Source organism: Sphingomonas sp. RS6, assembly GCF_054489705.1.
In genome coordinates this window covers 112,550-169,960 of record NZ_JBTMWM010000005.1, presented here as the reverse complement: position 1 = coordinate 169,960, position 57,411 = coordinate 112,550, and the positions used below count along the sequence as shown (strand labels likewise).

Annotated in this window: 50 protein-coding genes, 1 tRNA gene and 1 riboswitch (2 of these 52 only partly in view); of the genes, 29 read left to right on the top strand and 22 right to left on the bottom strand. The window is 65.2% G+C overall.

Translation table 11 applies throughout. The features are described 5' to 3' along the window. Together ACX40Y_RS11530 and ACX40Y_RS11525 are read left to right on the top strand one after the other, a co-directional pair. Positions 1–1,747, top strand: the 3' portion of a protein-coding gene (locus ACX40Y_RS11530; protein ID WP_459119709.1) for a flagellar hook-associated protein FlgK. It extends 353 nt beyond the left edge of the window; only the last 1,747 of its 2,100 coding nucleotides appear in the window; the start codon falls outside the window, past its left edge; the stop codon is at positions 1,745–1,747. A 12-nt stretch (positions 1,748–1,759) separates the two neighbouring features. Beyond that, positions 1,760–2,665, top strand: coding sequence for a flagellin (locus tag ACX40Y_RS11525; protein ID WP_459119708.1), 906 nt, complete (start codon positions 1,760–1,762; stop codon positions 2,663–2,665). Here the strand turns inward: ACX40Y_RS11525 and ACX40Y_RS11520 are convergent. Then, positions 2,652–3,257, bottom strand: a complete 606-nt coding sequence (locus ACX40Y_RS11520) for a uracil-DNA glycosylase family protein (RefSeq protein WP_459119707.1) — start codon at positions 3,255–3,257, stop codon at positions 2,652–2,654. The two genes, ACX40Y_RS11525 and ACX40Y_RS11520, sit on opposite strands and share 14 nt — an antisense overlap. 23 nt (positions 3,258–3,280) lie before the next feature. On the opposite strand from ACX40Y_RS11520, the gene folK reads away from it, so the two are divergent. The 4 genes from folK to ACX40Y_RS11500 all read left to right on the top strand — a co-directional run bounded on the left by folK (position 3,281) and on the right by ACX40Y_RS11500 (position 6,229). Beyond that, positions 3,281–3,757: a 2-amino-4-hydroxy-6-hydroxymethyldihydropteridine diphosphokinase gene (folK, locus tag ACX40Y_RS11515; RefSeq protein WP_459119706.1), complete on the top strand. Its 477-nt coding sequence runs from the start codon at positions 3,281–3,283 to the stop codon at positions 3,755–3,757. A 13-nt stretch (positions 3,758–3,770) separates the two neighbouring features. Beyond that, positions 3,771–3,846, top strand: a tRNA-Lys gene (locus ACX40Y_RS11510). Between the two features lie 126 nt (positions 3,847–3,972). Further along, a complete protein-coding gene (locus tag ACX40Y_RS11505; RefSeq protein WP_459119705.1) occupies positions 3,973–5,049 on the top strand; it encodes an aminotransferase class V-fold PLP-dependent enzyme in 1,077 nt (358 codons plus the stop codon). Between the two features lie 4 nt (positions 5,050–5,053). Continuing rightward, on the top strand, positions 5,054–6,229 hold the full coding sequence (locus ACX40Y_RS11500; RefSeq protein ID WP_459119704.1) for a PrnB family protein: 1,176 nt from the start codon (positions 5,054–5,056) through the stop codon (positions 6,227–6,229). Here the strand turns inward: ACX40Y_RS11500 and rnhA are convergent. Genes rnhA through ispH form a run of 3 tightly spaced genes read right to left on the bottom strand, consistent with a single transcriptional unit; the run spans position 6,223 to position 8,569 of the window. Further along, a complete protein-coding gene (gene rnhA / locus ACX40Y_RS11495; protein WP_459119703.1) occupies positions 6,223–6,663 on the bottom strand; it encodes a ribonuclease HI in 441 nt (146 codons plus the stop codon). The genes ACX40Y_RS11500 and rnhA overlap by 7 nt on opposite strands. Next, positions 6,660–7,616 (bottom strand): homoserine kinase, encoded by a 957-nt coding sequence (gene thrB, locus ACX40Y_RS11490; protein WP_459119702.1) that lies wholly within the window; start codon positions 7,614–7,616, stop codon positions 6,660–6,662. Before thrB ends, rnhA begins: the two co-directional genes overlap by 4 nt. Continuing rightward, a complete protein-coding gene (gene ispH, locus ACX40Y_RS11485; protein ID WP_459119701.1) occupies positions 7,616–8,569 on the bottom strand; it encodes a 4-hydroxy-3-methylbut-2-enyl diphosphate reductase in 954 nt (317 codons plus the stop codon). The genes thrB and ispH overlap by 1 nt, the downstream gene beginning before the upstream one ends. 121 nt (positions 8,570–8,690) lie before the next feature. Between ispH and ACX40Y_RS11480 the strand changes: the two genes are divergently transcribed. From ACX40Y_RS11480 to ACX40Y_RS11445, 8 genes are all read left to right on the top strand, one after another. Then, entirely contained in the window at positions 8,691–9,329 is a 639-nt protein-coding gene (locus tag ACX40Y_RS11480; RefSeq protein WP_459119700.1) for a hypothetical protein, read from the top strand. Positions 9,330–9,542: 213 nt separating this feature from the next. Beyond that, positions 9,543–9,633: riboswitch (glycine riboswitch) on the top strand. Between the two features lie 167 nt (positions 9,634–9,800). After that, positions 9,801–10,964, top strand: coding sequence for a glycine cleavage system aminomethyltransferase GcvT (gcvT, locus tag ACX40Y_RS11475; RefSeq protein WP_459119699.1), 1,164 nt, complete (start codon positions 9,801–9,803; stop codon positions 10,962–10,964). A 1-nt stretch (position 10,965) separates the two neighbouring features. Then, on the top strand, positions 10,966–11,337 hold the full coding sequence (gene gcvH / locus ACX40Y_RS11470; protein WP_459119698.1) for a glycine cleavage system protein GcvH: 372 nt from the start codon (positions 10,966–10,968) through the stop codon (positions 11,335–11,337). Positions 11,338–11,618: 281 nt separating this feature from the next. Beyond that, positions 11,619–12,977 carry an aminomethyl-transferring glycine dehydrogenase subunit GcvPA gene (gcvPA, locus tag ACX40Y_RS11465; RefSeq protein ID WP_459119697.1) on the top strand — a complete coding sequence of 453 codons (1,359 nt, stop codon included), beginning with the start codon at positions 11,619–11,621 and terminating at the stop codon, positions 12,975–12,977. Next, positions 12,974–14,548 (top strand): aminomethyl-transferring glycine dehydrogenase subunit GcvPB, encoded by a 1,575-nt coding sequence (gene gcvPB, locus ACX40Y_RS11460; RefSeq protein ID WP_459119696.1) that lies wholly within the window; start codon positions 12,974–12,976, stop codon positions 14,546–14,548. Before gcvPA ends, gcvPB begins: the two co-directional genes overlap by 4 nt. A gap of 236 nt (positions 14,549–14,784) precedes the next feature. Further along, positions 14,785–17,130: a S9 family peptidase gene (locus ACX40Y_RS11455; protein WP_459119695.1), complete on the top strand. Its 2,346-nt coding sequence runs from the start codon at positions 14,785–14,787 to the stop codon at positions 17,128–17,130. Between the two features lie 87 nt (positions 17,131–17,217). Continuing rightward, entirely contained in the window at positions 17,218–17,721 is a 504-nt protein-coding gene (locus tag ACX40Y_RS11450) for a DUF1453 domain-containing protein (protein WP_459119694.1), read from the top strand. Further along, complete coding sequence (locus ACX40Y_RS11445; RefSeq protein WP_459119693.1) at positions 17,718–18,347, top strand: DUF938 domain-containing protein; 630 nt, start codon at positions 17,718–17,720, stop codon at positions 18,345–18,347. Before ACX40Y_RS11450 ends, ACX40Y_RS11445 begins: the two co-directional genes overlap by 4 nt. On the opposite strand, the gene ACX40Y_RS11440 is transcribed toward ACX40Y_RS11445, so the two are convergent. The 7 genes from ACX40Y_RS11440 to ACX40Y_RS11410 form a co-directional block, all read right to left on the bottom strand. Further along, positions 18,322–19,230 carry a DMT family transporter gene (locus ACX40Y_RS11440; RefSeq protein WP_459119692.1) on the bottom strand — a complete coding sequence of 303 codons (909 nt, stop codon included), beginning with the start codon at positions 19,228–19,230 and terminating at the stop codon, positions 18,322–18,324. The genes ACX40Y_RS11445 and ACX40Y_RS11440 overlap by 26 nt on opposite strands. Before the next feature lie 119 nt (positions 19,231–19,349). Continuing rightward, positions 19,350–20,219: a dTDP-4-dehydrorhamnose reductase gene (gene rfbD, locus ACX40Y_RS11435; protein ID WP_459119691.1), complete on the bottom strand. Its 870-nt coding sequence runs from the start codon at positions 20,217–20,219 to the stop codon at positions 19,350–19,352. Then, positions 20,219–21,280 carry a dTDP-glucose 4,6-dehydratase gene (gene rfbB / locus ACX40Y_RS11430; RefSeq protein ID WP_459119690.1) on the bottom strand — a complete coding sequence of 354 codons (1,062 nt, stop codon included), beginning with the start codon at positions 21,278–21,280 and terminating at the stop codon, positions 20,219–20,221. Before rfbB ends, rfbD begins: the two co-directional genes overlap by 1 nt. Before the next feature lie 3 nt (positions 21,281–21,283). Further along, positions 21,284–21,850: a dTDP-4-dehydrorhamnose 3,5-epimerase gene (gene rfbC / locus ACX40Y_RS11425; protein ID WP_459119689.1), complete on the bottom strand. Its 567-nt coding sequence runs from the start codon at positions 21,848–21,850 to the stop codon at positions 21,284–21,286. Further along, a complete protein-coding gene (gene rfbA / locus ACX40Y_RS11420; RefSeq protein ID WP_459119688.1) occupies positions 21,847–22,725 on the bottom strand; it encodes a glucose-1-phosphate thymidylyltransferase RfbA in 879 nt (292 codons plus the stop codon). The genes rfbC and rfbA overlap by 4 nt, the downstream gene beginning before the upstream one ends. A 111-nt stretch (positions 22,726–22,836) precedes the next feature. After that, entirely contained in the window at positions 22,837–24,129 is a 1,293-nt protein-coding gene (locus tag ACX40Y_RS11415) for an exopolysaccharide biosynthesis polyprenyl glycosylphosphotransferase (RefSeq protein WP_459119687.1), read from the bottom strand. Positions 24,130–24,835: 706 nt separating this feature from the next. After that, complete coding sequence (locus tag ACX40Y_RS11410) at positions 24,836–25,339, bottom strand: FxDxF family PEP-CTERM protein (RefSeq protein ID WP_459119686.1); 504 nt, start codon at positions 25,337–25,339, stop codon at positions 24,836–24,838. A 272-nt stretch (positions 25,340–25,611) separates the two neighbouring features. On the opposite strand from ACX40Y_RS11410, the gene ACX40Y_RS11405 reads away from it, so the two are divergent. Then, positions 25,612–27,798, top strand: coding sequence for a type I secretion system permease/ATPase (locus tag ACX40Y_RS11405; protein ID WP_459119685.1), 2,187 nt, complete (start codon positions 25,612–25,614; stop codon positions 27,796–27,798). Next, positions 27,795–29,192, top strand: a complete 1,398-nt coding sequence (locus ACX40Y_RS11400; protein WP_459119684.1) for an HlyD family type I secretion periplasmic adaptor subunit — start codon at positions 27,795–27,797, stop codon at positions 29,190–29,192. Before ACX40Y_RS11405 ends, ACX40Y_RS11400 begins: the two co-directional genes overlap by 4 nt. A 3-nt stretch (positions 29,193–29,195) precedes the next feature. Here the strand turns inward: ACX40Y_RS11400 and ACX40Y_RS11395 are convergent, their stop codons facing one another. The 7 genes from ACX40Y_RS11395 to ACX40Y_RS11365 all read right to left on the bottom strand — a co-directional run bounded on the left by ACX40Y_RS11395 (position 29,196) and on the right by ACX40Y_RS11365 (position 35,814). Then, a complete protein-coding gene (locus tag ACX40Y_RS11395; RefSeq protein WP_459119683.1) occupies positions 29,196–29,897 on the bottom strand; it encodes an FkbM family methyltransferase in 702 nt (233 codons plus the stop codon). 63 nt (positions 29,898–29,960) lie between these two features. Further along, on the bottom strand, positions 29,961–30,671 hold the full coding sequence (gene epsI / locus ACX40Y_RS11390; RefSeq protein ID WP_459119682.1) for an exosortase-associated protein EpsI, V-type: 711 nt from the start codon (positions 30,669–30,671) through the stop codon (positions 29,961–29,963). Then, positions 30,655–31,551, bottom strand: a complete 897-nt coding sequence (gene xrtV / locus ACX40Y_RS11385) for an exosortase V (protein ID WP_459119681.1) — start codon at positions 31,549–31,551, stop codon at positions 30,655–30,657. The genes epsI and xrtV overlap by 17 nt, the downstream gene beginning before the upstream one ends. Position 31,552: 1 nt before the next feature. Next, a complete protein-coding gene (locus tag ACX40Y_RS11380; RefSeq protein WP_459119680.1) occupies positions 31,553–32,263 on the bottom strand; it encodes a CpsD/CapB family tyrosine-protein kinase in 711 nt (236 codons plus the stop codon). Further along, positions 32,263–33,609 (bottom strand): Wzz/FepE/Etk N-terminal domain-containing protein, encoded by a 1,347-nt coding sequence (locus tag ACX40Y_RS11375; RefSeq protein ID WP_459119679.1) that lies wholly within the window; start codon positions 33,607–33,609, stop codon positions 32,263–32,265. The genes ACX40Y_RS11380 and ACX40Y_RS11375 overlap by 1 nt, the downstream gene beginning before the upstream one ends. 28 nt (positions 33,610–33,637) lie before the next feature. Next, positions 33,638–34,555 carry a polysaccharide biosynthesis/export family protein gene (locus tag ACX40Y_RS11370; protein WP_459119678.1) on the bottom strand — a complete coding sequence of 306 codons (918 nt, stop codon included), beginning with the start codon at positions 34,553–34,555 and terminating at the stop codon, positions 33,638–33,640. 11 nt (positions 34,556–34,566) lie between these two features. After that, positions 34,567–35,814, bottom strand: coding sequence for an outer membrane beta-barrel protein (locus ACX40Y_RS11365; RefSeq protein WP_459119677.1), 1,248 nt, complete (start codon positions 35,812–35,814; stop codon positions 34,567–34,569). Between the two features lie 282 nt (positions 35,815–36,096). Between ACX40Y_RS11365 and ACX40Y_RS11360 the strand changes: the two genes are divergently transcribed. Continuing rightward, positions 36,097–36,348, top strand: a complete 252-nt coding sequence (locus tag ACX40Y_RS11360; protein WP_459119676.1) for an XrtV sorting system accessory protein — start codon at positions 36,097–36,099, stop codon at positions 36,346–36,348. 53 nt (positions 36,349–36,401) lie between these two features. Then, entirely contained in the window at positions 36,402–37,826 is a 1,425-nt protein-coding gene (locus ACX40Y_RS11355; protein WP_459119675.1) for an ATP-binding protein, read from the top strand. Here the strand turns inward: ACX40Y_RS11355 and ACX40Y_RS11350 are convergent. Together ACX40Y_RS11350 and welK are read right to left on the bottom strand one after the other, a co-directional pair. Continuing rightward, on the bottom strand, positions 37,809–38,687 hold the full coding sequence (locus tag ACX40Y_RS11350) for a glycosyltransferase family 2 protein (RefSeq protein ID WP_459119674.1): 879 nt from the start codon (positions 38,685–38,687) through the stop codon (positions 37,809–37,811). The genes ACX40Y_RS11355 and ACX40Y_RS11350 overlap by 18 nt on opposite strands. After that, a complete protein-coding gene (gene welK / locus ACX40Y_RS11345; RefSeq protein WP_459119673.1) occupies positions 38,684–39,730 on the bottom strand; it encodes a beta-1,4-glucuronosyltransferase WelK in 1,047 nt (348 codons plus the stop codon). Before welK ends, ACX40Y_RS11350 begins: the two co-directional genes overlap by 4 nt. Positions 39,731–39,863: 133 nt before the next feature. Between welK and ACX40Y_RS11340 the strand changes: the two genes are divergently transcribed. Further along, positions 39,864–40,805: an EpsD family peptidyl-prolyl cis-trans isomerase gene (locus ACX40Y_RS11340; protein WP_459119672.1), complete on the top strand. Its 942-nt coding sequence runs from the start codon at positions 39,864–39,866 to the stop codon at positions 40,803–40,805. 54 nt (positions 40,806–40,859) lie between these two features. On the opposite strand, the gene ACX40Y_RS11335 is transcribed toward ACX40Y_RS11340, so the two are convergent. Then, positions 40,860–41,801, bottom strand: a complete 942-nt coding sequence (locus tag ACX40Y_RS11335) for a glycosyltransferase family 2 protein (protein ID WP_459119671.1) — start codon at positions 41,799–41,801, stop codon at positions 40,860–40,862. A gap of 204 nt (positions 41,802–42,005) precedes the next feature. On the opposite strand from ACX40Y_RS11335, the gene ACX40Y_RS11330 reads away from it, so the two are divergent. The 7 genes from ACX40Y_RS11330 to fcl all read left to right on the top strand — a co-directional run bounded on the left by ACX40Y_RS11330 (position 42,006) and on the right by fcl (position 52,753). Next, the gene (locus ACX40Y_RS11330) at positions 42,006–44,024 is read left to right on the top strand and encodes a right-handed parallel beta-helix repeat-containing protein (protein ID WP_459119670.1); all 2,019 of its coding nucleotides are present in this window, start codon (positions 42,006–42,008) and stop codon (positions 44,022–44,024) included. Positions 44,025–44,141: 117 nt separating this feature from the next. Next, entirely contained in the window at positions 44,142–45,377 is a 1,236-nt protein-coding gene (locus ACX40Y_RS11325) for an oligosaccharide flippase family protein (protein ID WP_459119669.1), read from the top strand. A gap of 15 nt (positions 45,378–45,392) precedes the next feature. Then, entirely contained in the window at positions 45,393–47,024 is a 1,632-nt protein-coding gene (locus ACX40Y_RS11320; protein ID WP_459119668.1) for an O-antigen ligase family protein, read from the top strand. Positions 47,025–47,034: 10 nt separating this feature from the next. Continuing rightward, positions 47,035–48,222, top strand: a complete 1,188-nt coding sequence (locus ACX40Y_RS11315; RefSeq protein ID WP_459119667.1) for an acyltransferase family protein — start codon at positions 47,035–47,037, stop codon at positions 48,220–48,222. Between the two features lie 250 nt (positions 48,223–48,472). Beyond that, positions 48,473–50,620 (top strand): hypothetical protein, encoded by a 2,148-nt coding sequence (locus ACX40Y_RS11310; protein WP_459119666.1) that lies wholly within the window; start codon positions 48,473–48,475, stop codon positions 50,618–50,620. Between the two features lie 119 nt (positions 50,621–50,739). Beyond that, a complete protein-coding gene (gene gmd / locus ACX40Y_RS11305) occupies positions 50,740–51,801 on the top strand; it encodes a GDP-mannose 4,6-dehydratase (RefSeq protein WP_459119665.1) in 1,062 nt (353 codons plus the stop codon). After that, positions 51,791–52,753: a GDP-L-fucose synthase gene (gene fcl / locus ACX40Y_RS11300; RefSeq protein ID WP_459119664.1), complete on the top strand. Its 963-nt coding sequence runs from the start codon at positions 51,791–51,793 to the stop codon at positions 52,751–52,753. Before gmd ends, fcl begins: the two co-directional genes overlap by 11 nt. Before the next feature lie 18 nt (positions 52,754–52,771). Here fcl and ACX40Y_RS11295 read toward each other — a convergent pair whose 3' ends face one another. Next, the gene (locus tag ACX40Y_RS11295) at positions 52,772–53,755 is read right to left on the bottom strand and encodes a nodulation protein NodZ (protein WP_459119663.1); all 984 of its coding nucleotides are present in this window, start codon (positions 53,753–53,755) and stop codon (positions 52,772–52,774) included. Positions 53,756–53,874: 119 nt separating this feature from the next. Between ACX40Y_RS11295 and proS the strand changes: the two genes are divergently transcribed. The 3 genes from proS to ACX40Y_RS11280 all read left to right on the top strand — a co-directional run. Next, the gene (proS, locus tag ACX40Y_RS11290) at positions 53,875–55,407 is read left to right on the top strand and encodes a proline--tRNA ligase (protein ID WP_459119662.1); all 1,533 of its coding nucleotides are present in this window, start codon (positions 53,875–53,877) and stop codon (positions 55,405–55,407) included. 367 nt (positions 55,408–55,774) lie between these two features. Continuing rightward, positions 55,775–57,088 (top strand): glycosyltransferase, encoded by a 1,314-nt coding sequence (locus ACX40Y_RS11285; RefSeq protein ID WP_459119661.1) that lies wholly within the window; start codon positions 55,775–55,777, stop codon positions 57,086–57,088. 8 nt (positions 57,089–57,096) lie between these two features. Next, positions 57,097–57,411 carry the 5' portion of a TIGR02466 family protein gene (locus tag ACX40Y_RS11280; protein ID WP_459119660.1) on the top strand. It continues 285 nt past the right edge of the window, so the window shows 315 of its 600 coding nt (coding positions 1–315); its start codon is at positions 57,097–57,099; its stop codon lies beyond the right edge, outside the window.

Below are 57,411 nucleotides of genomic sequence, written 5' to 3'. Positions count from 1 at the left end.
GATGACGGGGTCGCAATCCTCGGCACAGACCGTCGCGGTGTTCGTCGGCAACGTCGAAGACGCGATCACGTCGATGCAGCAGTCGACGCGCGACGTCGATGGCCTGCGCGCCGACGTCGAATCGGAAGTCGTCTATTCGGTCGACAAGATCAACACGCTGCTCCAGCGCATCTACGATCTGAACGGCACCGTGTCGCAGGCGACGGGCCTGGGGCGGAGCGCCAGTGGCGCCGCCGATCAGCGGATGAGCGCGATCGAGGAACTGAGCAGCCTCATCTCCGTCAACGTCCGCGATCAGGCCGACGGCCGCGTGACGATCGAAACCACCGCCGGCGCGATGCTGCTCGACAACCGCCTTCGCCAGCTCGATTATCCGAGTTCGGGCACCGGCACGTCGCAGCCGACCTATCCCGATATCAGCATCCGTTTCGCCACCCCCAACGGCGAGAAGGGGGCGCTGACCGGCGAAAAGCTCGAATCGGCTGCCGTCGGTGGCAAGCTCGGCGGGCTGCTCGATCTGCGCGATCGTGCCCTGCCCGCCTTTTCAGAACAGATGGGCGTGCTGTTCAGCGGCCTCGCCGAAACGCTCAACGCCGTCTCCAACAACAGCGTGACGGTGCCGCCGCCGTCGAGCCTGACCGGCCGGCAGACCGGCCTGATCGGCACCGACCGGCTGGGCTTTACCGGCGCCGCCACCTTCGCGGTGACCGACGCCAGCGGCACGCTGGTTGCGAAGGCGGACATCGATTTCGACGCGCTCGGGCCTACCGCCACCGTCGACGACATGGTCGCGGCGATCAACACCGGCCTGGGCGGCGCCGCGACGGCGAGCTTTACCGACGGGGTGCTGAAGATTGCGGCAACCGGCAGCGGCAATGGCATCGCCATCGGCCAGACCAGCGGCAACCCCAGCAGCCGTGCCGGCATCGGCGTGTCGCAATATTTCGGCCTGAACGACATCATCCAGAGCGACACGAGCACGTTGGTGCCCAGCGGATTCGTCGCGTCCGATCCGCATGGCTTCACCACGGGCGAGAGCACGCAGATCGTGCTGCGCGATTCGTCCGGGCTGGCGCTGACCAGCTATTCGCTCCAGCCGACCACCGGCGGGACGATGGGCGATCTTATCAACGATCTGAACGGCAGTCCGCTTGCCAATTTCGGATCCTTCTCGCTCGACGATCGCGGCCGGGTGCGGTTCGATCCGGCGACGGCAGTGTCCGGCGCGGTGCTTTCGACCCCTGCGGATTCGACCGATCGCAACGGCAGCGGCCGCAGCTTCTCGCAGTTGATGGGAATCAACGGCCTGTCGAGCGGGCTATCCGCCGCGCAGGTCCGCCCCGATATCGCGGCGGACAGCGGCAAGCTCGGGCTGGCCCAGCTCAATGCCGGCGTCGCAGTCGGCGAAAAGGCGCTTGGCGCGGGCGACACACGCGGCGCCTCCGCCTATGTCGAGAAACTCGCGGGCACAGTCGATCTCGGCAAGGACGGGGTCGTTTCGATCAACCGCTTCTCGAACTTGCTGCTCGGCCGAACCGGCCTGGAGGCGAGCCAGGCGAAGAGCCAGTTCGACGATGCGGCCGCGCGCAAGGGCGACGCGGTGAACCGCCGAGACAGCTATTCCGGCGTCAACATCGACGAGGAACTGTCGCAGATGGTGGTGCTCCAGAACAGCTATTCGGCGGCGGCGCGGATCATGACGACTGCCAGCCAGATGTACGACACACTCATTGAAATGGTTCGATAAGGGGTCCGCCGAATGTCACGCGTAGCTACGATTCCGCTTCAGCGCACGATGGCCAGCGCGATCCAGACCGCGCAGGAAAAGCTCGCGGTCACGCAGAAGCGGCTTTCCACCGGCAAGAAGGCGTCGGATTTCGCCTCGCTCGGCACCGAAACCGTGCGCAACCTTTCCGCGCACACGTTGCTTTCGCAGCAGCAGTCGCAGTCGACCGTGGCGAAGCGGGTGGGGACGACGATGTCGCTCTACCAGGGGCATATCGAAGGCATCCAGACCGCCGTTGAGGACATGCGGGAGCAGATCCTGACCGCCGTGGGCACCGGCCAGTCGGCCGGTCTTCAGGAGGCGATCTCGAGCGCGTTCCAGCAGATGCGCGCCTCGCTCAACGCGAGCGAAGGTGGCACGCCGCTGTTCGCCGGTTCGCAGACCGGCAGTTCGCCCTTCACCGTCGCGACGCTGGCGGATGCCGCGACCGTGCCGGCCGACCAGGCGTTTCAGGACGACGACGTGCTTTCCACGGCGCGGGTCGCCGACGGCGTCGACGTGACCTATGGCATCAATGCCAGTTCGATCGGCAAGGGCCTTTACGAGGCGTTCCGCACGCTCGCGCAGGCGGGCGACATCACCGACAAGCCCACCGATGCGCAATTGACTGCGCTCCAGGAAGCGATCTCGAAGATCGATACCGGGCTCGGCAGCCTCCGCGCGGTCAACGCCGACAATGGCCGCAAGCAGAATCAGGTCGAGGATCTCACCAGCCGTGGCGAGCAGCGCGCGCTGCTGCTCCAGCAGGTGATCGAGGACAATGAGGATGCCGATCTCGGTCAGGTCGCGGTCGATCTGGCGCAGCAGAAGACCGTGCTGGAAGCGAGCTATTCGGTGTTCTCGCAGCTGAGCAGCCTCAGCCTCGTCAAATACCTCTGATCGCGATCGCTCGCGCGAACACAGCCTGGAGCATGGCGGCAGTCAGCCGTCCGGTATTCTGGTTGTAGCGCGAGCAGTGATAGCTATCGATCAGGATGCGCCCGTCCGGCATCCGATGCTCGGCGCCGTGAGCAAACCGCGCCTTGGGCAACTTGCCGCCCATCGCCTTCACCGCCGATTGATGCGCGATTTCGCCGAGCGCGACGACGATGCCGGCGCGAAGCTGTTCGCCCAGAAATGGGCGACACGCGTGGATTTCGGCCGGGGCAGGGCGGTTGCCGGGCGGCAGGCATCGCACCGCGTTCAGGATCAGCACGCCCGTCGGTTCGCCATCCACCGCAAGCCCTAAGGACGCGAGCACGGCAAAGAGCAGCGTGCCCGAATCGTCGCCGGCAAAGGCCAGGCCGGTTCGGTTCGCGCCCATCCGGCCCGGCGCCAGCCCCACGATCGCGATCGCAGCGTTTGCCGGTCCCCGCGCGGGCACGGGTGCGTTCCACCATTCTGGCTGTTCGACGCGAAGTTCCTCGCGCAGCGCGACGAGGCGCGGGCAGAGCGGGCAGTCACGGGGCGGTTCCAGGCTTGGCGTCGACATCATGTCGCGATAGGCGCCTCGTCGTGGCAACGACAAGTTATGTGATCGGCCTCGGGTCGAATCGGCGCGGGCGTCATGGCGCCCCCGCGCGCGAAGTTGCGGCGGCGCTGGCTGCGCTTGGCGGCGTCCGGGCCGTCTCGCGGACGATCTCGACTGCGCCGCTCGGCCCCTCGATCCGGCGCTTCGCCAATGCCGTCGCACTGATCGAAAGCGACGAGACGCCGTCCGCGCTGCTCGCGCGCATGAAGGCGATCGAGCGGCAATTCGGTCGCCGCCGCGGCCGGACCTGGGGGGCGCGGGTGATCGATCTCGACATCCTGCTCTGGTCTGGCGGCTGCTGGCAGAGCCGGGGCCTGACGGTGCCGCACATCGCCTTTCGCGACCGCCGCTTCGTCCTCGCCCCGCTCGCCGAACTCGTCCCGCGCTGGCGCGATCCGATCGGCGGACGAAGCGTGGCTCAGTTGCTGCACGCGGTTGACCGCCCGCGCAGGCGCGCTTAGGGGCAGGCGGCGTGGGTCCGTAGCTCAGTCGGTAGAGCAAGCGACTTTTAATCGAGAGGTCCCGGGTTCGAATCCCGGCGGACCCACCATCGCCTCTCGTACCGATCGATCATCGTCCCGCCATTGGATGCGTTGCCGCTGGCGGTCGCGCCATAGCAGACGAGGTTGCCATCTTGCCGAGCCCCGATACCGTAAAGTCGCTCTTTCATCTGCCGATGGGCGGGCCTTACCTGCTCGCGCATAGTGCCGGCTGCATGCCGGTGGCAGTGGCCGATGCGGTCCGGTCCGGGCTGCTGGCGCCCTGGCAGGCGGGAGGCGCTCAGGCCTGGGACGACTGGCTGGCGGAGGTCGATGCGTTTCGCGGCGCACTTGCGGCGCTGCTCGGCGGCAGTACGGCGGACTGGTGCCCGCAGGCCGGGGTTTCTGCTGCGATCTTCCGCTTCCTCTCCGGCCTGCCGCGCATCGAGCGGCGCGATGTGATCCTCGCATCGCACGAGGCATTTCCCTCGATCGCCTACGCGTTGCAGGGCCTGGCGGCGATCGGCCTGCGGCTCGAACTGCTCGATGGTGACCCCTCGCTCCCCGCGACATGGGATCGTGCGGGCGATGCCGACATCGCCGCGGTGGTGGCGATGCACGTCCATTCGAATAGCGGCCGCATCAGCCCGATCGCGGAGATCGTCGGCCGTGCCCGATCAGGCGGTGCCGCGATCGTGGTCGACATCGCCCAGTCCGCCGGCGTCGTGCCGATCGATGTCGCCGCCTGGGGCGTCGATGCAGTGGCGGGCAGCGCGCTCAAATGGCTGTGCGGCGGGCCGGGCGCGGGCTTCCTGTGGGTGAACCCGCAGATCGTGGACCGCCTCGAGCCGATCGAGCGCGGCTGGTTCTCCCACGAGGCGCCGTTCGAGATGGATCCCCGCCGCTTCCGTTTCGCGCCCGATGCGCGGCGTTTCTGGGGCGGCACGCCGGCGGTTGCACCCTCGATCGTCGCGGCGGCGGCACTCGCCACGATCGGGCAGATCGGTGTCGCCTGGATCGCGCGGCACAATGCGGCGCTCAAGCAACAGCTTCTGGAAAGCGTGCCTGGGCTGGCCGGCGCGATGCCCGAAAATGGCAGCCAGGGCTGCACGCTGTGCCTCGCCCTCGGTGCCGAGAGCGAGGCTGCGCTGCGCGAGGCCGGCGTCGGTTTCGATCGACGCGGACCGATCCTGCGCCTATCCTTCGCGGCATGGAACGACGCGGAGGATGTCGAGCGGGTGGCCGTGCAACTGCGCGGTGCCGGGCTGCGCTGACAAGATGACGACACCGGCAACCCACGAATTCGACCGCTGGATCCGCACGTCCTTCGTCGAAATGAACACCGCGCTCGAAAACGCCTATTTCGAGCAGCCCGATCGCCTGCACGTCCAGGGCATCGGCGATCCGATCAAGCGCGCTCTGCGCGACGAGGGCGAGGCGCTGATCGAACCGCTGCTGGCGGAGGGGAAAACCGGCGACGGCTTCGACAACGGCTTCGCGCTGCTCGGCAATGTCGGCATGTTCCTCGGCGCGATGCGGCGGCACGAGCTGACCAACCCCGATGGGGAGGAGCGCTCGCCCTTTCCGCGCGTGTCGGCACTGGCGCTGCACATCGGTGCCGCGATCGGCATGGCGCCGCGCTTCGCCACCGCGCATCTCGCCACGCACAACCTGGCCGTCGCCGGCGTCCGCAAGAGCTTCACGTCGCTGCCCGACGAGTTCCTGTTCATCGACGAGAATGCGCGCGCCATCCTCTGCTTCCAGCGCGCCGCTGATGCGCTCGTCCGCATTTCGGCGCTGGGGGTGTCCAGCCCGGTGGCCGACATCCTGTTCGCCGATGCGGCCGACGCGCTCCGTGCGGTGATCGCGATCAACGACCGGCTGTTCGAGCGGCTCGACGTCGATCGGTTCTTCTGCAGCGTGCGGCCCTATTACAAGCCGTACCGGGTGGGGCGGACGGTGTGGCGCGGCGCCAATGCGGGTGATTTCGCCGGCATCAACGAGATCGATCTGATGCTCGGCCTGTGCCGCGCCAACGATCCCTATTACTCGCAGCTTCTGGTCGAAAAGCTGCCCTTCATGATGCCCGCCGAGCAGCGGCGGCTGCGCGAGTGCATGAACCGGCGCAGCCTGCTCGACGAATTGCTGGCGCTCGCGCCCGATCATGCCGATGCACCCTGGTTCCAGGCGAATGCATCGGCGTTCCTGCTGCTCTGCGACCTGTTCGGCCAGACCGCGCGGCAGCATCACGACCGGCTGGTCAACCGCTTCATCGAGCGTCCGGCCGACAGCATCGCCCCGGCGCAGCTCCGCGGCGTCACCGCCAGCGGTCCGCCGCTCGAGGTGCTGGTCCGCTCGCTGGCGACGTTGCGTGATCTGAGAAGCGCGGTGCCGGGCGACGGCACGCGCCATTCCGATCTGGTCAGGCTGCGCGAGGCGCTCTCAACTCACTGATCGAGCGCAGCGTCGCTGGCCAGCTTGTCTGCGCGCTCGTTGTCGGGGTGGCCGGCATGGCCCTTCACCCATTTCCACTCGACCCGGTGCGGCTTCGCGGCGGCCAGCAGTTCCTGCCACAGATCGGCATTCTTCACCGGCTTCTTGTCGGCGGTGCGCCAGCCATTTTTCAGCCAGCCGTGGATCCATTTGGTCAGCCCGTCCATCACATAGCGGCTGTCGGTGGAGAGCGTCACCCGGCATGGCCGCTTGAGCGCCTGCAGCCCTTGGATCGCGGCCATCAGTTCCATGCGGTTGTTGGTGGTGTGCGGCTCGCCGCCGGACAATTCCTTCTCCACGCCACCCATGCGCAGCACCGCGCCCCAGCCGCCCCGGCCGGGATTGCCCTTGCACGCGCCATCGGTGGCGATCTCGACATGCTGGAGTTCGCTCATGCGATCGCCGCCAGTGCCGCTTCATAGGCGCGCGAGCGTCGCCAGAAGGCCATCGGATCCTTGCGCGTCACCAGCGCGTCGGCGGGTGTGTTGAGCCAGTCCCACGCGCGCGAGAGGGTGAAGCGGATGCACGCGCCGGTTGCCAGCAGCGGCAGGATCGCGCGCTCGGCCTCGCTTAGCTTGTAGCTCGCCTCGTAACCGGCGAGCAGCGCTTCGGAGACATAGGGATCGAATGCCCGGCCGGTCGCATCGAACGCCCAGGCGGTGTGCATCACCGCGAGGTCGTAGAGCCGCAGGTCGGTGCAGGCGAAGTAGAAGTCGATCAGGCCCGTCACGCGGTTGCCGAGCATCAGCACATTGTCCGGGAACAGGTCGGCATGGATCGCACAGCTGTCGAAGCCTTCGCGCGGCCAGGCGGCGGTCACGCGGTCGAGCGCGCGGCCGAGTTCGTCGTACAGGCCCGGTGCGATATCGTTGAGGCTGGTGCCGCAGCGCTCGAACAGCGGGCGCCAGGTGTCGATGCCCATCGAATTGGGGCGGTCGAGCGGGAAGTCGGCGACTGCCTTGTGCATCTTGCCCATCGCCTCCGCCGCGGCGCGCGCCTGTGCCGGGGTGGGGTGGGAGACCGAGACGCCCGACAGGAACTGGATCAGGCACGCCGGGCGACCCTCGAGTTCATGGATCAGGCGCCCGTCGCGATCGGGCACCGCCGGCGGCACCGGCAAGCCGCGATCGGCGCAGTGATCGAGGAGTGCCAGGAAATAGGGCAGGTCGCCCTGATCGACGCGCTTTTCGTAGAGCGTCAGGATGAAGCGGCTCTTGCTCGTATCGACGAGATAGTTGCTGTTCTCCACCCCTTCGGCGATGCCCTTGGCTGAGACGAGTTCGCCGACGTCGAAGCGCTCGAGAAACGCGGAGAGCGCCTCGGCCGAAACCTGCGTATAGACGGCCATTACGCGGCCTCGAGCCCGCGCGGCAGCTTGAACACGACGCTTTCCTCGACGGTCTCGACTTCGCGTTCGGTGATCGTGAAGCGGGTCGAAAGATGGTCGACTACTTCGCGCACCAGTATCTCGGGCGCCGATGCGCCGGCGCTGATGCCGACCTTGGCGACGCCGTCGAACCAGCTGAAGTCGATCTCCTCTGCCCGCTGGATCAGCACCGCACAGGCGCCGCCGCGCTTGGCGACTTCGACGAGCCGCAGCGAGTTCGACGAATTGGGCGCACCGATCACCAGCACCAGCTCGGCCTGCTCGGCAATCGCCTTCACCGCGCCCTGGCGATTGGAGGTGGCATAGCAGATGTCGTCGGCGCCGGGGGCGAGGATGGTCGGAAAACGGCGCTTGAGGATGCCGAGCACGGCGGCGGTGTCGTCGACCGATAGTGTCGTCTGGGTGAGGAAGGCGAGATTGTCGGGATCGGGCACCGCGACCGATTCGGCATCGGCCTCTGTTTCCACCAGCGTCATCGCCCCTTCGGGCACTTGGCCGAAGGTGCCGATCACTTCCGGATGGCCCTGATGGCCGACAAATAGGATGTGGCGGCCGGCCGCCACCAGCCGCTCGGCCTGGCGATGGACCTTGGAGACGAGCGGGCAGGTGGCGTCGAGATAGGAGAGCCCGCGCTGCTCGGCCTTGTGCGGCACCGCCTTGGGCACGCCGTGCGCGGAAAAAACGACCGGCACGCCGTCCGGCACATGGTCTAGCGTCTCGACGAACACCGCGCCCTTCGCCCGCAGATTCTCGACCACATATTTGTTGTGGACGATCTCGTGCCGGACATAGACCGGCGCGCCGAACTTCTCGATCGCGAGCTCGACGATGCGGATCGCGCGGTCGACGCCGGCGCAGAAGCCGCGGGGCGCTGCGATCAGCAGCTCCAGTGGACGCTTTTCGGTGTGTGCCATCGGGTCGAGCCTCTACGCGATTGCTTGCGCGGGCGGAAGGCGGTTCCTATGGTGCGCGCCGTTCCGATCCCTCGCTCGCGCGAGATGGGGGTCGGCTGTTCGGTTCGAAAGGTTGCACCCCTTGTACTTCGCCAAGATCGCCGTTCCCGCCGTCGTCCTGCTGGCTGTGGCGGGATGTTCCCGAACCGGCGAAATCACCGCTGGCGGCATCAGCGCGGTGCGCACGGCCTGCCCGCAGGTCGCGATTCCCGCTGGCACCGGCGATGTGACGCTGTTCGATCCGGCCGATAGCCGCGAGGCCACGGCGATCGACGTCGTCGCCACGATCACCAATCTGAAGCCGGTGTGCAGTGATGCCGGCGATCAGGTGGTCACCAACATCAGCTTCGATGTGGTTGCCCAGCGTCGTGATGCCGGCCCCGCCCGCGACGTGACCTTGCCCTATTTCCTGACGATCGTTCGCGGCGGCACCTCCGTCACCGCCAAGCGCGTCAGCAACGTCACGCTCCATTTCGATGCAGGCGCGCTTCGTGCCAGCACCACGGGCCAGGCGACCGCCAGCGTCGCCCGCGCCGCGGCAACGCTTCCCGACGAGGTTCGCCGCCGCCTGACGCAGAAGCGCAGGGCAGGCGAGGAATCCGCAGCGATGGACCCGCTCGCCGATCCGGCCGTGCGCGGTGCCGTGCTCTCGGCCACGTTCGAGGCGCTGGTCGGCTTCCAGCTGACCGAAGACCAGCTCAAATATAACGCGACGCGCTAACCTTCACTCCTCCCCCGGAACGGGGGGCATGCGCAGCGTGGCGGAGGGGGGGTATCAACAAGCGACTCCGGCGCGGTGGCCCCCCTCCACCACGCGGCTGGCGCTGCGCGGTCCCCTTCCCCGTGCCGGGGAGGATCTAAATTCCCCACTACCCCGATTGACTTCGACAAGCCGTGCCGCCAAGGCGGGCATGTCGATGCCGGGCAACCGGTATGGGCACGCGCGGGAGAGTATCCGGTTCGCCGGATCGCCGAAGGAGCAACCGCCCCGGAATCTCTCAGGCAGCGAGGACCGCGCGCGCCACGACACTCTGGAAAGCGAGACGGCCGAATTGGGCCGGGCTCCACCGAAGGGGTAAGCCGGGTTCGCCCGTGCGAAAGCTCTCAGGTTCCGTGACAGAGGGGGCGGTGGTGCAGCCAGGGGCGTTTGCCCCGGGCGGACCATTGAACCCAAACTGCCCGGAGTGCCCCGATGAGCGACATCGCCGAAGATACCGTTGTGGCCGACCTGCCGATCGAGACGCTGCCGCTCGACGCCTGGCACCGCGCGCGCGGCGGCCGGATGGTCCCGTTCGCGGGCTATGCGATGCCGGTCCAGTATGAAGGCATCATGGCCGAGCATCTCTGGACGCGCGAGCATGCCGGGCTGTTCGACGTCAGCCATATGGGCCAGCTGCTGTTCTCGGGTGTCGAGTTCGATGCGAGCCTCGAAAAGCTGCTACCGGGCGACGTGAAGGGGCTGGGCGAAGGCCGGATGCGCTATTCGCTGCTGCTCAGCGAAGAGGGCGGCATCCATGACGACCTGATGATGACCCGCCTGCCCGCCGACAACGCCTTCGAGATCGAGGGCGGCACGATCTACATGGTCGTCAATGGCGCGACCAAGTGGGACGATCTCGGCGTGTTCCGCGAGTTCCTGCCCGACGAAGTGACGATCAACCATCTCGAGGACCAGGCGCTGCTGGCGCTGCAGGGGCCCGAGGCGGTGACCGCGCTCGCCCGCGTGCTGCCGGGCGTCGAGAAGCTGGTGTTCATGACCGCTGCCGCGTTCGAGTGGAACGGCAACCCGCTCTGGGTCAGCCGCTCGGGCTATACCGGCGAGGACGGCTACGAGATTTCGCTGCCGGGCGAGGCGGCCGAGGCGTTCGCCGACGCACTCACCGCGCAGCCCGAGGTGAAGCCGATCGGCCTGGGCGCGCGCGATTCGCTGCGCCTGGAGGCCGGCCTGCCGCTCTACGGCCATGACCTCGATCTGGAGACCACGCCGGTCGCCGCCGATCTGGGCTTCGCGCTGTCCAAGCGCCGCCGCGAAGAGGGCGGCTTTGCCGGTGCCGAGCGCATCCTCGCCGAGCGCGAGCAGGGCAGCGCGACGAAGCGCGTCGGCCTGATCGTCGAGGGCCGCCAGCCGGTGCGCGAAGGCGCGGCGGTGGTCGATGCCTCGGGCGCCGAGGTCGGCAAGGTCACCTCGGGCGGGTTCGCGCCCTCGGTGCAGAAGCCGATCGCGATGGCCTATGTGCCCGCGGCCCTTGCGGCCGCCGGCACCAAGATTACGCTTGTCCAGCGGGGCAAGCAGCACTCCGCGGAAGTTGTGGCAATGCCCTTCGTCCCCCACCGCTATGTCCGAAAGGGAGCGTGACATGAGCCGTTATTTTACCGAAGACCATGAGTGGATCGACGTCGACGGCGACGTCGCGACGGTCGGCATCACCGAATATGCCCAGAGCCAGCTCGGCGACATCGTGTTCGTCGAAGTGCCCGACGAGGGCAAGGAACTGACCAAGGGCGACGATGCCGCGGTCGTCGAGAGCGTCAAGGCGGCGTCGGATGTCTATGCGCCGGTCTCGGGCACCGTCGTCGAGGGCAATAGCGACCTCGCTGACAATCCCGCGCTGGTCAACGAGGATCCGGAAGGCGACGGCTGGTTCTTCAAGATGACGCTGAGCGACACCAGCGAGCTCGAAGAGCTGATGGACGAGACCAAGTACCAGGCGTTCGTCGCGAAGCTGTGATCTGACATAGCCCCTCCCCTTCAGGGGAGGGGTTGGGGTGGGGGACTCTCCACAAGCGATCCATCCCGCTGACCTGATTGCCCTACCCCCAACCCCTCCCCTGAAGGGGAGGGGCTTAAGTGGGGAAGCCCCTTCCGAGGGGCGCGTTCCCCTTCCGCTTGCGGGAGGGGTTAGGGGAGGGGATGGCAGCCGCCAGTCCTTTCCAAAGAACTTCAGCCCCTCCCCCGACCCTTTCCGCCAAGCGGAAGGGGAGGAAAGAGGGAAGGGAACAAGGAACCGTGATGCGCTACCTGCCCCTTACCCCGGCCGACCGTCAGGCGATGCTTGGCACGATCGGCGCCCAGTCGATCGACGACCTGTTCGTCGACGTGCCCGAAAGCGCCCGCCTGAGCGGGCCGATCGCGGGCCTGCCGATGCATGCGTCGGAACTCGCGGTCGAACGCCACATGACCGCGCTCGCGCGCAAGAACCTGGCGGCCGGCGAAGCGCCGTTCTTCCTGGGGGCAGGGGCCTATCGCCACCATGTGCCGGCCTCGGTCGATCACCTCATCCAGCGCGGCGAGTTCCTCACCGCCTACACGCCCTACCAGCCGGAAATCGCGCAGGGCACGCTGCAGATGATGTTCGAGTTCCAGAGCCAGATCGCCCGGCTGCTCGGCTGCGACGTTGCCAACGCCTCGATGTACGACGGCTCGACCGCGTGCTGGGAAGCGATCTCGATGGCGCGCCGCGTCACCAAGCGCGGCAAGGCGATCCTTTCGGGCGGCCTGCACCCGCATTATGTCTCGGTCGCCAAGACGATGGCGCGCTTCACCGGCGACCAGCTGGTGACCGCGCTGCCGACGTTCAGCCCCGAGCCCGACACGCTCGACCTGATCAACGCGATCGACGCCGACACCTCGTGCGTCGTCGTCCAGTATCCCGATATTCTCGGCCGCATCGAGGACATGTCGGCGCTGGCCGAGGCCTGCCACGCCAAGAAGGCGCTGCTCATCGCCGTCGTCACCGAGCCGGTGGCGCTGGGGGCGATCAAGGCACCGGGCGAGATGGGCGCGGACATCGTCGTCGGCGAAGGCCAGTCGCTCGGCGTCGGCCTGCAATTCGGCGGGCCGTATGTCGGCCTGTTCGCCTGCTCGGAAAAGCTGGTCCGCCAGATGCCGGGCCGCCTCTGTGGTGAAACGGTGGACGCCAGCGGCAAGCGCGGTTTCGTGCTGACGCTCTCCACCCGCGAGCAGCATATCCGCCGCGAAAAGGCGACGTCGAACATCTGCACCAGCTCGGTGCTGTGCGCGCTCGCCATGTCGGTGCACATGACGCTGCTGGGCGAGAAGGGCCTGCGCCAGCTTGCCGAGCTCAACCATGTCGGCGCCAGCGCCGCCGCCGATCGCCTGGCCGAGGTGGACGGGGTGGAGCTGGTCACCGACCGGTTCTTCAACGAATTCACGCTGAAGCTGTCGAAGGAAGCGCGCCCCGTCGTTCGCCAGCTGGCCGACAAGGGCATCCTGGCCGGCGTGTCGCTCGGCCGCCTCTATCCGGGCGTCGAGGAACTCCAGAACGGCCTCGTCGTCGCGGTCACCGAAACCACCACGGAGGAGGACGTCGAGACGCTTGCCTCCGCACTCGAGGAGGTGCTGGCATGAGCACGATCAATCCGTCGGGCTGGCGCCCCACCACGCCGTCGCAGGATGGTATTAGCGCCGAGGGTACCTTCACCGGCAACCGCGCGCTGATGCTGGAAGAGGCGCTGATCTTCGAGATCGGCTCCACCGACACCACCGGCGTCGATTTCGGCGAGGCGCCTGCGGGCAAGTCGCGTCTCGCCGGCATGGAGCGGAGCAAGCCGATCGGCCTGCCGGGCCTGTCCGAGCCGGAGACGGTGCGCCACTATACCCGCCTCAGCCGCCAGAACTATGCCATCGACCTCGGCCTGTTCCCGCTGGGCAGCTGCACGATGAAGCACAATCCGCGCCTCAACGAGCGGATGGCGCGCCTGCCGGGCTTCGCCGACATCCACCCGCTCCAGCCGGTCGATACCGTGCAGGGCGCGCTGGAAGCGATCGACCAGCTCGCGCACTGGCTGATCACGCTCACCGGCATGCAGGCGGTGGCGATGAGCCCCAAGGCCGGCGCGCATGGCGAACTGTGCGGCGTGCTGGCGATCCGCGCCGCGCTCGACGCCAAGGGCGAGACCGCGCGCCGCATCATGCTGGTGCCCGAATCGGCGCACGGCACCAACCCGGCGACGGCGGCGTTCGCCGGCTTCGCGGTGGAGGACATTCCCGCAACGCCGGAAGGCCGGGTCGACGTGGCGGCGCTCAAGGCGCGGCTGGGGCCGGACATCGCCGGCGTGATGATCACCAACCCGAACACCTGCGGGCTGTTCGAGCCGGACCTCAAGGACATTTCCGATGCGGTCCATGCCGCGGGCGGCTATGTCTATTGCGACGGCGCCAACTTCAACGCGATCGTCGGCCGGGTGCGCCCGGGCGACCTCGGCGTCGATGCGATGCACATCAACCTGCACAAAACCTTCTCCACCCCACACGGCGGCGGTGGTCCGGGTTCTGGTCCGGTGGTGCTGTCGGCGGCGCTGGCGCCCTATGCACCTTTGCCCTTCGTCGAGAAGACCGAGGCCGGCTATCGCCTCGTCGAGGAAGAGACTGCCGAGGAGCATCACGCCTCGACCTTCGGCCGCATGACCGCCTTCCACGGCCAGATGGGCATGTTCACCCGCGCGCTAACCTATATCCTCAGCCACGGCGCCGACGGCCTGCGCCAGGTCGCCGAGGATTCGGTGCTCAACGCCAACTATGTGCTGCGCGCGATGGAGGACGTGCTCGACGCGCCCTTCGCCAAGACCGGCCCGTGCATGCATGAGGCGATCTTCAGCGACAAGGGCCTGCCCGAGGGCTTCTCGACGCTCGACATCGCCAAGGGGCTGATCGACGAGGGCTATCACCCGATGACGGTGTATTTCCCGCTGGTCGTCCACGGCGCGATGCTGGTCGAGCCGACCGAGACCGAGAGCAAGGCGGCGCTCGACCAGTTCATCGGTGCGTTCCGCAACGTCGCGACCAAGGCCAAGCAGGGCGAGGCGGCGCTGAAGAGCGCCCCGCACTTCGCGCCCCGCCGCCGCCTCGACGAGACGCTCGCCGCGCGCAAGCCGGTGCTGGCCTACAAGAACGCGGCCCCGGCCGAAGCGGCCGGGTAAGCGCCCGACCCGTTACCCCCCGAGAGGGTCGCACACGCCGGCTGGAAGCCCCCGCTTCCGGCCGGCGTTTCGCATCTGGAGGACGGGGCCAGCGCTATTGCGATCGCTGCCACCGCTCTGCATACAGGTTGCGCCCGCACGCGTTGCGTCGGGTCCGCATGGGTGAGGCGGCGGGACCGCGCCGTAAATCCTCTTCCCTGTGGATGGCCGAATCCTATCCTTCGGAAAGTCTCTCGATGCGCCTTCTCGCCTGCTGTCTCCTGGCTTCCCTGACCGCCGGCACGGCGACTGCGCAACAGCGGCCGGTGCTGACCGACGCCGATTATACCCGCGCGATGCACCAGCTCGGTCCTTGGACGGCGCCGCTGGTCGACCACGCGGTGCGCTCGGCGCATTGGATCGACGCGCGCCGCTTCTGGTATGTCGACACCGACCACGGCGTGCCGACGATCATGCTGGTCGACGCCGCCAAGCGCACGAAGAAGGCGGCCTTCGAAACCAGGGCGCTGCTGGCGTCGCTCAACGCCGCCGGGCTGAAGGAGCAGGACGCGGCGAAGCTGACCATCGGCGATTTCGTGCCGGATCTCGCGAAGAATAGTGCGATCGTCAGCGTCGGCGGCCAGCGTTATGCGTGCGCGATGGCGCAGCCCTATGGGTGCACGGAGTCTGCGGCGCCCAGCGCCGGGCAGATTGCCGGCTATCTCGCGCATCAGGGGCCGGCCGACGCTGTGCTCTCCCCGGACGGCAAGCGCGCCGCCTTCGTGCGCGACTGGAACCTGTGGGTCCGCGACATGGCAACGGGCGCGGAGCGGCAACTGACCACCGACGGCGTCAAGGATTTCGGCTACGCGACCGACAATGCCGGCTGGAAGCATTCGGACCAGGCGATCGTGATCTGGTCGCCGGACTCCAAAAGGCTGGCGACCTTCCAGCAGGACCAGCGCAAGGTGGCGGACTTTTCCACCACGACGACGCAGGTCGGCCATTCGCAGGTCGACACCTGGAAATACCCGTTCGTCGGCGACAAGGAGATCATCCAGATCCAGCGCGTCATCGTCGATGTCGACGGGGCCCAGGTGATCCGCCTCAAGATGCCGGCGGAGCCGCATCGCTCCTCGCTGTGCGACGACGTGGTGTGCGGCGAGGGTCCGCAGGACATGCAATGGGCGAAGGACGGCAAGACGCTCGCCTTCGTCTCGACCTCGCGCGACCACAAGGTGGAGACCGTGCGCATCGCCGATGCCGCCAGCGGTGCGGTGCGCGACGTGGTCACCGAAACGGTGCCGACCTGGTTCGACAGCGGCTACAATGACGAGGGGATCAACTGGCGCTATCTTTCCGAGCGCGGCGAGATCTTGTGGTGGTCGCAGCGCGACGACTGGGGCCATTATTATCTGTACAGCGCCGCCACCGGCAAGCTGATCCGACAGGTCACGCACGGCCAGTGGAATGTCGACCACCCGGTCTTCATCGACGAGCGCAGCGGCAAGATGCTGATCGCCGGTGTCGGCCGCGAACCAGGCATGGATCCCTATTATCGCAGCATCTATGCCATCGACCTGAAGGGCGGCAAACCCAGGCTGCTGACGCCGGAGAAGCAGGATCATATCGCGATCCCGTCCAGCGACGGGCGCTATTTCGTCGACATCTATTCGACGCCGCAGGAGCCGCAGACCGCGGTGCTGCGCCGCGCCGACGGATCGGTCGTCCAGCAACTCGCAAAGGGTGACGTGACGCGGCTGAAGGCGGCGGGCTGGCAGGCGCCGGAGAACATCGCCGTCCAGTGCAGCGACGGCAAGACGCTCTGCTATGGCCTGTTGTTCAAGCCGGCGGGCCTCGATCCGCAGCGCAAATATCCGGTGATCGACTATATCTACCCGGGCCCGTTCATGGGGACGATCCCCTCGCGGCAGTTCGCCGCGGCCCAGGGGGATGCGGGTGCGCTGGCGCAGCTGGGCTTCGCCGTCGTAGAGATCGATGGGATGGGAACGCCGCGCCGCTCGAAGGCATTCCAGGATTATTACCATCGCGACATGGGCAAGCAGGCCGTTCCGGACCAGATGACCGGCATCCAGGATCTGGCCACGCGCAATCCGTGGATCGACCTCGATCGCGTCGGCATTTGGGGGCATTCGGGCGGCGGCAATGCGACGGCCGCCGCGATGTTCCTCTATCCTGATTTCTTCAAGGTCGGCATCGCCGAGAGCGGCAACCACGACAATCGCAACTATGAGGACGACTATTACGAGAAGTATCTCGGGCTGCTGGAGCGGAGCGGCGAGAAAACCAATTACGACCTGCAAGCCAATCAGGAGATTGCCAAGAACCTGAAGGGCAAGCTGCTGCTCGCGCACGGGATGCTCGACGACAATGTGCCGGTATCGTCGACGCTGCTGGTGGTCGACGCGCTGGAAAAGGCGAACAAGGATTTCGACCTCATCCTGTTTCCGCGCGCACACCACGGCTATGGCGACCAGTCCTATTACATGATGCGCCGCCGCTGGGACTATTTCGTCGAGAACCTGATGGGCGCGACGCCGCCGAAGGAGTTCAAGATCGAGCGGCCGGACGCGGGCAAGTGAAGATCTCGCGGACGGTGTAAAAACGGCGTTTTGACGCCGCTGCGCTTCCCCTTATGTTGCATCGCATTGCTTCGGGGGGACTCCGCCATGCAGTTCGATACGCCGCACCTGATCCGCTATGGCATCACCGCGCTCGTCGTGGGGCTGATCCTCGCGCTCCGCATCCGCCGCATGTCCCGGGCGCGACCGCTCACCCTCGAGCGGCTGTGGATCGTGCCCAGCCTCTATGCGCTGCTCGTCGCCAGCCTGTTCGTCCAGACACGGCCGAGCCTCGGCGGCTGGGCGCTGTGCGCCGCCGCGCTGGTGGTCGGCGCGGGGCTGGGGTGGCAGCGCGGCAAACTGATGCACCTCTCGGTCGATCCCGCGACGCACCAGCTCAGCCAGAAGGCGTCGCTCGGCGGTCTCCTGTTCATCGTCGTGCTGATCGCGATCAAGCTGGTCGGCCAGGCCGAGGGCTCGGCGCTGCATCTTAACGTGATGCTACTCACCCAGGCATTCGGCACGATGGCGCTTGGGCTGTTCAGCGCGATGCGCGTCGAGATGTATCTGCGGGGCAAGCGCCTGCTCGCTCATGCACGCGCCGCCGCATGAGCAATCGCGAACGCGGCTGGCTGGCCCCGCCCGACGGTGTGCGGCGCCACGCCCCCGCGACGCTGCGCAACCGCGCGCCCCTCGCGACGATGCTCGGCGAGCTGCTGCCCACATCCGGCGCGGTGCTCGAAGTGGCGAGCGGCAGCGGCGAGCATTGCGCCTATTTCGCCGAGCATTTCCCCAAGCTCGAATGGCGGCCGAGCGACCCGGACCCTGATGCGCTCGCCTCGATCACATCCTGGTGCGATGGCCTGCCCAATGTCCGCGTGCCGGTTGCGCTCGACGCGGCTGAAGAACACTGGCCGGTCAGCCGTGCCGATGCGATCCTGTGCGTGAACATGGTCCATATCAGCCCGTGGGCAGCGACGCTGGGGCTGATGGCAGGGGCGGGGCGGCTGCTGCCGCCGGGCGGCTCCTTGATCCTTTACGGTCCCTATCGAGAGTCAGGCGTGCCCACCGCGTCCTCGAACGAGGAATTCGACCAGTCGCTCCGCGCGCGCAATCCCGAATGGGGGCTGCGATTGCTCGGCGACGTGATCGCGGCGGGGGAAGCGCACGGTCTCGTGTTCGAGCGGCGGGTGGCGATGCCCGCCAACAACCTCATAGTGGTGTTTCGTCGTAGCTAGCGCGCCCGCGCGCCAGCTTCTGTTCGCGATAGACGATATAGAGCCCGCTCGCGATGATCACCGGCGCCCCGAGCCAGGTCGAAAAGGTCGGGAACACATCGAACAGCAGCCAGCCATAGAGCGTTGCCCAGATCAGCCCCGAATAGTCCATCGGCACCACCACCGAGACGGGGGCGAAGCGCATCGCCGCGGTGAGCGCCAGCTGCCCGACCCCGCCTACCAGCCCGGTGGCGACCAGAATTGCCCATGTAAGCGGATCGTGCGGGTGAAAGTGGAAGACATAGATGATGCCGAGGACCGGCACCGAGAGCAGCGAGAACCAGAACACGGTGGTGCCGGCGCTTTCCGTCCGCGTGATCTGGCGCAGCGTGATCGCCACGATCGCGACGAACAGCGCCGCCATCAGACCGACGAACGCGCCGAACAACGGAATCGCCTCGCGCCCCGGCTGCACGACGATCAGCACGCCGACGAACCCCAGGATCACCGCGGTCCACCGATGCCACCCGGTCCGCTCGCCTAGGATTAGCGCGCCGAGCAGCGTCGCGAAGATCGGAACGGTGAACTGAAAGGTCTGCGCTTCCGCCAGCGGCAGCAGGATCACCGCGCCAAAGGTGAAGATCATGCCGGTAAGGCCGATCGCGGTACGCCAGACATGCGCGCCGAACCGCGCGGTCCTGAGCGACTTGAGCCCCGGCCCCATCGCCACCCAGAGGGTGACCAGCGGCACGGCCCAGAGCTGACGATGGAACATCGTCTCGATCAGCGAGGCGCCGCGCAGCTCGGACATCTTGACCAGCGCCGACATCGTGGCGAGGCAGGCAATGGCGAACAGGCGGAGCGCCAGACCGGTGGCGATGCGATCGGGACGAGCTTCGGACACGGGGGCACGGTTAAGGGCGGGGGGCGCGGGCGGCAACCCCAATTGGGGATGTTCATCAATCTCGCCAGTTTCCAGACCAGCGTCGCGCAAGGGCAAGCGGCCAATCTTGATCGTTGCCTTCAGGATTGAAGCAGGCGTCCCACCACCACCGCGAGCGAATCCTGCCACGCCGGCGCGCGGTAGCCGAAGGTATCGGCGAAGCGCGTGCAATCGAGCCGCGAGTTCGACGGGCGCTTGGCCGGGGTCGGATAGGCTGATGTGGGAATGCCGGTCACGTCCGCCGTCGGGCCACCATGTTTCGCGCTTTCGGCGAAGATCGCCCGTGCGAAGTCGGCCCAGTTCGTCTCGCCCGATCCGGCGAAATGGTACACGCCGCTGGCGGCGCCTTCCCGCTGCCAGCGCTCGACGACCGCCAGGATCGCCGCGGCGATGTCCAGCGCGGAGCTGGGGCAGCCGCGCTGGTCCTCGACCACGTTGAGCGCATCGCGCGTCTCGGCGAGGCGCAGCATCGTCTTCGCGAAGTTGTTGCCGAACGGGCTGTAGACCCAGGCCAGCCGGATCACGGCATGATCCGCACCCGATGCCTGCACCGCCTGCTCCCCCGCCAGCTTGGTCGCGCCATAGGCGCCAAGCGGGCCGGTGGGATCGTCCTCGCGCCAGGGGCGGTCGAGACTGCCGTCGAACACATAGTCGGTCGACAGATGGATGATCGGCGCGCCGATCTTCGCCCCAGCGCGTGCCAGCACACCGGGGCCGTCGCCGTTGATGGCCATCGCCAGTTCGGGCTCGCTTTCGGCCTTGTCGACCGCCGTATAGGCGGCGGCCGAGACGATCAGGTCCGGATGCACCTTCGCCACCGCCGCTTCGATCGTCGCCGGCTGGGCGAGGTCGAACCCGGGCCGCGTGACGAAGACGAGTTCATGGTCCTTCGCCTGCTCGGCCAGCGCCTGCGCGACCTGGCCGTCTTTGCCAGTGACGAGGATGCGCATCAGGCGGTCTGCCCCAGCCGTTCGCCGGCGTACTTGCCGGAGCGGATCGGCTCCCACCACCAGGCGTTGTCGAGATACCAGTCGATCGTGCGCGCGATGCCGGTGTCGAAATTCTCCTCGGCCTTCCAGCCGAGCTCGGTCTCGAGCTTGGTCGCGTCGATCGCGTAGCGGCGGTCGTGGCCGGGGCGATCGGTGACGAAGGTGATCAACTCGCGGCGCTTGCGGCCGTCGGCGAGCGGAATCCGCTGGTCGAGCAGGTCGCAGATCGTCTCGACGACCTGCAGGTTCGTCCGCTCGTTGCGGCCGCCGACATTGTAGCTCTCGCCGACCTTGCCGGTGGTGGCGATGGTCGCCAGCGCCTTGGCGTGGTCGTCGACATAGAGCCAGTCGCGGATATTCTCGCCCTTGCCATAGACCGGCAGCGGCTTGCCCTCCAGCGCGTTGAGGATGGTCAGCGGGATCAGCTTCTCGGGGAAGTGGAACGGCCCGTAATTGTTCGAGCAGTTCGACAGCACCACCGGCAGGCCATAGGTGTGGCCCCAGGCACGCACCAGATGGTCGCTCGCCGCCTTCGACGCCGAATAGGGTGAGGAGGGGTCATAGGGCGTGTCTTCGGTGAAGATGCCGCTGTCGAACGGCAGGTCGCCGAACACTTCGTCGGTGGAGATGTGGTGGAAGCGGAACGCGTCGCGCTTCTCGCCTTCCAGCCCGCGCCAATATTCGAGCGCCGCCTGAAGCAGCTTGAACGTGCCGACGACGTTGGTTTCGATGAACGCGCCCGGGCCGTCGATCGAGCGATCGACATGGCTCTCGGCTGCCAGGTGCATCACCACATCGACCTGCTCTTCGCGCAGCAGCGGCAGGATCGTCGCGGTGTCGGCGATGTCGGCATGGACGAAGCGGTAGTTGGGGGCGTTCTCGATCGCGGTCAGCGAGGCCGGGTTGCCGGCATACGTGAGCTTGTCGAGATTGATGACGCGCGCGCCCTGGCGGACCAGGTGGCGCACCACCGCCGAGCCGATGAAGCCGGCGCCGCCGGTGACGAGGAAGGTCTGCTGCATGGCTCAGCCCTGATAGAAGAAGGGGGTGTTGAAGTCGGCGAATGGCGTCGCGACCGCGTCCTTTTCGGAGAGCACCGGTTCCACGCCGATGTCCGGCCAGGTGATGGCGAGGTCGGGATCGTCCCAGCGGATCGCCATTTCCGAATCCTTCGAATATTTGGCACTGACCTTGTAGAGGATCTCGCAATCCGGAACGAGCGTCATGAAGCCGTGCGCATAGCCGGCGGGGACCAGCAGCTGGTTCCACTTGTCTGCTGAAAGCTCGACGCCGACCCATTTGCCATAGGTCGGCGAGCCGCGACGGATATCGACCGCAACGTCATAGATCGCACCGCGCAGCACGCGCACCAGCTTGGCCTGGGCGAAGGGCGGCGCCTGCAGGTGCAGGCCGCGGATCGTCCCCGGCTGCGCCGAGAAGCTCTGATTGTCCTGGATCCAGCGCGCCTCGACGCCTTCCGCGTCGAGCACCGACTGCTTGAACACTTCCGAGAAAAAGCCGCGATGATCGCCATATTTGGGCGGCGTGAACTCGATGACGCCGGACAGTTCGTGATGATGGACCTGGGTCATGCGGCAGCCACCAGCTTGCGCAGATAGGCAGCATAGCCCGTCTTGCCGAGGCCAGCCGCGCGCTTGAGGATCGAATCGGCATCGAGCCAGCCGCTCTCATAGGCGACTTCTTCGGGGCAGGCGATCTTCACGCCGGTCCGGTGCTCCAGCGTGCGGACGTACGAACCGGCCTCGTGCAGGCTGTCATGCGTGCCGGTGTCGAGCCAGGCATAGCCGCGGCCCAGCCGGGTGATGTGGAGGTCGCCCCGTTCCATGTAGATGCGGTTGACGTCGGTGATTTCCAGCTCCCCACGCGCGGAGGGCTGGATCGACTTGGCTATGTCGACCACGTCCTTGTCGTAGAAATAGAGGCCGGTGATCGCCCAGTTCGACTTGGGGTTGGTCGGTTTTTCCTCGACGCTGGTGGCCACGCCCGTCTCGGGATCGAAGGCGACTACGCCGTAGCGTTCGGGATCGTCGACATGATAGGCAAACACATTGGCGCCGCCCTGCGATGCCTGGGCCGCAGCCGCCTGGCAGCGCTCGCCCATCTTTTCGCCGTGATAGATGTTATCGCCCAGGATCAGGGCGCTGGGATCGTTGCCGACGAAATCGGCGCCGATGATGAACGCCTCGGCAAGGCCGTTGGGCGAGGGTTGCTCGGCATAGCTGAGATTGATGCCGAAGGCCGAGCCGTCGCCGAGCAGCGCCTCGAACATCGGCAGGTCGCGCGGCGTGGAGATGATCAGAATATCCCGGATGCCCGTCAGCATCAGCACCGACAGCGGATAGAAGATCATCGGCTTGTCATAGACGGGAAGCAACTGCTTCGAGATTGACAGCGTCGCGGGGTAGAGGCGCGTGCCGCTCCCGCCCGCCAGAATGATACCCTTCATTATATAGTCCCTGGTGACGCGCGCGGCCCGCGCAGGATGTTGATTCGCGCGTGAGAGCCCTAAGCGTTTTCAACGCCCTGCAACAGTTGCAGAATGATCGGGCGCGACCGGTCAGAACGCATTTGAATGGACGATCACGCGCAGCGTTCTGAGCAGGATGGTGACGTCTCGCCAGATATCCCAGCCGTCGATATATTCCATATCGGCCTGCAAGCGGTTGGTCAGGTCAATCTCGCGATCGGTTGCGCCTCGGAATCCGCGAACCTGCGCAAGGCCGGTCATACCGGGCTTGAGCGTATGGCGGTGCCAGTAGCGCTCATCGATCTCCCAAAAATAATGGTCTGCCGCGCGCGAGCCCAAGGCATGGGGGCGGGGCCCGACTACGCTCATGTCGCCGCGAAGGACGTTGAGAAGCTGGGGCAACTCGTCGATGCTCGTCTTGCGAATGAACTTGCCGACCATCGTGATCCGGTCGTCGTCGCGACTGGCCGAAACATTGCCGTCCGCATCGCACTGCGCCTGTCGCATCGAGCGGAACTTGAGGATCTTGAACAGCCGGTTGCCACGCCCGACGCGGTCTTGCGCGAACAGCACCGGCCCGGGCGACTCCAGCTTGATCGCGATGGCGACCAGGATCATCAGTGGCGCCAGAAAGATCAGCGCCGGAACGGTGATCAGCAAGTCCAGCGCCCGCTTCTTCGCCCGGTTCGGCATGTTGAGCGGTCCCTGCGACACGACCAGCGTGTCCTTGCCGTGATAGGTCGCAACACCGATCGCTCCCAGCGCATTGAACTGGGGAACAAGGATTTCACCCTTGATGTTCATGCCCTTGAGCAGCAGTGCCCACACGGCCCGCCGCTCCTCGGTGCACGCGACGATGACGCGATCGAAGCCGGCCACGGTACTGCCCAGGCGCTGCAACATCTGCGGATCGCGTGGATTCGGCGACAGGTTGACGATGCGGGCGTCCAGCGAAACCGTTCCGTCGGCGGCGTCGAGCGACACGCCATCCAAGATGAGAAGTTCATCGAGCAGAACGCCGCCGGTCATCTGGCGGACATGATGGCGGAAACCGATCCGCCCGAGCGCAACGAAGGCCAGCGCCGCGCACGAGCCGATCGCGAGTTGAGCCCGGGACAGCGGCAACTCGGCGATCAGCAGATAACTGCCCAACAGGATCGCGAAAATGGCGAGAAAGAACGCCGAATAGATGCTTTTGACGCCACTTACCGGGAATCGCAGCGAATTGAGCGAATAAGCGCCGCTGGCGATGGCGGTGCCGAGCGTGATCGGCAGAACCAGTATCCCCACATTGACACCGGCGAGCGAAAGCCAGTCGCCGTCACGTGCACATGCCGCCACGTAAAAGCCGAGCATAATGCCGATGCTGTCGAGCAACACCATCTCGACATAAAGGACCAGCCGAACCATCGACTTGCGCCACATCGCGCGTGCGGGGCCGGCGGCTCCGGTGGATACCGCATGTGCCCGAAGTTGCTCCTCAAAGGCGCGCTGGGCTTCGAAAGCGTTCATTGCCTCGCTCTGTTCCTTCAACGGAATACATACGCCGACAAGTGCCGATTCGCTTTGCTGCACTGCACTATAAACTGTTCCACGCCTGAACGCCGCCTAATGCGACGAAAAGGTAGATTCGCATGACGGCCTTCTGCGTTGATAAACCCAGGTCGATTCCCGCCGGTGTGCCAGGTCTTGTTGCCGCAGATCACGCCCGTGGCACGTCCTAGTCGCGACGCCTTTGTCACGTCGATAGCCGAATCGTTGATTATTCGACGAAAACACGTGAACCTCGCGACGGGCCGAGTCTCTTCTGAAGTCCTTTCGCAGTCATGATGAGGTCGCCGCGTCAGCCATTCTCCTCCTCGTGCCGCCTTCGCGGTCGCCAATTTCCCCAGAACTTGTCCCCATGCCAAGTCGAGCACGCGGACCCGCCTCCGCCCGGTCATCACCGTTTCCCGATCATCTCCCCGCGACTTACGCGCGTGGACCTTAAAGCGTGACTAATGCGCCTTGGTGACAATGCTTACAATGAAGAAGGGGCGCCCGATGGGACGCCCCTTGCCTCGAATCAGGTCGTTTTGACGAACCCGGATCAGGCGACGGCAGCCGCCGTCGAGCGACGGCGACGCAGCGCCATGCCGCCCATCGCGAAGCCCCCGATCATCATGCCCCACATCGCCGGCTCCGGCACGGCGGCGACGTCGATCGTGCCGCTGTAAGACGCAACCGTGCTGGTCGGGTTGCTCACCGTCAGCAGCAGGTCATAGGTGCCTGCCGTCGCGATGTTGAACAGATATTCCTGACCGGCAACCGGCGAGAAGGTCACGCCTGCGAAGGTGGCGCTGTCGAACGTCAGCTTGGCGGTGGTGAAGGTCAGGATCAGCTGGCCCGGCGCGTCGACCAGGATGTGGAAAATATCGCTGGCGGTTTCGCCTGCCGCGCGCTTGACGTTCGAATAGCCGCCGGTCGTGCCGTCGAAGCTGCACTGCCCGGGTGCCGGGGTGCACATGAATTCAGCTGCATTTGCGGAACCGGCGATGCCGAACGCAGAAACGGCGAACGCTGCTACTGTGGCAACACGCTTGAAATTGAACATGAAACACCTCCCAACAAAACACACCAGGCGCAACCGATGAGCCCTTGGTGACGACTGCTCTATGTTAAAAGCCTGTAAACGGCAATCGGATCCGCCGAAATTTTACGCAGGTGCAGCATGCATTCAACAGCGGTGCAGCAGGCTGATTGGTCCCGGACGCGATGGCCGGGAATAGGTAGATTCCCTGCCGGCTCCGTTGCTTAACCGCCTGTTTACCAGCGCTCTTCATCATCCACTGTGTCGACGTGACGCCAGTGGAGGCATGTCCCAAAATGAGACGCGAGGAAATGCAGGCGCGCCTGCAAAGCGCATTTGCTGCAGGTGCTGCGGTCGAGCGCGAAGCCATGCTTCGCGAATCCGGCCTGCAGGCGCTCGCCCTTCTACTGGGCGTCCATCGGGTCGCGACGACGCCGGAGCAGCTTCGCCACGAACTGGGGCACAGCGAATCGCCGAGCGGGGATGATCTGGTTCGCCTCGCCAAGCGCCACCAGGGGGTTCGCGCCAAGATCGTCGAAGTGCCGCGCGGCGCGCTCGCTCGCCATCCGCTGCCCGCGATCGCCGATGGGCCGGAAGGCTGGTTCGTGATCGGCGGCCTGACCGAACACGGCGTCATCATCCAGCGCGCCGGCCGCGCCGCCGAACAGGTCGATCGCGACGGGCTCGACGCGATCTGGTCGGGCACGCTGGTGCTGCTCACCACCCGCGCCTCGGCCGCGCCGCAGCTCCGCTTCGGCTTTGCCTGGTTCACCCAGCAGCTCCATCGCTATCGGCGGTTGCTGGCCGAAGTGCTCGGCATCACCTTCGCGCTAAACCTGCTCGGATTGGCGGCGCCGCTGCTGTTCCAGAGCGTGATCGACAAGGTGCTGATTCACAACAGCATGAGCACGCTCAGCGTGCTGGCCTTCGCGTTCCTGGCGGTGTCCGTATGGGAAGTCGCGCTCGGCTGGATCCGCACGCGCGTCTTTACCGAAACCGCGCAGAAGATCGACGTCGAACTCGGCGCACGCCTGTTCCGCCATCTGCTGGCGCTGCCGCTCGGCTATTTCGAGAAGCGCCGCGTCGGCGACACCGTGACGCGTGTCCGCCAGCTCGAGACGATTCGCGAATTCCTGACCAACGCATCGCTGTCGGTGATGGTCGATCCGCTGTTCACCTTCGTGTTCCTCGGCGCGATGCTGTTCTACTCACCGTCGCTGTTCGGGATCGTCATCGTGTCGCTGATCGCCTATGCGGTCATCTCGTTCGCCGTCGCCGGGCCGCTGCGCACGCGCGTCAACGATAAGTTCGAGAAAAGCTCGGCAAGCAATGCGCTGCTCGTCGAAAGCGTCGCCGGCATCCACACGATCAAGGCCACCTCGGTCGAGCCGCACTGGCAGAACCGCTGGGAACAGCAGCTTGCGGCCTATACTGCGTCGTCGCAGCGGCTGATCAACGTCGCGAACACCGGCACGCAGGCGATCGAGTTCGTCTCCAAGGTCAGCTTCGCGGCGATCCTTTTCTTCGGCGCCAAGGCGGTGATCGCCGGCGCGATGAGCGTCGGTGCGCTGGTCGCCTTCAACATGTTCGCGCAGCGCGTTGCCGGGCCGGTGATCCGCATGGCGCAGCTGTGGCAGGACTTCCAGCAAGTCCGCATCGCCATCGAGCGGCTGGGCGACGTGCTCAATCATCCCACCGAGCCGCGTTCGGCCTCGGCCGCCACCCTGCCGGTGCTGCGCGGCTCGATCCGCTTCGAAAACGTCACCTTCCGCTACAGCGAAGACCTGCCGCCGGTGCTCAGCGACATCACACTCGACATTCCGGCGGGCAGCTCGCTCGGCATCGTCGGCTCGTCGGGTTCGGGCAAGTCGACGCTCGCCAAGCTGCTTCAGCGGCTCAACACGCCTGATCTTGGCCGGGTGCTCGTCGACGATGTCGATGTCGCCCAGCTCGATCCCGCCTGGCTCCGCCGCCAGATTGGTGTCGTGCTTCAGGAAAACCTGCTGTTCAACCGCACGATCCGCGACAATATCGCGCTGTCCAACCCGGCGATGCCGTTCGAGCGGATCGTTGGTGCGGCGACGATGGCGGGCGCGCACGACTTCATCCTGCGCCAGCCCCGCGGTTACGATACCGAGATCGTCGAACGCGGCGTGAACCTTTCCGGCGGTCAGCGCCAGCGCATCGCCATCGCCCGTGCGCTGGTCGGCAATCCGCGAATTCTGGTGTTCGACGAGGCGACGTCCGCGCTCGACGCCGAGAGCGAGGAACTGATCCAGAACAATCTGCGCGCGATCTCGGCGGGCCGTACCCTGGTCATCATCGCGCACCGCCTGTCCGCCGTTCGCGCCTGCGACCGGATCATCACGCTCGAGGGCGGCCGCATCGTCGAAAGCGGCCGGCATGAGGAATTGCTCCGGTTGGGTGGTCGCTATGCCGATCTCCACCGGCGCCAGAACGGGCTTGGGGAGATCGCCGCATGAACGCCATCGTCACGATGGGCCGGGGCGGTGCCGCCGCCCGTGCCCGCAACTTCCTGGCCCCGGCCAATCGCCGCCGGGACTACGACCTCGAATTCCTGCCCGCGGCACTGGAAATCATCGAGCGCCCGGTATCGCCGACGGCGCGGGTAACCGCGCGGGTGATGCTCGCCGGGCTGGCGATCACCGGCGTTTGGCTGACCTTCGGCAAGGTCGAGGTGATCGCGCCCACCCAGGGGCGCATCGCGCCGGTGGGTGAAACCAAGCTGGTTCAATCGCCCGAATCGGGCATCGTTCGCAATATTCTCGTCACCGAGGGGCAGAAGGTCCGCAAGGGCCAGGTGCTGATCACGCTCGACCCGACCGTTTCGACGGCGGAGGCGGCGCAGGTCCGTGCGGCGCTGATCAGCTCCGAGCTGGAGGTCGCCCGCAACCAGGCCATCGTCGAAGCGCTCGAAGGCAAGGGCTTCCGATTCGTCGCGCCGGAGGGGGCGAGCCCGGCGGAGATCGAGACGCATCGCGGGCTGGCGCGTGCGCGGCTCGGCGAAATCCAGGCGATGCTGGCGAGCGGCCGTTCGGACCGCGGCGCCGCCGCATCGGCGTCCGCCGAGGCGCAGGCCCAGGTTCGCAAGCTCGAACAATCGCTGCCGCTGCTCGAACAGCAAGTCTCGGCCAATGAGGCGCTGGCCGCCAAGGGCTATGTCTCGAAGCTGCGCGTCGTCGAGATGCGGCGGCAGCTCATTTCGGAGCGCCAGGATCTGGCCGGTGCCCGCGCCACGGTCGCGCGGCTTGCCCAGCAATCGAGCAGCGCCTCGACCAACTCGGTACGCACGCGCGAAGAGGCGAGGGCGCAGATCCTTCAGGATCTGGTGAAGGCGCAGGACGAGGCACGCTCGCGGCGCGAAGAACTCGCCAAGGCGACGCTGCGCAGTTCGTTCCGCGAATTGCGTGCACCCGTCAGCGGCACCGTCTCGCAACTCGCCGTGCACACCGAGGGCGGGGTGATCGAAGGCACCAAGCCGCTGCTGACGATCGTGCCGGACAATGCCAGGCTCGAGGCAGAGGTGATGATCCAGAACGGCGATGTCGGTTTCGTCCGCACCGGCATGACCGTGAACGTCAAGCTCCAGGCGTTCCCCTATACCCGCTATGGGACGATCCCCGGCACTGTCACCGGGATCAGCCCCGAGGCCGTGCAGGTGAAGGATGGCCAGCCGCCGGTCTACAAAGCTCGGATCGCGCTCGAACGTGGCTATGTCGTCGCCGATGGTGCGCGCGTCCCGCTTCGCCCCGGGCTGATCGCGTCGGCGGACATCGTCACCGGCAAGCGGACGCTGCTCAGCTACCTAGTCGGCCCCGTGCTGGAGACGGGAACGGGGGCGCTGCACGAACGGTGAGGGTCAGCGGGCGACGAGGGACGACTGGATAAACAGATAATTGTCGCGATCGATGTCCGCCAGCACGAAGCCGATTTTTGCGAGCTGACGAACCGTGCTCACCACCTTCGCGGTCGACGTCGGACTATCGAACTCGACGCAGAACAGGTCGGGGCGGATATCTTCCTCGACCATGCTGTCGATGATTTCCTTCCAGGCGCCCTCCACGTCGACCTTGAGCAGGTCGATACGATCGTGGCCGAGTTCGGCCATGATCGTGCGCAGCGTCTTGCAAGGTGCCTTGACCGACTGGCCGGTCAAATGGACGTTCTTCACTGAAAGATTGACGATGCCGTCCGCCGGCATGAAAAATTCGAGCGTCGTATTCTCGCTCCACACGCCGATCGGCAGGAACTGAAGACGATCCTTCGGATAATCGAGCTTTTCCATATAATCGATGGCGGTGGGGGTCGGGTCGAACGACCAGACTTGACAGCCGGCCGCCGCCAGTTCGAGGTCGAACGAGGCTTCGACACCGACGCCGACGCAGTAGCAGATCATGTCCGGCCGGACGGATCCCGCCGGCACGCGCCACGCGCCGTGGCCGCGCCCCATCGTTATGATCGCCCCGGTGCTTACCCGGGGACAGAGCATCGGCACCAGCTTGCGGGCGATGTGCTTGTTCACGCCATTGTAAAGGCGGCGAAGATTACCCCGGATATTCACGTTGCTCTCCCATCGCGTGGTCCGCGTGCAGGCCTATGTTGCTGCGGTGCAGCGCGCAAGCGATCAGATCACGCCTTTTTCTTCGGCGGCGACATCGATCCCGAAATCGCTCCCCAGTAACGGACGGAGCAATGCCTTGGGCATGGCCGCCACCAGTTCACGCGCGAAATGGAGGTTGACGTCCAATCCTTCTGCGGCTTCGGCATCGACCGTGGAGATGCGAACGAGCACCCCGTCCACGATCCAGCCCCGGGCTTGACTCTTCAGCCGCGCAAGCAATTGCTCGGTGCCTGTTTGCGGCAGATATTCGCCAACGCGCGCCCAGTAGAGAATCTGTTCGGTGCGGTTGAAGCTTGATGCGGTCATTGCCCGCCCGGGAATGGCAACGTCGCGGGTAATCGGGATCGTCTGCGGGTGACTATCCGTCACGGTGAAGCCGAAAAACGGGTAGCAGACTTCCGGTCGGTGCAACTGCAAAAGGTCTGTCTGCGCCTTGCCATAGGCGACCAGCATCATCACCACAGCGCCGTCCGCGCGGGAAAACACGCGGCTCACCACCTGGTTGTAGAGCTTATCCTCGAGACTGCCTTCACGGGGTGGGGCGATCAGCGCACCCGTATCCTCGGCCTTCCACGCGCCGAAAGCCCGGGGCAGGAGCTCGTCCAGACTCGCCGCGCCGAGAAGGTCCATCTTCTTGCGAGGCTTGAGCCCGGCAGACGCGCCGGCAGCGGCGAAGCAGCCGGCGCCAATCATTAGGTCACGCCGGTTGAACATGCTGCCTCCCGCCAAACAGGACGATTCGCTCGACCAGCCAGTCGATGGCGAAGATGCCGAGCAACGCGACAACGAACATCACGATGCCGGTGGTGTTGTGCAGGAAGCTCTGCGCGGCGGCGTCACCCCAATAATATGTGATAAGCACCAGCAGGACGATGCGGATGATGTTCGTCACCACCGCCACGGGGACGACCAGCATCGCGATGAACAGGGCATAGCCCCAGGAAGGCTTGTTCTTGATATACACATAGAGCAGCGTCACGACGACGAGGCTGGAAAGCGAACGCAAGCCCGAACACGCATCCTCGACCAGCAACTGATAGGGCCCGATGAACAGCGTCACCCCCTGGCGAAGGATCGGATAGTCCAGCGCAGACAGCAATCCGGTCGAGGCATAGGACACAAACTCTTTGAGCGGTGCAGTGACACGGTCGATGACCCATCCCGGCGGCGGGACCAGGAAGAATAGCCACAGCACCGGAAACCAGCATGCGCGGAGCGCGGCACCGCCGAAATAGAGATAGCCGGCCGACACGGTCGCCGCGACCAGCCCGAAGGTCTCGATACTGATGAAATCGAATACGCGACCACCGACGTAGAGCAGTAGCGACACGATCAGCATCGGAACGCCGATCAACAGATTGCCTGGTTTTGCAAGCGCTTCGATCGTGTGTCGCTGGCGGCCCAGCATCCAGATGCCGGTGGCAAGCACGATCGGCCCGTGGACCCCGCCCTCGGCGCTCCACACCTGGCGTCCCAGCGTGATCAACGTCGGGATCGCGAGTGCCAGCAGACCGGCCACCGCCAACCAGAATCCTTGAGCCCCACGGGGGAAGGGGCGCCGCTGCTCCAGCGCTGCCGACGGAACCGTTTCCAAGTCAGTATCCGTTAAGCACGCAGCCGACCACCGTCGCGCGATCGGCGCGCAACATGCGGCTGAGCGTGGTGACGTCGCGGATATAGCTTGTGTCCTTCCGTGCCACGATCAGGCTGTAGCCGACGACATTGGATACGCGCTGCGCATCGGCGCAGGTATTCGACGCCGTCGTGTCGAAGATCGTGATCTCGAATTCACGCAGCAGCTGGCTAACCACGTCACGGAATTGCTCCGATGACAGAAGCTCTTGCGGGCTGTGCACGGCGCGACCGGCGGGAATCACCGAAAGTTGATCGAGCCGGCTGCGATGGATGATCGAGTCGATCTCGACATCTGCGGACGAAAGATAATCCGCCAGGCCGGGGGCTTCGGAGGAAAGGCCGAACGCTGCCCCGATTGCAGGCTCGCGCAGATTGGCGTCGACCAGCGCAGTCTTAACTCCGATCTGCGCAAGCGAGGTGGCGAGATTGACGGCCGTGAACGTGCAACCGACCCCCTTCGACGGTGCGCAGATCGCCAGCGCGCGCCGACCCTCGCGGAGATGCTGGGCAACGATCCGGGTACGCAGGCCGCGAATGGCCTCGGCTTCGATGCCATTGGGATCGGCCAGGACGAGCTGGTATTCCAGCATGTTGACCGTGTCCGGAATGGTCGGAGCGCCGCTAGGGCGATCGCCGCTCGGCTGCGAGTCGGGCGAGGTGATGGCATCCATTAGCTTACTGCGGCTCCCTGCGTTTCCGCCGTTGCGGAGGCTACCTCCAGGCCACGGCGCAGGCGGCTGGGCAGCGACATGCTGCTTTGTATCACACCGAACACCGGAGCATCGATGGCGACTTCGAGATCCTCGGGGCTGCGCACGCGGCGGCCGAGCAGTTCGACGAGCAGTGCGATCAGCAGGCCCAGACCCGCACCGAAGCCAGCCGCACCCCCGATGATCATCGGAACGTTCGGATAATAGGGCGAGGTCGGTGCCGAGGCCTCGCTGAGCGTCGTCATGCCCGCATCGTCGCTGCTGGCTTCCAGCCGAAGATCGGCGACGCGCTGCGCCGCTTTGACATATTGATCCTGCTTCAGCTGGACGTCGCGCTGCAATTCCATCAGCTTGTCGAGATTCTCGCGATTGGCGAGCACGCGCGAGCGCTGGGCGTTCGCAGCGCCTTCAATCGCGCTGCGGTTGATGCCGCTGGCAGCCGCCGCCTGAGCGCGTTCATCGGCAGCAGCCTTCGCATAAATCGCCCGTTGTCGCTGCAGCGCCTGGAACGCCGGGTGGTTGGGGCCCAGCGTCGCCGCCGCTTGCTGCAGTTGCTGATCGATCGCCGCAAGTTGCATCTGCGCCGGCCCCATGCCGGCAGGCGCCACCGTGGGCGCAGCCGCGGCGGCCACTGTCTGCCCCTGAAGCTGTTCAAGCTTCTGGGTGTCCAGGTCGGCGCCAGCGCCCGTCAGCACGATCCCAGCCTGCTTGGCGAATGCCGTGCGCGCTTCCACCGCCTGATCCAGCGACTTCCGAGCGACTTCTGCCTGCTCAGCGTACCACTCGGCCGATTTCTTCGCCGCGTCGCGCTTATACTCGATGCTTTCAGCGATGAACGCATTGCGGAGCATGTTCGCGATCTGCTCGGCGCGTTCGGGCGACGTGTCGGAATAGCTGATTACGAGGATGTTGCTGCCGACGATTACATTGGCTTCGGTGTTGGCGATGATTTGCTGTGCAAGCCAGCGACGGATGTCGCCGGTCTTGGCCGCCGACGATGCATTGAATTGCGCGATGGCACTGGGATCGTTGGCAGTGCCCAGCTGATCGACGACGCGACCAGCGGTGCGATAATCCTCGATCAGTTCGATCTGGGTCTGGACGAAGGCGCGCATAAACTGCGAGCTCATCACCTGGCCCGTCACCGGATCCGGCTTAAACGTGTCGAGCATGATCCGGGTGCTGGCCCGGTAGCGTTGCGGCAGGAACTGCGAGACGACGGTCGCGGTGATCACGCAGACGAGGAACGCCGGAATGATGATCCAGCGACGCGCCCACAATATCCGGAAAAATTGAACAATACTCACAGCGGTGCCTCGCCAAGCCTGCGGAAAATCAGAAAAGCCGTTCGCCGACGACGATCACGTCGCCCGGAAGGATCGGCTGATCCTTCTTGAGCTTAATCTCTTCGCCGTTTCGCGTCACCTTAACGCGCTTGGTGCTGCCGGACGCGGTCAGGCCGCCACCACGTGCGAGGGCGCGCTCCAAGGTCAGGTCCGATCGATACGGATATTCGCCAGGCGCGTTGATCTGCCCGTACATATAGAATTTCTCGACCTGCGGTACGAACACCTTGTCACCCGCCTTGACCAGCGGATCGTCGTTCGGTCCGCCCTGTGCCAGCTTTTCGTAATCTAGTTTGGTTGTGGTTCCGTCCGGATGAGTCAGCAGCACATATTCACCGGCGCTAGGCTTGATACCGCCGGCACGGGCGATGATTTCGCTGACGTGATATTCGCGGTCGATCGGCTGAAGTCCTGCCGAACCGACTTCTCCAAGGACCACCACATAGTTGCTCACAAAGCTGATGACTTCGACGCTGACGATCGGCTTAGCGTAATAGCCGCCGGCTGTGAGCTGCTTGCCGAGTTCATCGGCAAGTTTGACAGGATCCTTGTCCGCAACCTGAACGATGCCGAGATAGGGCAGGGTGATCGTTCCGTCGGCGCGAACGCGGGCCTGCGTCTTGAAATCCGACTGACCGAGCACATCGACCTGGATAACGTCATTGGCGTGGATAACATAGCCTTCTGGAAGGCTGGTGCCCACTCCGGCGGGGGCGGCGGTGGCCATCGACGGATCTGCCGGCGTTGTGGTCGATGTCTGCTGTGGCGCGGCCTGCTGTGGCACCGGCACCGGGGCAGGCGTCGGACCGGGTACCGAACGCGTGGGAATCTGGGCGAAGGCAGGAGCCGCCGCACACGTCATCATGGCGAGAACGGCGGCTGCGGTGGCGGTATGCTTCTTGGACATGAATGCTCTCATCAGAAAGACAGCGAGGTTGTAAGGCCGACCCGCGTCGTATTGTAAGCGAAGAGCTGAATATTTGATGTGCGCCGCTGATAGCTGGCGTCCAGCATGAAATTAAGCCGAGGGCCCGCGCGGTAACGCAAGCCGGTGTTCAGGCTAACCCGCTCGTCATTGCCCGGTGGCGGCGCACCGGTGAAGATCTCCGACGGGGCAAACCTGCGACGGGAATAACGCGCCCCGCCAGTCAGGCTGATCCGCGGTGAAAGCTGGCGGGTGATGACAGCGCCAATCGTCGTCTGGATGTCATAGCTTACGAACTGGAGCTGCGACGGCTGTGCGACCCGGCTGCCGGAGATCGTCAGCTGGAACAGATCGCCGCTGTAGGTCGCCGAGAGATCATAGCCGACACCGGTAAACTCGGCGGTCTGCGCAAGCTTCGGATCGACTTTGGTGTAATTGACCGACGCGGCGAGGTTCAGGCGCGTCCCGAGGTTGCGTTCCAGCTGAAGCCCGGCCGCATAAGTGCGCACGCCATCCTGCTCGCCGTTCGGCGTCGCGCGGTTTATGTAGCTGCTGTCGCTATAACGGCCGAACAGCGAAATCGTACCGATCGCTGGTGATACATAGCCGAGCTGGCCGGTGAAGCTGGTCGTGTTGGAATCGGCGAACTTACGTAGCGTCGACGTATTGCGCGTTTCGATGCGGCTGACTGCCACCGACGGGCGCAGGCCGATCGTGCCGCCGCAACCGACATCGGCGCTGATCCCGCGCCGCTCTTCGGTGTTGTTGAAGCTCTCCGCAGGGCTTTCCTGCAACAGGTCGCCGAGGTCGCTCAGACGCCGCGAATAGGTACCTTCGCCGTGCACGACGCAGGAGGCAAGGCGTTGGTCGGCCCCGCCAGTGAGATTGATCGACTCGCGGTTGAGCCGGGTATAGCGGCGATAGAAGTTGTAACCGATGCCGCCGGTAAGATAGAAGCTGCCACCCGCACGCGGCAAATAGATATCAGCGTTCACACTCGGGGCGACGCTGAAGTCGCTCTGAGGCCGCCCGCCGGCGACCGTGGTATCGCTAAGGACCACGTTGCTGTCATATTGCAGGCGAGTTGATGCATTCAGGTCAACCCGCCGGCCCTGTTGCTGTTGCGCATGCGCGAGCGACGGAAACGCGGGCGCGATCAGCGCCGCAAGCGCCAGGCGCGCGGCTGCCGGGCTCAGCCGGCTGGCGTTCGAACGAAAATTTCTACTTGGTTGCACGCACATCCCCCCAGGATCGCAGCGTCATTACCAACAGCGGGTGCCAGAGGCAACCAATCCACTCGCGGATTCGTCTCGCTTCCGTCGCGTTCGTCCCATATATGGTCGATTATCTATTGCATGCCGATTCAAATCTGGCTCGCATGCGATGAGATCAGGCTTTTTAACGTCACATTATTAAGCTTGTGGTCATCCGGGGGTGTCTGGCGGTGTCGGGGGTGCGCTGCTACTGCGTCGATGCCGATTTCGGGAATCGTGGAGCGGAAATGCCGCACGGAAAGGGGATTCATGCAAACGCCCTATGACTGGGTGACCATCGCGATCTTTGCTGGGCTGATCGTTATCTTCCTCCAGCGGTCGCAGGCGGATTCGGTCGTTCGCGATACGATGATCAGCTACCTGCCGCCGGCGGTGGGCTGTGCCGTTGCCAATTATTTAGGCAATGAAGAATATCACATCTTTGCGATCATCACGATCGTGCTGGTGCTGGCCTATATCGCGTTGGTGATCAAACCCTATGAGTTCATCAAGCGCCGTTGAGGCGATGGTGCCTTTGCCCGCAAGGGCCACAATGTTGTTAATGAGGTGAGCGAGTGCCCCTACGTTCCGCGCTGAGGTTTGTGTGGCCGTTTTCCCGCCGCGAGGAGGAGCCGGAGGAAAGCTTCGTTCCGTCGGCGGGCTATGCCGTGCCGAACCGGGAGCAGCTGTCCTCGTCGCGGTCGCGGCCCGATTTCCCGGGCTTTCGCGCGTCGGCACTCGATCGCCCGCTCGAGCGCAAGCGCAACGAACGGCGCGACATCACCCGCGCCCGGCTGGCGATGATGAGCTATTTCACGCCCACCCAGCCGGTGACGAGCCGTGCCACCTTTGCCGGGCGCCTGGGGATGCTCAGCCGGCTGATCTCGGCGATCGAGACGCAGCGCAGCCATGTCGTGCTCTATGGCGAGCGCGGCATCGGCAAGACGTCGCTGCTGCACGTGCTCACGGATGTCGCGCGCGAATCGAGCTATATCGTCAGCTACGCCACCTGCGGCGCCTCGGTCGATTTCTCCGAGCTGTTCCGCTCGGTGCTCGAAGACGTGCCGCTGCTGTTCCACCGCGATGTCGCGCCCACCGCCGGCGAGGCCGAAGCGGGCGCCAGCCTGGCCGACCGCTTGCCGAAGGGCGAATTCGATTCGGGCGAGCTCGCCGATCTCTGCTCGGATATCGTCGGCACGCGCGTGCTGATCGTGCTCGACGAATATGATCGCGTCACCGATCCGGGCTTCCGCCAGCAGGTCGCCGAACTGATCAAGAATCTGTCCGATCGCGCGGCGCGCGTCCAGCTGGTGATCGCGGGCGTCTCGTCGAACCTGCAGGAACTGGTCGGCTATGTCCCGTCGATCCGCCGCAATATCATCGGCCTGCCGATGCCGCGCCTCCAGGAAGCCGAAGTCCAGGAAATGATCGCGCTGGGCGAGGAGGCGTCGGGGCTGCGCTTTGATCCGAAATTCGCCCATCTGATCAGCCTGCTCGCGCTCGGATCGCCCTATATGGCGCGCCTGCTGTGCCATCATGCCGCGCTGGAGGCGCTCGATCAGGGCCGGCTCACCGTCGACATCGGCCATCTCCGCGCCGCGCTCGATCTCGTCGTCACCGAAAATGAAGGCCGCATGTCGCCGCGCACCGTCGCCGAGATGCACCGGTTCCTCGACGGCACCCAGACGCAGCTGGTGGCGGCGCTGGGCGAGGCGTCCCGTTCGGCCGATGGCTGGTTCTCGGCCCGCACGATCGGCGATCTCCTGCCGACGACGCGGGCGACTGAGGCGCAGATCGAAGGCGAGCTCGAGGGTCTGGTCCGCACGCTCGGCCTCGAGACCGAGATCGATCAGGGCGAAAAGCGGTTCCGCTTCATCGACGACAATCTGCCCGTCTATCTGTGGCTGATGATCGCGCGCGACCGGCTCAACAGCGGCGAACTGGGCGAGGGCGGTGCGCCGAGCGCCGCGCGCGCCGACCTGTCAAAGGTCAAATCCTAGGCACTGGCGCACGCCGGCGGCGGCGCGCCACAGCCGGGCACGCACCAGCGTGCCCAGCGCCGCGCCGCGCGCGCCCGCAATCTCCGGTGCGCGCAGGATCTTCGGCGCTTCCATCGCGATCATGCCGGGGAGCAGCAGCGAGCGGACCAGCCATTTCGCGCGGCCGAGCGGGCGTTCGCGGTTGAACAGGAACAGCTCGCGCTCGATTCGCCGGCTCTTCGCGACCAGCGCCGCCCAGTCGGCGCGCGGCGGGTGCCCCACCGCAGCATCGGGCGCATAGTCGATCGCAAGGCCCGCCGCGATCGCGCGGTGGCACCATTCGAGGTCTTCCGACACGCCGGTGCGAAAACCGCCGACCTTCATAAAGTCATCGCGCATCACGAACAGGTTGGCGGTGACGGTGAACTGCTTCTTGCGGACATAGGATTCGTTGTCGAACGCAAGCACCAGCTCGAGCGCCTGGCTGCCGTTGATCCGCCCTTCGGGGCGCAGCACGAACATCCGCCCGCCGATGAACCGGCCCGGCGCCACGCGCGCCACCCCGGCAGCAAGCCAGCCGGGCTCGGCGATGCAGTCGCTGTCGATAAACGCCAGCATCTCGCCGCGCGCTTCGGCAGCGGCACCGTTTCGTGCCGGCCCGGCGCCCTTTTCGCGAACCGTCACGATTCGCGCGCGGCCCGCCACCGCCGCCTCGACGGCGGCCAGGCCGCACGGCGAATCATTGTCGCCGACGATCACCTCGAACGCAGCCCGGCCGATCGTCTGGCGATCGAGCGAATCGAGGCACGCGGCAAGGCCTGCGGCGTCGTTATAGTGCGGCACCACCACGCTGATGCGCGGGGCGGCGGTTTCCCCGCTCATGCCCGCGCGCTCCACTGTGCCAGCATCTCACGCAACCGCGCCGACAGCGCGGTGTGGTCCGTCGTCGCCATCCTGGGCTCGCTCGCCTGCGCGCGCGCGATCGCCGCGCCCAGATCGGCTTCGTCGCGTACCGCCTGGAGCAAGCCGCGATCGGCGAAGGTCTGGGCGATCTCCTCCTGATGGTCGTCATAATGCTCGCCCAGATCGTGGCGGCGGGGGAAGGCGACGACACGGCAGCCGGCACGCAGCGCCGTCACCAGCGATCCGGTGCCGCCATGGCAGATCACCAGATCGGCATCGCGCAGGATCTGCTGCACCTCATCGAACGGGATGCTCGCGCGGATCTCGACATTGGGGATGCCGGGATCGGCAAGCGGCTGGTCGCCATATTGCAGGATCAGCCTGCCGGGCAGCCCGCCAGCGCGCTTGAGGTCAAGCACTGCCTTGACCAGCCGGGGGAAGGGCAGGGTGGCGCCGACGGTGGCGAAGGTCAGCGCTTGCTTGGGCGGCCGCTCGCCCTCGATCAGGCGGAACGGATCGAACAGCTCGGCGTCGGGCCAATGCGTTTTGAGTGCCGCCGACTGCACGATCGTCACCGTCGCCAGTCGCTTGACCATGCGCCCGAACGCCGACGGGTGGTCGAACCGCGCAAAGGATTCGATGTGCACGAACCTGGCGCCGTGGAGCTTGCCGATCAGCGCCGCGAAGAACACCGCGCCGGCGCCGGTCGAAATCACGACGTCCGGGCGGTGCCGGCGGATGATCCGCCACGACTGGATCAGGTTGCGCAGGGCGCCGCGGAGCATCCGCAGCGGATGGCCAAGCCGGGCCTGGCCGAGCGCATAATGTTCGACGAGTTCCACCGGATGCTTTTCCGCCAGGCTCCGGCCCAGCGCGGTATCTTCGGTGACAAAGAAATAGTCATGCGCAGACCATACCGATTCGAGATCGAGGATTTGGCGGAGGTGCCCGCCGCCCGACGCCGCCAGGCACATGGTCAGCCGGCCTTCGCCTGCCTTTTCCGCTGCCGTCCGTCGCTCCACGCCGCCCCCTGTCCGATGTGCCTCCCGGAGGGAGCCGCCCAACGCTATGCTATTGCGGATGCCCGCGTGGCCGAATAGGTTCAAGTGGAACTTTGGCCTGCCTGCAATTCCGCGGGCGGCGGGGGAGGCTTTCATGAAGAAATCGTTTCTGGTGTCGGCGGTGGCCGCTGCGTCGCTGGCCGTTGCCGGCTGTGGGGGCGGCAAGGCGCAGGACAAGCTCGACAAGGGCCAGGTCGTCGCAACGGTCGATGGCGAAGAAATCACGGTTTTCGAACTCAATGCCGAGCTTCAGGGTTCGCCGGCCCCGGCAGGCGCCGATCGCAAGCTGCTCGAGCAGATGGCGCTGCAGCGCGTGATCGAGCGCAAGATCCTCGCCAAGATCGCGCGCGAGCAGAAGCTCGATCAGACCCCGGCCTATCTCCTTCAGGAACGTCGTGCGGACGAAATGATCCTGGCGACGATGCTGCGCGACAAGATCGCCTCGGGCATCACGCAGCCGACCGATGGCGAGATCGCCCAGTATCAGCAGTCGCACCCCGAGCGGTTCGCGGAGCGCAAGATCTATTCGGTGGAGCAGGTGCTGTTCCCGCCGCCCAACAGCGCCGACAAGTTCAAGGCGCTGGCGCCGCTCAAGACGCTCGACCAGCTCGTCGCCAAGCTGAGCGCCGACGGCACCCAGTTCCGTCGCGGCAACGGCCAGCTCGATACGGTCCAGCTGCCGACCGAAGTGGTGAAGAAGATCGCGGCGCTTCCGGCGGGCGAGATGTTCATCCTGCCGTCGCCGCAGGGTCTGACCGCGAACGTCATCACCGGTTCGACGGTTCAGCCGCTGACCGGCGCCGATGCGCGCACCGCGGCGATCAACGCGCTGCGGACCGAACGCTTCGCGGCCGCCGCCGAGGCGCAGCTGGGCGCGACGATCAAGAAGGCGAAGGAAGGCGTCCAGTACCAGCCGGGCTATGCCCCGCCGCCGCAGCTGAAGGGCAGCACGCCAACCCCGTCGGCGATCAGCTCGCCCGCGGCCGGCGCCGCAACGCCTGCGGCCGATGCGGCACCGGCGGGCAACACGCAGTAAGCATGCAAGGCGCGGGTGCGGGGCCGGCCGGCTCCGCACCCTGCTGGCCCGCACTCAGCGATCCGCGTAGCCGCGCCACCAGCGCCCGGGAGACAGGCACACCGCTCGCCAGGCGGCGCCGAGTGCCATGAGCCGCAGACGCCTGTTCGGCATGACCATCGCTGCAATGGGGGCGCCTATCGCATATTTGGCGGCGACCAGCCACAGGCTCGCGCCGGTCACAAGGGCGCCGGTGCGGCTGAAATGCTTGCGTGCATAGTGCATTTGGCCGGTGGTTCGATACAGGAACCGGCTCGCCGAGATCGCTTGTCCGCCGCCGGCATCATGGATGACAGCGACGTCCGGGTGAACGAGAACGCGCTCACCGCAGTCCTTCAGCCTTCGAAACAGATCGATCTCTTCCGAATAGAGGAAGAAACTCTCGTCGAACCCGCCAAGTGCCCGCCACACATCGGCACGTATCATCATGAAGCCGCCGTTCAGCACATCGGCGGGGCCGGGTTGGGTTGCATCGGCAGGCAATCCTCCTCGTGCAAGACCGCGGAGCGAATCGATCGGGCCCTTAACAAAGTCGCGTACGCGCGGCAGCGACAGGAAGTTCGCGGTGTCGAGGCGACCATCGGTCGAAAGCGAGCGCCCCCCCCACGCGGCGGCGTCCGGCGTCGATTGCGCGAATGCGATCAAGGCATCGATCGCCCCAGGCTGTGGAATGGCGTCCGGGTTGATCAGCAGAAGCCGCGGCGCCCGCGCCTGCGCAGCACATCGATTGTTGCCAGCGCCAAAGCCGATATTGCCTTCGCTCGGCACGATCTGGACGTCGGGGAACCGTGTTCGCACGAGCGTTTCGGTGCCATCGTCACCATTGTCGATCAGCAGGATCTCGTGCGGCGTGTCAGCCGCGGCAGCGCGAATGCCCTCGATGCAACGTTCGATGAAGCTAGCCGACCGAAAGGCGACGACCAGAATGCTGACTTCGGGTGGCGGGCTGGCGATCATCGGGCGTGGCTAGCGCGGAATCCTGGCCGAGTGAAGTCTCAACGGCAGTCTTCGGGTCGTTTCGTTATCGGTAGGGAGAAGACCTTAGTATAGCAACGATAAATTAACTTTGTTGATAAGGGTGTAGTTCAACGGTGGCGCTGTAAAAACCTGGATTAGTTAAGGTCGCATCGACTGAAACGGGTCGTAGTAAAAGGTGCTTAAATGCCGGATATCATCGTCAAGAATCAGTCTGAACTCAACGCTGCACTTGCGGCGGCAACCGGTGGCGAGACGATCAAGCTGGCGGCTGGTACCTATCAGCAAGTCAAGCTGAACAATGTAAAGTACGCGTCAAACGTCACGATCACGTCGCTTGATCCCGATAACCCTGCCACGGTTCAGCGGGTCGATCTCGACAGCAGCAGCAATATCACGTTTCGTAATCTGACGCTCGCGCGTGACCTGGCGCCGACGGATGCCGATTACACTCGTCTTCACAACGTCAACAAGTCTTCAAACATCGTTTTCGATGCCGTGACCATTTCGGGCGGTTCGGGCGATGTCACGCAAAGCGTGGGCTGGGGCATGTTCGTCCGCGACAGCTCGAACATCACGATCATGAACTCGTCCGTCGATCACGTCGCACTGGCGCTCAACATTTCGAATGTTAACGGGCTTCTCGTGAAGGACAACAGTTTCCACGACAATCGCCGCGACGGCTTGAACCTGTCCTCGATCACTAATGCTGTGATCGATGGAAACTTCTTCACCGACATGTATCCAGTAAACGGCGAGCATCCGGACGCTATCCAGTTCCTGACTCGCGGGCAAACCACCGCCTCCAGCAACATCGTCATCAAGAACAACGTCGTCATGCAGGGGAAGGGGGAGCCGATCCAGGGCATTTTCCTGAACGATGAAGAAGGTAATCTTCCTTACACCAATGTCGAGATCTCGAATAACCTGATCTACGTCAACGGCATGTACAACGGGATCAGCGTGACCGGCGGCAAGAATATCACTGTTGAGTCGAACACGGTTGTTTCGCGCACTGACGACACAATTCCCGCTTGGATCCGGCTCGAACGTGTCGACGGAGCCACTGTCCGCGGCAATGTCGGTGATCGGTTGGTGGCTAGCAAGGAATCGACCAATATCGTCGAAACGGGCAACAGCTGGCTCAGCGCCGATTCGGTCACGCTCCGCAAGTTCGCCAACATCAACGGCGAACACTCTGCGAAGCTTTCGGAAATGATCGTGTCGGGCATCGGCTACCAGCCGCCGGCGGGGAGCGCCGCAGCGGCTCTGGTTGCGCAGGAACAGCTTGAGGCACGGAAGACGTCAAGCGCCGGTCTTCTGCTCGATCTGGAATTCTCCTCGACTGGCATGGTCGAGAAGTCGAAGTGGAACTCAGTGGCAACCGCAACCGCCATCGATGCGACCAATATCGACGGCACGATGTATCATGTGCAGACCGGCAAAGGCTTCAGCCTGTCTCAATCGAACTCGGTGCAGCTTTATAATCTACCCGCCTTCACGCTGTCGTTCGACTTCAAGCGGCAATCGATGACCTCCACCGCGGGCCAGATCATCGGTGTGTTCCAGAGCTGGTCGGTGTCGCTGCGATCCGATGGCGAACTCAACTTCACGATCAAGAACGATGCTGGCAAGACATTCTCGCTTGTGACGTCGGGCGCGAAGATCATCGATACGAAGAACCACAAGATCGCACTGACCTATGACAGCAAGACGGGCAAGGCGATTATATATGTTGATAATGTTGTACGCGGCAGCACCGCGATCAGCGGGTCAACTCGGGCACTTGAAAGCTGGGGCCTTTATGTCGGCAGTCCGTTCGGTACGGCGGCCAACGGCTATGTCGGCAATATCGAGATGCGTGACTCTGCGCTCAGTCCGGCGCAGGTCGTGGCGCTCGCTTCAAGCGGCAGCACAAGTTCGGCATTGCGCCTGTCGATGGTTCAGAGCGTGGCGGCGACCGCTGTCGGCAGTGGTACGGGAGCGGCCAGTACCGCTGCCCGCGCGGAGGCAAGCGCCGCTCTTGTCACGGCAATCCCGTCCGCGGTGACCGCAACGGCGACGACGGCGAGTGCCTCAGTGGCCAGTCGCGTTTCGGTGGCCAATACTGTGGTGCCGGTGGTCTCGGCCGGCGATTTGTCCGGCCTAGCGCGGCGCAGCATGAGCGTATCGAAGTTCTCGGGCTTCGACATCCATTACGCCTGAGGCTCGATGCCTTGCTGGGGGGAACTGTCTGCCATATGGGATGGCAGACAGTTCCCAGCCCTCGATCGGAATTTTGTGATACGCAGTTCATTGCACCTGAACGGGCTCCGCGGGCAGATGGTCGTGGGGTTCGGTGTCAAGGGGCTGGGCGCCGTTACGAGCTTCTGCTTCACCTGGCTCGTCGCGCGCGGCTATGGTCCGGCAGGGGTCGGCGCATTCGGGACCGCGCTGACCACCGCCTTCATGGCCGTGACCATCGCGCTGCTCGGGCTCGATTTCATCCTTGTCCGCACCGTCGCAAAGGCGCTCAGCGCCGGGCGAAGCGGGATCGCCCGCGCGGCCATTCGGCGGGCACTGAAAATCGCGATGACAGCAAGCCTGTTGATCGCAACTGCGTTATTGGCGCTGCATGATTCCATCTCCGTGAGATTGCTCGGCGAGCCTTCGATCGCGCCGCATCTGTTCGTGCTCGCGCTCGTGATTCCCGGCATGGTTTACAGCCGATTGGTGTCGAACGCGCTTCGTGGACTCGGACAGATCGGCTCGTCGCAACTGATCGAAGGGCCGATCGGCACGATCATGGGGTGTATCGGCCTTGCAATCGCGATTGCCCTGGGCTGGACCGACAACCTCATCGTGCCAGCGATCTGCTATGTTGCTGGCTGGAGTGTGGGCGATCTCTTTGGCGCGTGGCGGCTCGCGCGTGCGACGCGCGACTGGGATCCGCCGGAGCCCTTTGACGAGGCGATGGTGGGGCCTGGCTTCTCCGTGCTGCTGGCGAATGCCAGTAATCTCTTCATCGACTGGTTTGCGACCGTGACGCTGGCGGCGACGCATGGTCCCGCACAGGCCGGAATCTTCCGCATTGGCTATCAGATCGCGTCGTCGCTTAAGCTACTTGCCGCCACATCGGAGACCATCCTGCATCCCGTGTTTGCCGCCAGCTTCCAGCGAGGCGATCTGAAGCGGATCGGCCGGATTCTGCGGCTGACGATCCTGGCGCTGACGGTAGCCTCGGCGCCGGTCGCGCTTGCTGTACTGATCGCACCTCGCTGGATCATGGGCCTGTTCGGCAGCGGCTTCGTCTCGGGAGCGCCGGCAATGCAAATTCTGGTGCTGGGGCAGTTGCTGGCGCTCACCACCGCCGCCGGTGGTGCCGTGCTCGTGATGGTGCATCGTGAAAAGCTGGTGCTGGGTTTTTCGGTTGCCGGGGCGGCGCTTTCAGCGGCGCTCGCGTTGTGGCTGATCCCGCCTTATGGTGCAGTGGGGGCGGCGATTGCGACGGCGCTGCCCTTCTTGCTGATTCGGATGTCGTCGCTCGCGGCTGTCCGCTGGGTCGTCGGGGTGCGTTGAGGGGGTGGGAGTAGCGTGACATCGATCACTGATCTGCGCCAGAGCGGGCTCCAGCTGCGCATGGGCCAAATGCGGGCATGGCTGTTCCGACGCGGTGGTCCCGTGCTGCCGCAGTACACGGCGGATCATGCAACCTGGTGGCTACTGCTTCGCCGGTTGCTGCTGTTGGGTCTCGTCTGCTTCATAGCGCTTTTTTACGGGCTCGTGGTGGCAGTGTTCCCGCTCGGTATGCTGATCCCGTTTGCTGCCCCGCTGGCAATTATGGGACTGCTCGTGATCTGGGCGCTGCCGGAAGCGCCCCGGGCTCCGACCCGGGCAATGGGGCGAGTCTTTGTCGTTTTCACCTTCGCGATGCTGCTTTGGCCGAATTATCTTGCGTTCTCGTTCGGCGGCCTTCCCTGGATCTCGGTCCGGCGACTGGTGGGCGCAAGTGCGGTGGTGCTGCTGCTGGTCAGCGTATCGGTGTCCAAGCCGTTTCGCAGCCAGATCGCCGCCATCCTGCGTGCTTCTCCCCTTTTGTCGCGAGCCGTGCTCGGGTTCATCGTGGTGATGGTGCTGTCGACGTTCACGTCAACATCCCCCGGCGAGACGATCAATCGCTTTGTCGATATCTCGATCACCTGGATCGGGATGTTCTTTATCGCGCTCTGGTTCTTCGGCAATGCCGCCGGAAGAGAGGCAAGGTGGGCGAATTTCCTGCTAGCGGCGGGCGCGGTGCTGATGCTGGTCGGTGCGCTCGAATATCGGGCCGAACACGTCCTGTGGGCCAACCATATTCCAAGCTTTCTGCGAATTCAGGACGAGGCCGTGCAGCGCATCCTCGAGCCGCAGTTCCGTGATCGTTACCGCGTAATCACCACCTTCACCTCGCCTCTGTCCTATGGCGAGTTTCTCGCGCTGTTAGCGCCGCTGATGGCGCACAAGCTGGTCAATGCAAAAGGGGTTTGGCGGCTATCGCTCTGGGGCTTGTGTGACTGTATCCTGCTTGTATCGGCCTTCCTGAGCGGCGCGCGCCTTAGCATGGTGGGCTTCATCGTCGCCCATGCGGTGTATTTTCTGCTGTGGGGCATCCGGCGCTGGCGCATGTATCGGGGCGGACTCATCGGTCCGTCCGTAACGCTGATGTATCCGGCGCTGATGCTGGCGATGTGCATGGCGATCGTCTCGGTTGACGCACTGCGCACACGCGTGCTGGGCGGCGGCGCATCGCAGCAGAGTAACGATGCACGTGGCCAGCAGTTCGACCTCGCGGTACCCGCTGTCGCGAAGCGACCGCTTTTTGGCTATGGCCCGGGCGAGGGTGCGGCAGCGGTGGGCTGGCGAACGTTGGGCGGGCAGTTGTCGATCGACAGCGGTTATGTCTCGGTCGCCGCGGACTATGGCCTGCTCGGCTTCCTGTCCTTTTATGGCGCGATCGTGCTCGCGATCATCTCGCAGGTCCGCAACGGACTGCTGTCTCGCGTCAGAGGCTACCCGCTTGAACTCGCAATCGCGTCGATGCTGGCGGTCTTGATGACGACGCGCCTCGTACTATCGCAAACCGATAACAACCCCCTGGTTTTCATGTTGCTGGGGCTATCGCTGGGGATGGCATATCGGGCAAAGCTCGCATCGGGTAGCGCGTCGGCGCCGGGCCTGAAGCGATAGGGAAGCTGCGATGACGTCGACGCCGAGCGAGGAGAATCATCCGGTTGGCGACCGGTCTGGAAGGCGGCTATGGCGAATCGACGATCGATCGCTCCGGCCAGATCGCAACGATCTGTCGCTGGTGCGCCTGCTGCTGGCAAGCCTGGTCATCTATTCGCACTGCTTCTATGCGGTTTACGGCCTTCACAGCGACGATCTCGCCGGTCTTCTCGGTGCTCCGGTGTCGAACTATGCGGTCGACGGATTCTTCATGCTGTCGGGCTTTCTCGTCTACCGCAGTATCGTCTCGAACCCTTCGCTCACTCGCTTCGCGCTCGCGCGGTTCGTGCGGATTTGGCCTGGCCTGTTCGTCATGCTCCTGATCGTCGCGATCGGTGGGCTCGCCTTCACCAGCGTCTCGACAACGGCATATCTGACCGGCAAGGAGACAATACGCTTCGTCGCCATGAACGGAACGCTGGTCTTTTCCAGCTTCGGTTTGACCGGCATTCGCTGCGGCGAAGGGCTTTGCAACGTGAACGGCTCGCTATGGACCTTGCCTTGGGAGGCCCGGTGCTATGCGCTGCTCGCGCTCGTCGCCGCGTGCGGTTTGACGCGGCGCGGGGCGATGCTCCGCTTCGTTCTGCCGGCGACCTTTGCCTTTGCCATACTATGGGATCTGGCGGTGGCGACGGGAACGTCATCGCTGGTGGGCGGCGGCCTCGGCTATCAGTTCGAGCGCCTGGACCGCCTCTGGGTGTCCTTCGCCATGGGCATCACCTGCTATCTGTTGCGGCACAGGATCCCGCTGTCCTGGGGAATCTGTTTGTTGTTGCTCGCCGCCAATCTATTAATTCAGCGCTATGCACCTGCGGCTGGGCTGCATGCCCGTCAGATCTTTATCGCCTATTTCGTGCTCTGTCTGGGCTTTCTGAACGCGCGCAACGGTAGTGTCTCCGCGTCGTGGCCCGACTATTCTTATGGCATGTATATCTATGCTGCGCCCGTGATGATGGTTCTGCAGTATCTTGTCGGATTCACATCTCCTTATACGCTATCGGTCGCCAACCTGTTGCTGACGATCCCATTCGCCGCGGCATCGTGGCACTTCGTCGAGAAACCTGCGCTCGATCGGTTTCGCCACCATTACAGGCAAAAGACGGATGCGGGCGGGCACGCCACTCCGATGACGGCCGATGTAGTCGTGCCTCGCAGTTGATCCGCCCGGCTGTCATGCCGCTCTGCGGAAACAGGAGTAGCGGATGACCCACACGACTCGCCGTAGCTTTGTCGGCAGCGCGCTGGCGCTGTCGGTGGTGCCGCTGGCCTGTTCGGCGCCGTCTGCGCCCGCCCGCTCGCACGGCCGCAAGGCGCCGCCCGGCGTGCTTCAGCCCGGTCCGAGATGGGACGGCCGGGCGAGGAGCGGAGGCGAACCGCCCCCCCAAAGCGATCGGCCGCTTGGAACGCTGGTGCCGGACGAGCGGTTCACCGGCGGCTTCTCGGCAGTGCCTGGCGAATGGCTCCACGGCGAGGGTATTCGAATCACTGCGCTCGGCCTGCCGCCCCAGCCGGCGTCCGGCGGCGAGATCAACTATTTCCGTGAGGCGGAATTCTATCTCGAGGGCAATTCGGTCACCGTCACCGAATGGAGTGTCAACCAGACGCCGGTGCGAATGCACGACGGGAGCGTCGCGCCCCAGGGCTCGATCGGCTTCTCGGTCGAAATCGGGGCGGGGGAGGGCGCGGTCACGGCGGGCGACGCCATTCTCTATTGCTATCTGCGCGGCGAGCACGGGCTCGAACGCCGGATCGAGATTCCGCTGGTCATCAACGTCGATCGCACTCTTGACGCGACGCGTCGCAAAGGTTTCGTCGATCCCGTGGCGGGGCGTGACGATGCCACCGGCACGCGCGCGGCGCCGTGGCGGACGCTGCATCGGGCGCTCGACCTGAAGGGCGTCGGCGACGGCGGGCTGGTGACGCTGCTTCGTCCCGGCACCTACGTCGAGGACGCGAATGTCACGCCCGGGTCGCGGGCGATGGATAACCGGCGCATGATCGAGGTGGTCGCCGCCGATGGCCTCAGGCCCGACCAAGTGATCATCACGCGTAGCGCCCGTGTGGCGCCCGAGGGGCGCTGGGTCGTCCCGGCGCGGGCGGTGCATTTCAAGGGGCTGACGATCGATCTGTCGAAAATGCTCCGGATCCAGTCGCGCGTGCCCGATTATACCCTCGGATTTTCGGCCTGCCGGCTCGTCGATGGAGCCGGGGAGAATGGACCGCGTGGCGCGCGCGGTCTTGATGTCGGGTACAATCTGTCGGCCGGTCCGCCCGCGATGCGGGATGCGGTCAACAATCCCCTACCGTATGCGCGCGGCGGGGTGTTTCTCACCGAGTCGCTGTTCGTCAACTACACGACCCAGGGCGCCCGGCTGTATCGCAACGTGACTGCGCGTGAATCGACCGATAGTTTCGCAGGTGGGTCGGGTTATGACGATGTTGTGATCGACGGCTATTTCGTCACCATGACGCGCAGCTTCCATCAGCGTGTCCACGCACAACCGGATCTCATCGTGCAATCGGCGGCGCGCGGGCCAAGTGGTGCGACCCTGGTACAACTTGCCGGTGCCGCGGACTTCCCTCGCATGGGGCGTCGGCCGGATTGCCGTGCAACCATCGTTTCAGGCGGACTTGGTGGTCGGGACGGCGTGCAAGTGTTGGCTGCCGACCCGTCGTCGAACCAACTGCTTCTGGAAGGTGATCTCACGGCACTCGCGCCGGGTGACCGGCTTCGCTTCTATCTGATCTGGCACGCCGATTTCTGCCAGCAGCAGGGCGTGCTGCGGCCAGAGCAGCGCGGCATGCGCAACACTACCATCTTCCGTTATCGCGCTACGTCGCCGACTGCTCAGCTTTTCCTTACACAAGGCGCCGTGAAGCTGGAGGAGGGGACGGTGATGTCTACCCGGGGGCGGCGGTTCAAGCTCGAAAGCGCGTCCGGCCGGCCGAACCAAGTGCTCTCCGACGACGTCCTACGGATTCTATCCGGTCCGCAGAGCGGAGAATATCGCCTCGTCGATCATTATGATGCGGCAAGCGGAACCGGCGAATTGCTGGAGCAGTTCAGCGCGGATCAGAACAGCGTCTCGATCGGGCGGGGCAAGTCGATGGTCGGATTTGCGATGGCGTTGTCGATCCTCAGAAAAACCGGGGATGGCGCCGAAATGGGTCAGTTCCAGGATGGTCACCGCAATTTCGTGACCGCCCAGAACAGCTTCTTCAGCCAGCCGCGCTGCCTGACGTTTCGAAACCGATCTCCAGGGCACGGCCATCGTAACCATGTTCAACTCTTCAATCTGTGCACGCGGATGGATGCGGACACCCCCGATCTGCCGAGCGAAGGGCTGAGGATCGAACGATGCCATTTCCTCGAAGGCCGTGCGCGTGGCGAGGGCGGGGTTTCGCGCGGCGGTTCGCTGCGCTTCGACGATGAACTGCGCTACCAGCCGTTGTCGCGTCAGCAAACCTATGGCACGCGTCCGCTGATCCCTTTCGACAGTTTCGGCCGGTCCGTCACGTCGGCTTCGCCCGTTGGCGCAATCGCAGGAAACGAGTAACGCTGATTTCACGGTTGTCTTGCAATTGAGTGGACGGGCGTATCGCCGCTGTTGTAGCGGCCGGACGAGACAATTTGGCCACGCGCCTGCAAGTTTATCATCATGGAGATTGTCGGCGGATGACTAAAACGGCTTTGATCACCGGTGTTACCGGTCAGGATGGGGCGTATCTCGCCGAACTGCTGCTTTCCAAGGGCTATGTCGTACACGGCATCAAGCGGCGTTCGTCGTCGTTCAACACCGGTCGGATCGAGCATCTGTACCAGGATCCGCACGTCGATAACCCACGGTTCATTCTCCATTACGGCGATCTCACCGATTCGACCAACCTGATCCGCATCATCCAGCAGACCCAGCCCGACGAGATCTACAACCTCGCCGCGCAGAGCCACGTCCAGGTCAGCTTCGAGACGCCCGAATATACCGCCAATGCCGACGCGATCGGCACGCTGCGCATCCTTGAGGCGATCCGCATTCTCGGGCTGGAGAAGAAGACGCGCTTCTACCAGGCGTCGACGTCGGAGCTTTACGGCCTCGTCCAGGAAGTGCCGCAGAAGGAAACCACGCCCTTCTATCCGCGCAGCCCTTACGGCGTCGCCAAGCTCTATGGCTATTGGATCGTCGTCAATTATCGCGAGGCTTACGGTATCCACGCGTCGAACGGCATCCTGTTCAACCATGAAAGCCCGCTGCGCGGCGAAACCTTCGTCACGCGCAAGATCACCCGCGCGGTGTCGGCGATCAAGCTTGGGCTCCAGGACAAGCTCTATCTCGGCAATCTCGACGCCAAGCGCGACTGGGGCCATGCCCGCGAATATGTCCGCGGCATGTGGATGATGCTGCAACAGGACGAGCCGGACGATTATGTGCTCGCCACCGGTGAGACGACGCTGGTCCGCGATTTCGTCGGCCATGCATTCAACGAAGTCGGCATCGCGCTGCGCTGGGAAGGCGAGGGCATAGATGAAAAGGGCATCTGCACCGAAACCGGCAAGACGCTGGTCGAGGTCGATCCGCGCTATTTCCGCCCGACCGAGGTCGATCTGCTGATCGGCGATCCCACCAAGGCGCGGACCAAGCTCGGCTGGCACCACAATATCGGTTGGCAGGATCTCTGCGCCGAGATGGTCCGCGAGGACATGGTCCGCGTCGCGAAGGAGCAGCGTGGCAATGGCGAATAAGACGGGGCAGGCGGGCGGCTATTCGCTCGCCGGCAAGCGCGTCTGGGTCGCCGGCCATCGGGGGATGGTCGGCTCCGCGATCGTCCGCCGCCTGGCGCGCGAGGACTGCGAAATCCTGACGGTCGGCCGCGACCAGGTCGACCTCAAGGACCAGCGCCAGACGTTCGATTGGCTGGGCGAGGTGCGCCCGCACGCGGTGTTCCTGGCGGCGGCCAAGGTTGGCGGCATCCTCGCCAACGACACCTATCCGGCCGATTTCCTCTACGACAATCTCGCGATCGAGGCGAACATCATCGAAGGCGCGCGCCGCGCCGGCACCGAAAAGCTGCTGTTCCTCGGCTCCAGTTGCATCTACCCCAAATTCGCCGAACAGCCGATCGTCGAGGAGGCGCTGCTCACCGGACCGCTCGAACCGACCAACGAATGGTATGCGATCGCCAAGATCGCCGGCATCAAGCTCGCCCAGGCCTATCGCCGGCAGTACGGGCTCGACTTCATCTCGGCGATGCCGACCAATCTCTACGGCCCCGGCGACAATTTCGACCTGAATTCCAGCCATGTCCTGCCCGCGCTGATCCGCAAGGCGCATGAGGCAAAGCTGGCCGGCAAGCGCGATCTGCCGATCTGGGGCACCGGCACGCCGCGCCGCGAATTCCTCCACGCCGATGATTGCGCCGATGCCTGCGTCTATCTGATGCGGCATTATTCGGGCGAAACCCATGTCAATGTCGGCTCGGGCACCGATCTGACGATCTATGAGGTCGCGCAGATGATCTGCCAGGTCGTCGGGCTCGAAGGCGATATCCTCACCGATCCGACCAAGCCCGACGGCACCCCGCGCAAGCTGATGAGCGCGGATAAGCTGCGCGGGCTCGGCTGGGCACCGCGCATCGGCCTGCGCGACGGGCTGGAGGCAACCTATCGCTGGTTCCTGGAGCACGCCGCCGGATAAGCGGCGTGCTCGGCCGGATCACTGCACCAGCGACTTGATGAACTGCTTCAGCCGGATGCGCGGGCTATAGCGTTCGATGTCGATCACATGGCCGCGCGGCATGTGCGAGATCAGGCTGGCGATCTTGGAGAAGGTCGAGCTGCCCGGAAAGATCAGATAGTCGCACTCGGCGAGCAGGTACATGTCGACCAATGCTTCGACGGCGTTGTTCAGCCGGTCCGGGCATTCGGGGTTCTGGTGCATCGAAACGCCGCCCTCGGGGAACCATTTGGGCGTGGTCACGACCTTGGGATAGCGGCCGCGGATCATCGTCTCGGCATCCTTGTTGTCCGTCGCGAGAAAGATCAGCGCGTCGGGCTTCTGCTTGTGCAGCCGGTCGATGTGGCGCAGGAAATCGCGGATCGACGTCTTGCGATCCATGTAGCGGACATGGACGCCGATCACCTCGCCCGCGAACTCGGCGGCCTTGAACGCATCGACCTTCGCGCGGATCGCGTCGGACAGGACGATGTGTTGCTGGAGCACGCGCGCGATCACCTGATCGTCGCTCAGCCGCGCCCAATCCGCCCATTGCCCCTTGAAGTGCGGGCGCAGCAGCTTGATGTGCTGGGTATAGCTCCAGAACATCGCATAGCGTTCGGGATGATCGAGCCGTGACAGGTCGATCGAATAGTTGCGCCACAGCGTCGGCCCGCTGTGCTTTCCCTCGCCGAACTGCGTCACCATCTCGTCGGCCGACTTGTCGAGATGATCGATCCAGATCGGTGGCGCGACCGACGTTTCGGTCACGCCCGGCAGCGCCGACAGGCTGCCCTCGCACGCGAACAGCGCGTGAAAGACGTTCTCGCCCTCATTCGAATAGGTAAAATCCGACCAGTCGGGCACGAAGCGTCGGCCGCTCAGCTGCGCGTAAAGCCAGCCCGTGATCGCAGCCTGCATGCGATTGCCTAGCCCCGCCTTTCCCTTGACGCACAGATATTTGTCGGTCGGGTCGGCGATCATCCAATGCTCCTCAACAGGCCTGGCGGGGACCGCCGCGCCCTCTATTCCTGATCCTTGGCCCTGTGTGCAAGCATTGTTGGCCATTGCGTCCGCCCGCCCAGGCGCTAATCGCTGCACGCATGATCAAGCACGCCCTTTCCGTCACGCGCGACGGCGATTTCGCGCAATGGTACCAGACCGTCATCAGCGAAGCCGACATGGCCGAGGATTCGGGCGTGCGCGGCTGCATGGTCATCCGGCCATGGGGCTATGGCATCTGGGAGCGGATCCAGCGCCTGCTCGACGATCGCATCAAGGCGACGGGGCATGAGAATTGCTATTTCCCGCTGTTCATCCCGCTTTCCTATTTCGAGAAGGAAGCCGAGCATGTCGACGGCTTCGCCAAGGAAATGGCGGTCGTCACGCACCACCGCCTCGTCCAGAAGGACGGCCGGCTGGTGCCCGATCCCGAGGCGAAGCTTGAAGAACCGCTGGTCGTCCGTCCCACCTCGGAAACGGTGATCGGCGCGGCGATGTCGCGCTGGGTGCAAAGCTGGCGCGACCTGCCGGTGCTCATCAACCAATGGGCGAACGTCGTCCGCTGGGAAATGCGCACCCGCATGTTCCTGCGCACCGCCGAATTCCTGTGGCAGGAAGGGCATACCGCCCACGCCACGGTGGAAGAAGCGCAGGAAGAAACCCTCAAGATGCTCGAGGTCTATCGCAGCTTCGCCGAGGATTGCCTGGCGATGCCGGTGGTCGCGGGCGAGAAGCCGGAGAATGAGCGCTTCCCGGGCGCCGTCTCTACCTTCTCGATCGAGGCGATGATGCAGGACGGCAAGGCGCTGCAGGCCGGCACCTCGCACTTCCTGGGCACCACCTTCTCCTCGGCGCAGGACATCAAGTTCCAGAACTCCGAAGGCCAGTTCGAGCTGGCGCAGACGACCAGCTGGGGCGTCTCCACCCGCATGATCGGCGGGCTGATCATGGTGCACGGCGACGACGACGGCCTGCGCGTGCCGCCGATGGTGGCGCCGTGGCAGATCGTGATCGTGCCGATGCTGCGCGACCAGCCCGAGGATGCCGCGCTGATCGACTATTGCAAGTCGCTCCAGGCCGAGTTGGCCAAGCAGAGCGCGCTCGGCGAGCCCGTTCGCGCGCTGCTCGACCTCAAGGCGGTCAAGGCACAAACCAAGCGCTGGGGCTGGGTGAAGAAGGGCGCGCCGATCGTGATCGAGGTCGGCGGGCGCGACATGGCTGGCGGCAGCGTCTCGGTGATCCAGCGCAACAAGCTCTACCGCGAGGACGGCAAGCTCGATTCGCAGATCCTGCCGCGCGGCGACTTCGTGCTCGAAGCCGCGGCGATGCTGGAGAGCATCCAGCAGTCGCTGTACCTCGACGCGCGCGAGCGGCTGGAAGCCAACATCCGCCGCGACGTCACCGATTTCGAAACGCTGGCGGCGCATTTCGACGACAGCGCGAAATTCCCCGGCTGGGTCGAAGTGCAATGGGCCAAGCCGACCGGCGCCGAACTGGACGGCGTGGTCGAACGGCTCAAGGCGCTCAAGCTCACCGTCCGCAACGTGCCGGGCGATGCGGCAGGAGCCGACGGCGCGTGCATCTTCACCGGCAAGCCGGCGGTCGAACGCATCCTGGTGGCGCGCGCCTATTGAGAAAAATTCTCCCCGGAACGGGGAGGGGGACCGCCGCCGAAGGCGGTGGTGGAGGGGGCGCGCAGCGGGCGACGGCCTCGTGGGTGGCCCCCGCCACCAAGCCACTGCGCGCCTTGGTCCCCGCATCGTGCCGGGAAGGCGTGGGATGGACCCGACGTCCGCCCCTGCGCCCCGATCCTCCCCGGAACGGGGAGGGGGACCGCCGCCGAAGGCGGTGGTGGAGGGGGAACGCAGCGGGCGACGGCCTCGTGGACGGCCCCCTCCACCAAGAAGCTTCGCGTCTTGGTCCCCCTCCCCGTGCCGGGGAGGATCTTGATTGACGTGACGCCGGCCCCCTGCAACCACCGCAATCGCAAGGGGGCAAACCATGCGCGTGGTGCTGGCGACGATCGGGTCTCTGGGCGATCTCCATCCGTTCATCGCGATCGGGCGGGCGCTCTGGGCGCAGGGCGCGCAGGTCGTGCTGGCGGTGCCCGAGGATCATGTCGGCAAGGTTCGTGCCGCCGGGCTCGAAGCCGCGGCGATCCTGCCGGGCTATGCCACGATCTGCGATCGGCTGGGCCTTGCGCCCGAGGCCGTTGCGGCACGCGTCCTGGCCGATACCGGCTTCGTGCTCGACGAAATCCTGATGCCCTCGCTCGCGTCGAGCACGGCGGCGCTCGACGCGCTGGCGGAAGGGGCGGACGTGCTGGCCGGCTCGATCTTCGCGCTGGCCGCCGGGATCGTCGCGGAAAAGCGCGGCCTGCCGCTGGCGACGGTCGTGCTCCAGCCGATGACGCTGTTCTCCGCCTGGGAGCCGCCGGCTGCGCCCCGGTTCGAGGCGATGCGGCCGCACCCGCGCAGCCCGCTCGGCCGCAGCTGGAATCGGGCCGTGTACGCGCTGGTTCGCGGCGTTCTGCGTCGTCGCTATGCACAGCGGATCGATGCCGTGCGGGCGCAGCATGGGCTGGGCGGGGCAGAGGGCGCACCGATGCTCGATCCCGGCCGCGCCACCCGGGCGGTGCTGTGCTGCTGGTGGTCGGCGCTGGGCGCGCTGCCGCCCGATGCCCGCGCGGACGCGGCGCTGGTCGGTTTCCCCTTCTTCGACAGCCAAAGCGGTGCGGACGAACCGCTCGCGCCCGAACTCGATGCGTTTCTGCGCGCCGGGCCGCCGCCGCTGGTGTTTACGCTGGGCTCGTTCGTAGTCGCATCGGCCGGGCACTTCTATGACGAAGCGGCGGCGGCGGCCCGGCGGCTCGGCCTGCGCGCGGTGCTGTTGACCGGTCAGCCGGGCGCGCCGCGCCTCGATGGCGACTGTCTCTCGCTCGATTATGCCCCGCACTCGGCGGTCTTCCCCCATGCCGCCGCCATCATCCATCACGGCGGCATCGGCACGACGGGGCAGGCGCTAAGGGCCGGCCGTTCCCAGATCGTCGTGCCCCATTTCGGCGATCAGTTCGATAACGCCGCCCGGCTGCAACGCGCCGGCATCGGCGTGACCATCAAGCGGAAGGCATTCGCCGGCCCCCGCGCCGCCGAAGCGATTGCCCGCCACCTCGCCGATCCCTGCGCGCAACCCGCGGCGGAGCGGGCCGCGCGCATCATCGCGGGCGAAGACGGCGCGACCGATGCCGCCCGGCGGATCGCCGCCCTCGGCCGCCAGGCGCGCGCAGCTTGCCCCCCGCACCGAATCCCGCGATAGCGCGGCCCGTGCGTACGCTATTCTCCACCCTGCTCTACGAGCAGCCGCTGGGCGACGATGCCCTGATCGCCGAGCTCGAAGCCTCGTGCCTGCAACTGGCCGAGGACGATGCCGCCGGCCGCCGCTGGTGCCGCGAAAATCATTATCGCGGCTATACCAGCTATGCCTCGCTCGACGATCTGCCGATCCGCGATCCCGCCTTTGCCGATCTCAAGCGCCTGCTCGACAAGCATGTCGCCAAATTCGCCGCCGCCTGCGCGTTCGATCTCGGCGGGCGCAAGCTGAAGCTCGACAGCCTGTGGGTCAACGTGCTCGACGGCAAG

What these genes read in the sequence shown, in the direction of transcription:
- gcvH (WP_459119698.1), top strand. Translation starts at nt 10,966, where the DNA reads ATGAGCCGTTATTTTACCGAAGACCATGAGTGGATCGACGTCGACGGC.
- gcvT (WP_459119699.1), top strand. Translation starts at nt 9,801, where the DNA reads ATGAGCGACATCGCCGAAGATACCGTTGTGGCCGACCTGCCGATCGAG.
- ACX40Y_RS11520 (WP_459119707.1), bottom strand. Translation starts at nt 3,257, where the DNA reads ATGTCGACGCCAAGCCTGGAACCGCCCCGTGACTGCCCGCTCTGCCCG.
- ACX40Y_RS11285 (WP_459119661.1), top strand. Translation starts at nt 55,775, where the DNA reads ATGCGCGTGGTGCTGGCGACGATCGGGTCTCTGGGCGATCTCCATCCG.
- ACX40Y_RS11340 (WP_459119672.1), top strand. Translation starts at nt 39,864, where the DNA reads ATGAAGAAATCGTTTCTGGTGTCGGCGGTGGCCGCTGCGTCGCTGGCC.
- proS (WP_459119662.1), top strand. Translation starts at nt 53,875, where the DNA reads ATGATCAAGCACGCCCTTTCCGTCACGCGCGACGGCGATTTCGCGCAA.
- epsI (WP_459119682.1), bottom strand. Translation starts at nt 30,671, where the DNA reads ATGTTCAACCGGCGTGACCTAATGATTGGCGCCGGCTGCTTCGCCGCT.
- ACX40Y_RS11455 (WP_459119695.1), top strand. Translation starts at nt 14,785, where the DNA reads ATGCGCCTTCTCGCCTGCTGTCTCCTGGCTTCCCTGACCGCCGGCACG.
- ACX40Y_RS11410 (WP_459119686.1), bottom strand. Translation starts at nt 25,339, where the DNA reads ATGTTCAATTTCAAGCGTGTTGCCACAGTAGCAGCGTTCGCCGTTTCT.
- rfbB (WP_459119690.1), bottom strand. Translation starts at nt 21,280, where the DNA reads ATGCAGCAGACCTTCCTCGTCACCGGCGGCGCCGGCTTCATCGGCTCG.
- ACX40Y_RS11380 (WP_459119680.1), bottom strand. Translation starts at nt 32,263, where the DNA reads ATGGATGCCATCACCTCGCCCGACTCGCAGCCGAGCGGCGATCGCCCT.
- rfbD (WP_459119691.1), bottom strand. Translation starts at nt 20,219, where the DNA reads ATGCGCATCCTCGTCACTGGCAAAGACGGCCAGGTCGCGCAGGCGCTG.
- ACX40Y_RS11330 (WP_459119670.1), top strand. Translation starts at nt 42,006, where the DNA reads ATGCCGGATATCATCGTCAAGAATCAGTCTGAACTCAACGCTGCACTT.
- rfbA (WP_459119688.1), bottom strand. Translation starts at nt 22,725, where the DNA reads ATGAAGGGTATCATTCTGGCGGGCGGGAGCGGCACGCGCCTCTACCCC.
- ACX40Y_RS11450 (WP_459119694.1), top strand. Translation starts at nt 17,218, where the DNA reads ATGCAGTTCGATACGCCGCACCTGATCCGCTATGGCATCACCGCGCTC.
- ACX40Y_RS11415 (WP_459119687.1), bottom strand. Translation starts at nt 24,129, where the DNA reads ATGGTGTTGCTCGACAGCATCGGCATTATGCTCGGCTTTTACGTGGCG.
- ACX40Y_RS11350 (WP_459119674.1), bottom strand. Translation starts at nt 38,687, where the DNA reads ATGAGCGGGGAAACCGCCGCCCCGCGCATCAGCGTGGTGGTGCCGCAC.
- rfbC (WP_459119689.1), bottom strand. Translation starts at nt 21,850, where the DNA reads ATGACCCAGGTCCATCATCACGAACTGTCCGGCGTCATCGAGTTCACG.
- ACX40Y_RS11360 (WP_459119676.1), top strand. Translation starts at nt 36,097, where the DNA reads ATGCAAACGCCCTATGACTGGGTGACCATCGCGATCTTTGCTGGGCTG.
- gmd (WP_459119665.1), top strand. Translation starts at nt 50,740, where the DNA reads ATGACTAAAACGGCTTTGATCACCGGTGTTACCGGTCAGGATGGGGCG.
- ACX40Y_RS11370 (WP_459119678.1), bottom strand. Translation starts at nt 34,555, where the DNA reads ATGTCCAAGAAGCATACCGCCACCGCAGCCGCCGTTCTCGCCATGATG.
- ACX40Y_RS11365 (WP_459119677.1), bottom strand. Translation starts at nt 35,814, where the DNA reads ATGTGCGTGCAACCAAGTAGAAATTTTCGTTCGAACGCCAGCCGGCTG.
- thrB (WP_459119702.1), bottom strand. Translation starts at nt 7,616, where the DNA reads ATGGCCGTCTATACGCAGGTTTCGGCCGAGGCGCTCTCCGCGTTTCTC.
- ACX40Y_RS11405 (WP_459119685.1), top strand. Translation starts at nt 25,612, where the DNA reads ATGAGACGCGAGGAAATGCAGGCGCGCCTGCAAAGCGCATTTGCTGCA.
- gcvPB (WP_459119696.1), top strand. Translation starts at nt 12,974, where the DNA reads ATGAGCACGATCAATCCGTCGGGCTGGCGCCCCACCACGCCGTCGCAG.
- gcvPA (WP_459119697.1), top strand. Translation starts at nt 11,619, where the DNA reads ATGCGCTACCTGCCCCTTACCCCGGCCGACCGTCAGGCGATGCTTGGC.
- ACX40Y_RS11525 (WP_459119708.1), top strand. Translation starts at nt 1,760, where the DNA reads ATGTCACGCGTAGCTACGATTCCGCTTCAGCGCACGATGGCCAGCGCG.
- ACX40Y_RS11400 (WP_459119684.1), top strand. Translation starts at nt 27,795, where the DNA reads ATGAACGCCATCGTCACGATGGGCCGGGGCGGTGCCGCCGCCCGTGCC.
- ACX40Y_RS11500 (WP_459119704.1), top strand. Translation starts at nt 5,054, where the DNA reads ATGACGACACCGGCAACCCACGAATTCGACCGCTGGATCCGCACGTCC.
- ACX40Y_RS11335 (WP_459119671.1), bottom strand. Translation starts at nt 41,801, where the DNA reads ATGATCGCCAGCCCGCCACCCGAAGTCAGCATTCTGGTCGTCGCCTTT.
- rnhA (WP_459119703.1), bottom strand. Translation starts at nt 6,663, where the DNA reads ATGAGCGAACTCCAGCATGTCGAGATCGCCACCGATGGCGCGTGCAAG.
- ispH (WP_459119701.1), bottom strand. Translation starts at nt 8,569, where the DNA reads ATGGCACACACCGAAAAGCGTCCACTGGAGCTGCTGATCGCAGCGCCC.
- ACX40Y_RS11295 (WP_459119663.1), bottom strand. Translation starts at nt 53,755, where the DNA reads ATGATCGCCGACCCGACCGACAAATATCTGTGCGTCAAGGGAAAGGCG.
- ACX40Y_RS11445 (WP_459119693.1), top strand. Translation starts at nt 17,718, where the DNA reads ATGAGCAATCGCGAACGCGGCTGGCTGGCCCCGCCCGACGGTGTGCGG.
- ACX40Y_RS11315 (WP_459119667.1), top strand. Translation starts at nt 47,035, where the DNA reads ATGACGTCGACGCCGAGCGAGGAGAATCATCCGGTTGGCGACCGGTCT.
- ACX40Y_RS11325 (WP_459119669.1), top strand. Translation starts at nt 44,142, where the DNA reads ATGGTCGTGGGGTTCGGTGTCAAGGGGCTGGGCGCCGTTACGAGCTTC.
- ACX40Y_RS11505 (WP_459119705.1), top strand. Translation starts at nt 3,973, where the DNA reads ATGGGCGGGCCTTACCTGCTCGCGCATAGTGCCGGCTGCATGCCGGTG.
- fcl (WP_459119664.1), top strand. Translation starts at nt 51,791, where the DNA reads ATGGCGAATAAGACGGGGCAGGCGGGCGGCTATTCGCTCGCCGGCAAG.